This window comes from Salmonella sp. SAL04162, assembly GCF_046551535.1.
GTDB classification, from domain to species: Bacteria; Pseudomonadota; Gammaproteobacteria; order Enterobacterales; family Enterobacteriaceae; genus Salmonella; species Salmonella enterica.
Genome location: NZ_JBGDVX010000011.1, coordinates 115,344 through 171,117 on the forward strand (window position 1 = coordinate 115,344; position 55,774 = coordinate 171,117).

The following is a 55,774-nucleotide window of genomic DNA, read 5'->3' on the forward strand; positions in this document are numbered from 1 at the left end:
GATAGCGCCGACGATAAGCGTCGCGATAAACAGTACCGCGATAGCAATCCCATTACGAACCAGTTCGTCTTCAAAGCCCGTAAACCAGACAGACAGGTAAGTGTAGTAGTGACTGGCGACAAAGAAAGCACAACCCCACGTCACCAGCGATAACGCTTCACGAACAAAGCCGCGGATTAGGCTAACCAGACAGGAAAAAGCAATCACCGCGATAATGGCGTAATCAATCCAGACCATAGATGTCCCACGATTTTACGCCCTGTCGTCCTGTTCGGGGCGCATTCTAACAGAAAAAGAAAACGTTTGCGTAGGGATTTCCTTCCCACGCGTAAATAAAAATGGCGCTGAAAAAATATTCAACGCCATCACACTTTTTATCTCTTCGGGCACGACCAGAAGAGCTGCCATCGGCCTGATAAGCGCAGGATACCAGGTTTATTCCTTCTGCCGGATGGCGGCGTAAACGCCTTATCCAGCCTACAGGACTTCGGCTATTACCAGATGAACACCGTAGGCCTTAACGCTGCGCAGTCGGGCAAAACGCGCCTTAGTTCGGGCTATATCCCATCACCACGCCGCTTAACCCGGAAATCTGCTTGAGCTCGCCAAGCGATCCTTTCATCTTATCTTTCGACGCATCCGGCCCGACGAGAATACGGGTTATCTTACCCTGTACCGGCGTTGAGGGGGAAGTATAAACCCGGAACCCGGCGGAACGAAGCTTGCCGACTATCTCGTTGACTTTATCCGCGTTTTTCAGCGCGCCCAACTGTACGACATAAGCTTTGCCGGTCGGCGCAGGTTTATCGTCGGCGGCCGGTTTCGGCGCGGGCGTCGGCGTGGAAGCGACGACAACCGGCTGTTGCGGTTTAGGCTGCGGCTTCGGTTTTTCAACCGGCTTCGGTTTAGGCGTCTCCGCCGGTATCGGATCAAGCTCGACATTGTTAGACGCCATGCGCGACGGGTCCAGCGATGGCGCTGCCGCATCTCCCGCCCGCACCTCTTCAGCCGCCCCTTCCGGCGGCTGTGTCGGTAGCGCCTGCGTTGCGGCAGGCATCATATCCGGCTCATCGCGGTCGCCAGGCTTCGGTACCAGTGGAATCGCAGCAAATTCATCCTGATAATGCTTTTTCTGTCCGTCCAGCAGACCGGGAAGCACAATAACCCCCAGCGCGACTAACACAATCGTGCCGACTAAACGATTCTGAAACTTACTCGCCACCGATTCTCCCCGCGTCTATCACTTCCATAACATGTGCGACGGTGTGGAACGATCCGCACACCAGCACGGTATCTTCTGGCTGCGCCGCGTCGATAGCGGCCTGCCATGCCTGCGCGACGCTATCATAGACATTCCCTTTCCCCAGATGTTCCAGAAGTTGTTCCGCCGTCGCGCCGCGCGGCCCCTCTAACGGAGCACAATACCAGTCGTCAACCACGCTTTTCAACCAGGCTAACGTGCCGGCGATATCTTTATCATGCAGCATACCAATCACCGCAAGCACGCGCCCGCGTTTCGGCAACATTTTCAGACGACCCGTCAGGTATTCCGCCGCGTGGGGATTATGGGCGACATCAAAGATAACGCGCGGCGACTCACTCACGATTTGAAAACGTCCCGGCAAGGTAGCCTGCGCAATACCGTCGCGAATCGCCTGCTCGTCAATGTTCAACCTGCTGGCGCGCAGCGCGGCCAGAGCGGTGGCGGCATTCGGCTGAGGAACCTGCGGCAACGGCAGTCCGGCAAGCGTGCCGTCGCCATCGGTAAACGCCCAGTGGGTCGCTGTCACCTCATAACGCCAGTCAACGCCGCGACGCCGCAACAGCGCGCCGGTCTCCTGCGCGACATCCGCGATGGTTGCCGGCATTTCCGGTTCGCCGACGATAGCGGGTTTTTCCGCGCGAAAAATCCCGGCCTTCTCGCGGCCGATACTTTCGCGATCCGGCCCCAGCCAGTCAGTATGGTCAAGCGCGATGCTGGTAATTACCGCTACGTCGGCATCCACAATGTTCGTGGCGTCCAGGCGGCCGCCCAACCCGACCTCCAGAATCACCACGTCAAGGTTAGCCTGTTTAAACAGCCACAATGCCGACAACGTACCATATTCAAAATAGGTCAATGAAATATCGCCGCGCGCCGCTTCTATTTCCGCAAAGGACGCGGTATGCGCGGATTCCGCTAATTCTTTCCCCTGCACGCGCACGCGCTCGGTGTAACGTACCAGATGAGGCGAACTATAGACGCCCACACGGTATCCCGCCGCGATTAACACCGACTCCAGCGTTCGACAGGTCGTACCTTTACCGTTGGTTCCCGCCACGGTAAAAACGAACGGCGCAGGCTTGAGGATGTCCAGACGCGCTGCCACCTGGCTTACGCGCTCAAGGCCTAAATCGATACTCTTGCTGTGCAGGTTTTCCAGATAAGAAAGCCACGAGGCCAGGGGCGACGCAGCTTGAGGTATAGATTTGTTTTTCATTGATTCCGCTGCTTCTTTACGGTGAAAAGCAAAAGGGCAGAGCCTGCGGCCCTGCCCTTTTCAGTTATCAGGCCTCAGACTCCTGATCCGGCGCCGGAGGCACCACCACGCCTTCACGCGGGGCGTCCGGGTTCGGCGCGGGCAGATTCATCAGCTTCGCCAGAATGCTCGCCAGCTTCAGGCGCATTTCCGGGCGGCGGACGATCATATCAATAGCGCCTTTTTCGATCAGGAACTCACTGCGCTGGAATCCCGGCGGGAGCTTCTCACGGACGGTTTGTTCGATAACGCGCGGGCCGGCGAAGCCAATCAGGGCTTTTGGCTCGGCGATGTTGAGATCGCCCAGCATCGCAAAACTGGCGGAAACGCCGCCCATCGTTGGGTCGGTCAGTACAGAAATGTACGGTAAACCGCGTTCCTGCATTTTAGCCAGCGCCGCCGAGGTTTTCGCCATCTGCATCAGCGACATCAGCGCTTCTTGCATACGCGCGCCGCCGGAAGCAGAGAAACACACTAACGGACAGTTGTCTTCCAGCGCCTGTTCAACGGCGCGAACGAAGCGTGCGCCAACGACAGACCCCATTGAGCCGCCCATGAACGCGAATTCAAACGCGGCGGCGACAACCGGCATACCGTGAAGCGTCCCTTTCATGACCACCAGCGCGTCTTTCTCGCCGGTTTCTTTCTGCGCGGACGCCAGTCTGTCTTTATATTTTTTGGAGTCGCGGAACTTGAGCACGTCTTTTGGCTCCAGCTCGCTACCCAACTCCACAAGGGAACCTTCATCTAACAGGCTATGCAGGCGATTGCGCGCCGACATGCGCATATGATGGTCACACTTAGGACAGACCTCAAGATTACGTTCCAGCTCAGCGCGGTATAAAACCTGACCGCAGCTATCACACTTGGTCCACACCCCTTCAGGAATGCTTGCCTTGCGGGTGGGAGTAATGTTGCTTTTAATTCGTTCAATCCAGCTCATTGGTGACCTTTCTGCCTGAACCTTAGTCAGCTTTATTATAAGGGGCGCATAATGCCATTTTTGCCCCCAACAGACCATGAATGTTGCACATTAAAACATAACAGCCCGAAACTTTGGATAAAAAAGTGGTCGAACCGCTGAGTTACTTTCTATTTTGCGGCACGCGACGCAGCGCGCTTATGCCGAATAATCTCGATGACGCCAGGTAATATCGAAACCACGATAATCCCCACAATCAGCAGCTTAAGGTTATCCTGAATCAACGGTATCGTACCGAAGAAATAACCGGCGTAGGTAAAGAGCAGCACCCACAGCAGCGCGCCGATGACGTTATAGGCGGCAAAATGCCGATAGGACATGTGCCCCATCCCTGCCACAAACGGCGCAAAGGTTCTGACGATCGGCACGAAGCGAGCGAGAATGATAGTTTTACCGCCGTGTTTTTCATAAAACTGGTGGGTTTTATCCAGATAACTGCGGCGGAAAATTTTCGAATTCGGATTACTGAACAGTTTTTCGCCGAACAGTCGACCAATCGTGTAATTTACCGCATCGCCGACAATTGCGGCGATCAGCATTAACGCCACCATGACATGCACATTGAGATCGTTGGTTTCCAGCGAAGCCAGCGCCCCGGCGACAAACAGCAGCGAGTCGCCCGGCAGGAACGGCGTGACGACCAGGCCGGTTTCACAAAACAGAATCAAAAACAAAATAGCGTACACCCAGACGCCGTACTCCGCGACCAGCTCCGCCAGATGCACATCGATGTGCAGAATAAAATCAATAATAAAGTAGATCAGGTCCATATTTGTCTTTGCCTTTCTACCCGACACGTTTCGGGTGTACGATTCGGATTAGTCCGCCAGAAATAGCGGGCCCATTGGCGGTTTTGGAAGGTCAAACCGGTCAGGGTAATCCACCGCAACCAAATATAGCCCCTCCGCCTTCGCCGTTGCCGCCGCCAGCGTTCTGTCCCTGGCCGCTAACAGCTCTGCGATCCAGCTCTCCGGCTGGTTGTGAGCGCCTACTTCCAGCAGGCTGCCGACAATATTCCTGACCATATGATGAACAAAGGCATTCGCTTTGATATCGACCACCACATAAGGGCCGTGGCGGGTAACGTTGATGTGCATCACATTACGCCACGGCGTGCGCGACTGGCACTGCACCGCGCGAAACGAGGTAAAATCATTTTCGCCAAGCAGACACTGCGCCGCGCGATGCATCCGCTCTGCATCCAGTGGCTCATAGTAATGCGTCACGCCTTTTGCTAATACCGCAGGACGCAGTCGATGATTGTAGATGATATAGCGATAACGGCGAGCCGTAGCGCTAAATCGCGCGTGAAAATCATCCGGTACAGTTTTCACCCAGCGCACGGCAATGTCACCAGGCAAATTCGCATTTACCCCCAGCGTCCATGCCGCATCTTTGCGCAATGCGGTCGTTTCGAAATGGACAACCTGCCCGGTGCCGTGAACGCCGGCATCGGTACGCCCGGCGCAGAACACGTTAATAGGTTCATTTGCCACCTGCGAGAGCGCTTTTTCCAGCTTTTCCTGCACGCTGCGCACTTCATTCTGACGCTGCCAGCCATAATACTTGCTGCCGTCGTACTCAATACCCAGCGCAATTTTATAGACCGGCGATGATTGCTGTCCGGACATCAGTACAGATACTCCTGCACCAGCTTCTCCGCAATTTTAACGGCCATCAGCGCGCCGCCGAAACGCACGTTGTCCGCCACTGACCAGAACTGAATTTGTTCCGGCATACCGTAATCATTATGCACACAGCCAATAGAAAGCTGTGGATTGCCGGAAGCGTCGCCCACCTGCGTCGGGTAATCCGACTCTTCTGACAGTACGATATCTTCACCGCGGGAAAACGCCTCGCGCGCCTCTTCCGCCGCCAGCGGACGGAGCGCTTCAAAGCTCACCATCTGCGCATGGCCATAGAACACCGGCGACTGCACGACACTGGCGGAGATCATCACGCCATCGTCCTGCAAAATTTTACGCACTTCATCGACGATACGACGTTCCTGGCGCACGCTGCCTTCACGATCCGGCAGCAGCGGCAGCATATTGAACGCCAACTGGCGGCCAAAGAAATCATCTTCATCAATCGGTATGCCGTTAAGCAGCTTCGCACTCTGTCCGGCCAGCGCATCGACCGCTTTTTTCCCCTGCGCGGACGCTGATAACATACTGGTGACGGCGATGCGCGACAGTCCCCCCTGATCGATTAACGGCTTGAGCGCCGCCAGCAGTTGACTGGTCAGACTATCGGCGACCGCAATCACGTTACGGTTACGGTAATCCGCCAGTACATACGGGTTAACTTCCGGCACGACCAGCGGCACATCAGGCTCCAGCGCAAACAGACCGCTGGAATCTATCACCAGGCAGCCTGCATTGGTCGCGTCGTCTATCCAGGCAGCCGATGCCTCTGCGCCGGCAACGAAAAACGCCAACTGCGCCTGCGTCCAGTCAAAGTCCGCCGCATCCTGGACAATGACCGACTTGCCACCAAAACGGAGGTGCTCGCCCGCGCTTTCATGACGCGCCAACGCATAAATTTCACCGACCGGGAACTGGCGTTCAGCCAGTGTTTCAAGCAGGGCTTCGCCTACGGCGCCCGTTGCGCCCAGAATGGCAATGTTCCAGCCTTCAGACATGGTGATTTACTCCAGAAATACATAAGCGTCCCTGTCGCATTATTCGACAGGGAGCATTAAGAAGACATTAATGTGCCGGGTGATGAACAGCGTTAAAACCTAGCTTACACAGCAAGGCGGCTGCCGTTTCGTCGTCACACATCACGTATAAAGACGACCATTCACGGCGCTCAAGATAATTTTTACGCAATTTATCAAATTCACCCGGAATTCCAGCGACTTTACGCAGTGGCGCATCGTCGCGGCGCACATCATACACCAAATGCGCCAGTCTTTTCAGCGTCGGTTGATCCAGCGGGCCATGAAGCGTAATACGACCAAACTCAGGCGCAGGCAATAATGTCTCCAGCGCGACATGCTGCTCGCGACCGATAAACGCGCTATACGCCTCAAAGACCTGGGTGGTGCCGCGCGCTTTGCCTTCCAGCGTATAGCCGGCAATATGCGACGTGCCGATATCCACGGCTTCCAGTAGCGCGACGTTAAGATCCGGTTCGCCCTCCCACACATCAAGCACCACGCTCAGCGGCTGCCCGGCATTAAGTCGCGCCAGCAACGCGGCGTTATCCACCACCGGACCGCGGCAGGCGTTAATGAGAATGGCGCCGGGTTTCAGTCGACGGATCAGCGTCTCATCGGCCAGATGCAGCGTTTTGTACGGTCCGTCTTTATAAAGCGGCGTATGGAAAGTCAGGACATCCGCTTCCTGCACCAGCTCATCCAGCGTACGAAAATCACCCTCGTCCCCGCGTGCGGCGCGTGGCGGATCACACAGCAACGTGCGGATACCTAACGCTTCAAGCCTGGTCTGTAGCCGGCTTCCGACGTTACCCACGCCGACAATCCCTATAGTGCGATCGCGTAACGAAAAGCCGTCACGTTCGGCCAGCATCAACAGCGCGGAAAACACATACTCCACCACGGCGATAGCATTACAGCCGGGCGCGGCTGAAAAACCGATGCCCGCCTGCTTCAGCCATGCCTCATCCACATGATCGGTGCCTGCCGTAGCAGTACCAACGAAGTTAATCGGCGTGCCGCTCAGCAGCGATTCATTCACTTTCGTGACCGAACGCACCATTAACGCATCGGCATGGTTCAATTCTTCAACGGGGATCGGGCGACCCGGCACTGCCTTTACCTCACCCAGGCGGCTAAATAATTCGCGGGCGTAAGGCATATTTTCATCAACGAGAATTTTCACGACTGTCGTACCTGTTTGAGAACGAGAGTTAACCGGACAAGTGTGCCATAATCTGGCCGCCAGGCATATATTGCTCAGATTTATGGTTAAAGGATAATTAATTATGCATCCCATCTCCGGCGCCCCCGCACAGCCTCCAGGCGAAGGGCGTAATCCTCTTTCCGCTGCGAGCGAGCAGCCGCTTTCCATGCAACAGCGTACGGTACTGGAAAGGCTGATCACGCGCCTGATTTCACTGACCCAGCAGCAAAGCGCGGAAGTATGGGCCGGAATGAAACACGATCTGGGGATAAAAAATGACGCGCCGCTACTGTCGCGCCACTTCCCCGCCGCTGAACAGAATCTTACCCAGCGTCTGGGCGTAGCGCAGCAAAATCACGCCAATCGTCAGGTGCTTTCACAGCTAACAGAGCTGCTTGGCGTCGGGAATAATCGTCAGGCCGTCAGCGATTTTATCCGTCAGCAATACGGTCAAACCGCGCTTAGCCAGCTTACGCCCGATCAACTCAAAAACGTGCTGACGCTCCTGCAACAGGGGCAACTTTCCATTCCGCAGCCGCAGCAACGTCCGGCAACGGATCGGCCATTATTGCCTGCTGAACATAATACGTTGAATCAGTTGGTGACGAAGCTGGCGGCCGCGACCGGCGAGTCAAACAAACTTATCTGGCAATCAATGCTGGAACTCTCCGGCGTGAAAAGCGGCGAGCTCATTCCGGCAAAACAGTTTACTCATCTGGCGACATGGCTACAGGCGCGGCAGACGCTGTCACTACAACACGCGCCTACGCTACATACGCTGCAGGCTGCGTTAAAACAACCGCTTGAGCCAGACGAGCTCACAGCGATCAAAGAGTATGCCCAACACACTTATCAAATTCAGCCGCAAACGGTGCTGACCACCGCCCAGGTGCAGGACTTACTTAACCATATTTTCCTGCGTCGCGTAGAGCGGGAGGCGAATGAGCTCGAACCGCTCTCTATTCAACCCATCTACCGCCCGTTCGCGCCGATGATTGAAACCGTGAAAAATCTGTCTGCACGGCCAGGCCTGTTGTTTATCGCGCTAATAATTGTACTGGCGCTTTTCTGGCTGGTTTCTTAACCGCGCCGGAACGATAATATCGTCACCAGGATGCCAACCACCGCGGAGATCGCTCCCGCGAGGAATACGGAAGGATAGCCGCATGACGTGGCCAGCATGCCCGCCAGCGGGCCGGTAACGCCGTAGGAGATATCCTGAAACGCGGCGTAGCCGCCGAGCGCCGTACCGCGTACCTGTGCAGGTACGCGTTTCACAACCTCCACGCCCAGCGCCGGGAAAATCAATGAACACCCTGCCCCGGTGAGCGCCGCGCCTACCAGCGCTATCCAGGCCGTCGGCGCCAGCCACAAGAGCAGCAGTCCTGCCGTCTCAACCAGCAATGAGACAACGGCGACCTTCACGCCGCCAAAGCGGTCCGGCATCCAACCGAACAATATGCGCATCAGTACAAACGCACCGCCAAACGCGGTCAGGGTGAATCCCGCCATCGTCCAGCCATTGCTGACAAAATAAAGTGAAATAAACGTACCGATGACGGCAAAGCCCACGCCCTGCAATGCCAGGCCCAGGCCCGGTTTCCAGATAAGCCCGACCACGCTCCACAGTGAAGGTCGCTCCCCCGTATACGCTGGCACTTTACGCACGGTGCCGTTGAATGCCCAGGCCAGCAGCGGTAAAACCATCGTCGTTCCCGCCAGCGCCGCGAAGCCAAAGTGGCTATGGATCAGCAAGCCCAACGGCGCACCGGCCGCCAGCGCGCCGTAAATCGCCATTCCGTTCCACGACATCACCTTACCGGAACGCGTTGGGCCAACCAGCCCCAGTCCCCAGGTCAGGGTTCCGGTCAGCAGCTGGCTTTCGCCGAAACCGAGAATTAAGCGCCCGACAATAAGCAGCGCGAATTTTACCGGCGCGGAAACCGGCAACAGCGCGGCCAGGAGCCAGGCGGCGCCCGCCAGCCCGCAGGCAAACATCCCCTGTAACGCCGATCGTTTAGCGCCATATTGATCCGCCAGCCGTCCGGCATAGCCGCGCGTCAGTACCGTCGCAAAAAACTGAATGCCCACGGCGATCCCAACCATCGTATTGCTATAGCCCAGTTCGTGATGGACAAAAAGCGGGATGACGGGTAACGGCAGGCCGACCGTCATATAGGTCAGGAAAACCGCAAAGGCGATGCGGAACAGCGAAAAATTCGCAGACGGGGTCGTTGTTTTTTGGCTAACTGCTGTCATGCATTACTCCAGAATGCAGAGTAAGGCGGGGAAAGGCCACGCCCCCCTCTACCTGAACGTCAGGATTAAGGTGCGTTGGATAACGTTAAACGCTTACGCATTATCGGAAGGATAATGTAGAGAGTGAAGTCTGCCTGTGAGACGCGAAACTTGTCAACCTTGAAATTGCAGCCAGGGTATCAACGTGGCGGCGTGTCATCAAACAGAAAGGGAAAGACCGCTTTCATCCCTCTCACCTTAAACCGTCCGGTCACCTGCTTGCGCTGTTCTGGCGTCAGTAACCTGAACATCATCTCCCAAATATCTTCAGGCTCCGCTTCCTGTAAGGAAATGGGTTCTGGCGTCGGTTCCTCTCCGCTGTCGTCCAGATAACGATGAACATAAAGAGGGAAAACAGATATATGAAACTCCTCGGCCTTTGATTTAACACGCTTACGCCTGACCCCCTCTTTCCCTTCGCTGTACTTATACAAACGTTCGCGAACCGCAGGCTCGCTTCCCGGAAACCCCGGCAAGCCAAGACATTCCTTAACCGTGAACCATTCCTTTGCCATCGGTTTCTTTCCTTTCCTTTGATGAAATAAAAATATTTCTTCTTTTGCGCGAAATTTTGCTTTCTTTCTGGCACTATTCTTAGAGTGAAAAAGAAAGTAACTTTCTTTTTCTCACGCTAATTTTCACTTTAAAAATATCGGTGCCGATAACACATCTTCTTAGGATTACAGAATGGAACCAAAAAGCCAAGACTGGCATCGTGCAGATATTAAAAGTGCACTGGAAAAAAGAGGTATTACGCTCAGAGATCTTTCTCGTCAGGCCGGTTTATCACCTGACTCACTGCGCAATGTCTTTACCCGCTCCTGGCCGAGAGCTGAACGGATTATTGCGGACGCGCTGGGCATCACGCCGCAGGAGATCTGGCCGTCGCGCTATGGCGATATGCAAATAAAAAATGATGCCAATACCGCAGAATAATAGTTAATGTTGAATAAATTGGCCCTAACTTATCAATCTCAACAATTAATAAATATTTAAACTTATTCTATTGAAAATAGTAATAGCACTATTTGTCATGCTTCCCGAATCAAATACTGTTAAAGCATTACGTCATTGCTATTACGTATTTTATTAACAGGAATCATTATGAGTTGGGATAAAAGAATGGCGGTTAATTATGCCAAAACGCATGCAGGTTCTCATTCTCAAGGCCGGTGTGCGGAATTTACCCGAAAGGCAATTCAGGCGGGCGGTATCACGCTGGGGCATACATATCATGCAAAAGATTATGGCCCAATGTTAAGAAGCGCCGGATTCACCGCTATTGGTACCTATGAAATGCCGCGCGAGGGTGACGTCATCATTATTCAACCTTACGCTGGCGGCAACCCGAGCGGTCACATGGCGATATATGATGGCACAGAGTGGTATTCAGATTTTAAACAACGCGATATGTGGGCCGGCCCGGGCTACCGGGCAGCCAGGCCCTCATATACCATCTACAGGAAGAATTAATGAAAACGTTCTCCCTTGTCGCGCTTATCCTGTTGCTTTGTAGTTGCTCTGCGCCTCATCACGACAGTACGCAGGCCGTGAAGCAGTTCTATACCTCATGGATGACGACGTTCACGAACGATGTGAATCCCCCTGACGACACCACCGCCTTAATGCAACGTTACGTCGCTAAAGAGGTTATTCATCGCCTGGCGCTAATACAGTCCCTTTATGAACAGGAGATTGTGGGGGCTGATTATTTTATGTATGCGCAGGACTATGCGCCAGAGTGGATTCCACAGTTACGGGTTGGGAAGGCACACCCTTTCCTCGGCGGAGAAAAAGTGGATGTTCTGTTGGCTACAGAGTCAACGCCCATCCACCTGGAAGTTTATACCCGTTGGGAAGAGGGACGCTGGAAAATTTACCGCGTTCGGGATGCTGATAAGGGTTATGAACAGCCGATTTATGACGCAGGCGCCATCACCCAGGCTGAGGCCTGGTCAGCGAAAGTCGCGCCGGAATATAAGAAGCATTAAAAAAGGGAACCGCCATCGGTCTCTTGTTCGTACCGGAGAGGTTAAAGCGCCTATTGCATCAGGCGCTTATTCCGTCGCTGAAAACAGTAAGCCGAAAATAACCCAGGCATTATTTAAAATATGAAGTATTATCGGTATCATTAGCCCACGACTTCTCATTCGAACAACGCATAATATCGATGAAAAAACAAACAGATAAACAAAAGTCACCGCAAAGAGATATTGTGTATGCATAAATGCAAAAGCGAGTGAGGTAATAATAATACCGGAAACTCTTGAGTACCGACCCCAACCGATACTGCTGTTTAATAAAAACCCTCTGAATATAATTTCCTCCGCCACAGGAGCCAGAAAGCACATCGCCAGCGTGTTAAGAAATTTATGAAGAAAAAATTGCCTTGATAACTCGGCCATCCAGGGTTCCGGGCCACTAAAAGCATTGTAGAGAACGGTAAGGCACACCAGGGCCAGCGCCGGAAAAAAACATTCCACAAATGATAAGCGGCCCAATGATAAAAACGGATAATACTTTGAATAAATACTCCAGGCGGCAATCGCATAGACAAAAACAATACTATATATAAAAGGCGCAGCCAGACCTGCCAAATAAAGCCAGGCATAGGAAGGCGAAAATGAGGCAAAAACAAAAATGCCAAGCAAACCAAATAAAACAGCCACACAACTCAAACTATGCCTAATTTTATCTAATGTATTAGTTGGCATTTATAGAATATCCATATAATTTGTTGTTCCCTGAATGAAAAAACAGGTCGCATTAGCGACCTGTTTCATTATTGATACTACAACGTAATAGTCAGGCTTACAACTTACGCATCACCAGCGTGGCGTTGGTGCCGCCAAAACCGAAGCTGTTAGACATTACAGTAGTCAGTTCACGCTCGGTCGTTTCGGTCACGATGTCCAGACCCGCAGCCTGCTCATCCAGCTCTTCGATGTTGATACTCGGCGCGATAAAACCGTGCTCCAGCATCAGCAGAGAGTAGATAGCTTCCTGCACGCCTGCGGCACCCAGCGAGTGGCCGGTCATCGCTTTGGTCGCGGAGATAGCCGGGCTGTTATCGCCAAACACTTCACGGATTGCACCGAGTTCTTTCACGTCGCCTACCGGAGTAGAGGTACCGTGAGAGTTCAGGTAGTCGATCGGCGTGTCTACGCCGTGCATCGCCATCTGCATGCAACGTACTGCGCCTTCACCAGACGGAGCAACCATGTCTGCGCCATCGGATGTTGCGCCGTAACCGACGATTTCCGCATAGATATGCGCGCCGCGCGCCAGAGCGTGTTCCAGCTCTTCGACAACAACCATACCGCCACCGCCTGCGATGACAAACCCATCACGGTGCGCATCATAGGTACGGGACGCTTTTTCAGGCGTATCGTTATATTTGGTGGACAATGCCCCCATCGCGTCGAACTCACAGGCCATTTCCCAGCACAGCTCTTCGCCGCCGCCAGCAAAAACGATGTCCTGTTTGCCCAGTTGGATCTGTTCAACCGCATTGCCGATACAGTGTGCGGAGGTCGCGCAAGCGGAGCTAATGGAGTAGTTCACGCCATAAATTTTAAACGGCGTAGCGAGGCAGGCGGAAACGCCGGATGCCATTGCTTTCGTCACCACATACGGGCCCACGGCTTTCAGACCACGCGGGCTACGCATGGCGTCTGCGCCAAAGACCTGGAATTTCGGGGAGCCGCCGCCGGAACCTGCAATCAGGCCGACACGCGGGTTATTCTGATAGACTTCCGGCGCCAGACCGGCGTCGGCCACTGCCTGCTCCATAGACAGATAAGCATAGATGGAGGCGTCGCTCATAAAGCGCACGACTTTGCGGTCAATGAGGCCAGTGGTATCCAGTTTTACGTTGCCCCATACCTGGCTACGCATGCCGGCGTCCTTCAGCTCCTGAGAGAAAGTGATCCCTGAACGTCCTTCACGCAGAGATGCCAGGACTTCCTGCTGGTTATTACCGATGCTGGAAACGATGCCCAGGCCAGTAATCACTGCACGTTTCATTCAATACCTCTGTAATTCGCACTATTTTTAAGTTTCGATTGGCACAATAGCGTACACTTGTACGCCGAACAAGTCCGATCAGCCATTTAGTAAGGAAATTTGCGCCATCAGGCACACATCGTTAAGATCGCGATACCGCCCGTCAGACGAGTAACTTACGTGAAACAATACGCCATACAACCCGCCACACTCGAATTTAACGCTGAGGGTACACCTGTTTCCCGAGATTTTGATGATGTCTATTTTTCTAATGACAATGGACTCGAAGAGACACGCTACGTTTTTCTTGGCGGCAATCGTCTTGCGGAGCGATTTCCCGTACATTCACATCCATTATTTATAGTCGCGGAAAGCGGTTTTGGCACCGGACTCAACTTCCTGACGCTGTGGCAGGCGTTTGACAGCTTTCGTTCTGCGCACCCACAAGCGACGCTGAAAAGGCTACATTTCATCAGTTTTGAGAAATTCCCGTTAACGCGCGGCGATCTGGCGCTGGCGCACCAACACTGGCCGGAGCTCGCGCCCTGGGCAGAGCAGCTGCAGGCGCAATGGCCGCTGCCGCTCCCGGGATGCCACCGCCTATTGCTGGATCGGGGCCGGGTGACGCTGGATTTGTGGTTTGGCGATATTAATGAACTGACCGACCAACTGGACGCCACGCTGAATCAAACAGTCGACGCCTGGTTCCTCGACGGTTTTGCCCCGGCGAAAAATCCGGATATGTGGACGCCAAACCTGTTTAACGCGATGGCGCGGCTGGCGCGGCCCGGTGCAACGCTGGCGACGTTTACCTCGGCGGGTTTCGTTCGTCGGGGATTACAGGAAGCCGGTTTTACCATGCAAAAACGCAAAGGCTTCGGACGTAAACGCGAGATGCTTTGCGGAGTGATGGAACAACACCTCATGCCGACCCTTTCCGCGCCCTGGTTTTACCGCAGCGGAAGCGAAAAACGTGAAACGGCAATCATTGGCGGCGGCATCGCCAGCGCGCTGTTATCACTGGCGTTACTGCGTCGCGGCTGGCAGGTGACGCTCTATTGCGCGGACGACCAGCCCGCCCAGGGCGCCTCCGGTAATCGACAGGGCGCGCTTTATCCGCTCCTTAGCAAACATGACGCCGCCATTAATCGCTTTTTCCCGACCGCATTCACCTTTGCCCGTCGCCTGTATGATGCCCTGCCCGTCTCTTTTGATCATGACTGGTGCGGCGTGACGCAGCTCGGATGGGATGAGAAAAGCCAGCAGAAAATTGCCCAGATGCTGTCCCTGGCGCTGCCCGCCGGACTGGCCTCGGTGCTCGATGCCGAAGAAGCGGAACAGGCGGTTGGCGTGACGACACGCTGCGGAGGAATTACCTATCCGGCAGGCGGCTGGCTGTGCCCGGAACAATTAACTCGCGCAGTCATCGCACTGGCGACCGAACAGGGTTTACAAACGCGCTTTCGCCATACGCTCACGTCGCTCGTTGCGCAGGAGTCGCGCTGGCAACTGCGCTTTACGTCAGGTGAAACCGCCAGCCATGAGACCGTCGTCCTGGCGAACGGCCATCAGATTAACCGTTTTGATCAGACCCGGCCGCTACCGGTGTATGCCGTCGGGGGGCAGGTCAGTCATATTCCCACCACCCCCGCCCTCTCGGCGTTGCGTCAGGTGTTATGCTACGACGGCTATCTGACGCCGCAAAATCCGCATAATCAGCAGCACTGTATTGGCGCCAGCTATCACCGGGGCGATGAAAGCACCGTCTGGCGCGAAGAAGATCAGCGTCAGAACCGACAGCGTCTGCTTGACTGTTTTCCGGATGCGAAATGGGCCACAGAGGTTGACGTTAGCGGCAACAGCGCCCGTTGCGGCGTGCGTTGCGCCACCCGCGACCATCTGCCGATGGTGGGCAATGTCCCGGATTACCACGCCACGCTGACGCATTATGCCGATTTAGCCGATAATAAAACGTCGGCGGCGCCTGCGCCTGTGTATCCGGGTTTATTTATGCTCGGCGCGCTGGGATCGCGTGGTTTGTGCTCAGCGCCATTATGCGCAGAAATTCTGGCGGCGCAGATGAGTAACGAGCCGATTCCACTGGATGCCGGTACGCTGGCGGCGTTAAATCCGAATCGGTTATGGGTGAGAAAGTTATTGAAGGGAAAAGCGGTGAAGTAATGGGCCAGTCAATAGCGGAAGGCGGCAAGCGTCGCCTTCCGGCCCTCGGCGTTATTGTTTTGCCTTGTCGAACAAATTGTCCCACATCGCTTTGACTAACGCCTGATCGCGTGGCGACAGTTCGCCAGCGCCGATCGCTTTTTCCAGACTTTGGCTAACGTTGGCATAGACCGCCTCAACGGAGTGGTCATCACCGCTCTCCAGCTCGGCAATGGCTAACGTCAGGTGGCCACGCAGGTATCCACTGGCAAAAAGCTCATCGTCGCTGGCGTGCTCTACCATATCGTCAATTAATGCCAGAATGCGTGATTCAAACTCCGCGATCATCTTCTTTCCTCATTGTAAACGTGGCGCTGGCTTTAATTAAGCGCTTCCGGCCACGGGAACTGTTCCGCCTTAAGTTCGGGCGTGTGATAGTAATTCTGTAGCGCTTTGATGAAGCGGGCCGGACGTTCAGGAATGCCCTGCTCCAGATACGCCATTACCTGCGCATGAACCCGGCGCTGAAACGCCACGCGATCCGGCTCAATATCGCCTTCCAGATTGTCGCAACTGACGTTAAAGGGATACCCCGCCGCCACGCAAAACAACCAGTCGAAAGCCTGTGGCTTCACCTCAACGTCTTCGAATTGACTTTGGGTCTGCGCGTCGCGTCCGTCCGGGCAGTACCAGTAACCAAAGTCAACCAGTTCGCGGCGCGCCTTACCGGCGATACACCAGTGAGAAATCTCATGCAGCGCGCTGGCGTAAAACCCATGCGCAAAGACGATGCGGTGGTACGGTACCTGCGCGTCAGCAGGAAGATAGATCGGTTCGTCGTCGCCTTTAATCAGACGGGTATTAAATTCTTCGGCAAAGCAGCCGTTAAAAATCTCAATTAACTGTTCGTAATGGTGCGTACTGTTCATTAATTCATCCCCAACCAGTGGAGGATCTCCTGTCCGTGGCTATCATAAAGTAACCTGGCGCTCATCACCGCCGAGACAATAACGATCATCGGTCTGATAAGTTTTTGGCCTTTGCTCAACACCAGACGCGACCCCATTCGCGCCCCTAAAAACTGACCAACCAGCATCACGAAGCCCGTCGCCCAGATCACTTTGCCGCCGATGATAAATAACAGCAGGCCGCCAACGTTGGAGGTAGCGTTAAGCACTTTGGCATGTGCCGTGGATTTCGCCAGGTTATAGCTACATAAGGTGACAAACGCCAGAGCGTAAAACGACCCGGCGGCAGGCCCGAAAAAACCGTCGTAAAACCCGACGCATCCCCCGGCTATCAGCGCGAACGGTAATCCATACAGGCGGCGCTGGCGATCTTCCTCGCCCAGCTTCGGCATCAATAAAAAATAGAGGCCGATGAAAATCACCAGGATAGGCAAGATCTGGCGCAAAATATCCGCCTGCACGTGCTGCACCAGCAGCGCACCGCTCATCGAGCCAATGAACGTCATCAGAATATTGAGCTTTTGCTCCGCCAGGTTTACCACTTTACGGCGAATAAAATAGAGCGAAGATGAGAGGGAGCCGCCACACGCCTGTAATTTATTGGTCGCCAGCGCATTTGCCGGCGACATCCCGGCGGCCATCAGCGCAGGGATAGTGAGCAGCCCTCCGCCCCCGGCGATAGAATCAATAAATCCTGCCAGTACGGCGACAAAAAACAGTACCACCAGCAGCAGCGGGGAGACCATAAACAGATCATAAAAATTGTCCATCAGAGTACATGCTCATCCAGTAGCGCCTGGCAGGAAGGCGGCAACGGCGGCGGTGTCTTCTTCTCAGGCTTTGTGGTGCCAGGTTTTGGCGGTTCGAACCAGCTTTGCAGTTCAGCGCCGCATCCATCACCCGGCGGGGGTAAAGGTTGATCTTCGCACTCCAGGCTGTCGGCAGGGCAGCGTAAACGCACGTGCATATGCGCGCGATGCTGGAACCAGGGGCGTACTTTACGTAGCCAGTCACGATCGCTTCCGGCATCGAGGCAAAGCTGTTGTTTAATGGCCGGATTGACGAAAATACGGGTGACGTCATTGTCTTGTGCCGCCAGTTTGATCAGACTGGCGATATCCGACGACCAGCGCGACGGCACGACATGTTTACCGTCGCGGGACACCAGATCTAACGCCTGCGGGCGCAATAGCTGCGCCTGGCTCCAGCGCGTTTTCGGCAACTGCAAGAAAATATCCACATCAAGCCCGGTCTGATGACTGGCGTGTCCGCCATTAAAGCGGCCTCCGGCAGGCATCCCCATGTCGCCTATCAGGACGGTTCCGAGCCCCCGTTGCTGCGCCTGATGACTCAACCGCTGGATAAACATGACCAGATCCGGGTGGCCGAAATAACGGCGCTGATCGGTGCGCATCACCTGATAATTATCGGACTGTACCGGCAACGTGTCGGCGCCAATGATGCATCCGTTGGCAAAGCTACCGATAGACTGGGCTGCGCCGGGGACAGGATGAGTTATTTTCTGCCACGGCGTCGCCGCCAGGCTGGCGCTACTGACAAACCATGCCAGCAGCGCAATCGCGGTTTTTTTCATTTCTTACCAGCGTGGAATCTCTGTCTTTACATCCGCATTCTGTGCCCGATGGCGCAGCAGGTGATCCATCAGCACGATCGCCAGCATGGCTTCTGCGATCGGCACTGCGCGAATCCCCACACACGGATCGTGGCGCCCTTTGGTGATCATCTCGACTTCTTCACCCATCCGGTTGATCGTACGTCCCGGCACGGTAATGCTGGAGGTAGGTTTCAGCGCCATATGCGCCACAATGTGTTGCCCGCTACTGATGCCACCGAGGATGCCGCCAGCGTGGTTGCTCTGAAAACCCTGCGCCGTGATTTCATCGCGATTCTGGCTGCCGCGCAGCGCCACCACGTTAAATCCTTCGCCGATCTCCACGCCTTTCACCGCATTGATGCTCATCAGCGCATGGGCGATGTCCGCATCCAGTCGGTCAAACACCGGTTCGCCAAGCCCTGCCGGCACGCCGCTCGCCATCACCGTCACTTTCGCGCCGATGGAGTCGCCCTCTTTTTTCAGCGCGCGCATCAGTTCGTCCAGCGCGTCAAGTTTGTCCGCATCGGGACAAAAGAACGGATTAAGCTCAACCTGACGCCAGTCTTTAATCTCCAGCGGAATGTCGCCCATCTGGCTCAGGCAGCCGCGGATTTCGATGCCGAACTTTTCCGCCAGGTATTTCTTGGCAATCGCCCCTGCCGCTACGCGCATCGCGGTTTCACGCGCGGAAGAACGTCCACCGCCACGGTAATCGCGCAGGCCGTATTTCTGCTCATAGGTGTAATCCGCGTGTCCCGGACGAAAAACATCTTTAATCGCGCTGTAGTCCTGCGAGCGCTGATCTGTGTTTTCAATCAGCAGGCCAATGCTGGTGCCGGTCGTCACGCCATCAAACACGCCGGAGAGAATTTTTACCTGATCCGGTTCGCGGCGCTGAGTAGTATAGCGCGAGGTGCCTGGGCGGCGTCTGTCGAGATCGTGCTGCAGATCGGCCTCCGTCAACGGGATGCCGGGCGGCACGCCATCGACGATACACCCAAGCGCCAGCCCGTGTGATTCGCCGAAAGTGGTTACGCGAAAGAGTTGTCCAATTGTGTTTCCTGCCATCACGGCTCCGTTATCGTTGTTGTCGTTTGCGTGTTTTAATCTTTATAAATATTGAAATGTTCACGGGCCGCGAGCAACTGCGCTTTGGTCAACATAAAGACGCCATCGCCGCCGTTGTCAAACTCCAGCCAGGTGAACGGCACATCCGGATACTGCTCCATCAGATGTACCATGCTGTTTCCGACTTCACAAATCAGAACGCCATCATCGGACAGATAATCCGGCGCATTCCCCAGGATACGGCGGGTCAATTTTAGGCCGTCAGTGCCGGACGCCAGCCCCAGCTCAGGTTCGTGGCGATATTCGTTCGGCAGATCGGACATATCTTCCGCATCGACATAAGGCGGGTTAGTGACAATCAGATCGTACTGAACTTTCGGCAGATCGCGGAACAGATCGGAACGGATTGGCGTCACGTGATGGATAAGACCGTGTTCTTCAATGTTATGCTCGGCGACAGCCAGCGCATCCGGCGAAATATCGACCGCATCAACCTCTGCGTCCGGGAAAGCATAAGCACAGGCGATGGCGATGCAGCCGCTACCGGTACACATATCCAGAATATATTTCGGCTGTTGGCTAATAAGGCCGGCGAAGTGGTTATTAATCAGCTCGCCAATGGGCGAACGCGGCACCAGCACGCGCTCATCGACATAAAATTCGTGGCCGCAGAACCAGGCTTTATTGGTCAGGTAGGCGACCGGGATACGTTCGTTAATGCGACGAATCACTCGCTCGACAATGCGGTGTTTTTCGCTGGACGTCAGCCGCGCGGTTCGCATATCTTCCGGAATATCCAGCGGCAGATAAAGAGACGGCAACACCAGTTGTACCGCTTCATCCCACGGGTTATCGGTACCGTGTCCATACCAGATATTCGCCGCGCTAAAGCGGCTTACCGCCCAGCGCAACATGTCCTGAATGGTATGCAGTTCACTTACTGCTTCATCGACGAAAATTTTATCCACGTATTCCTCCAGGGCATGCTCGCATTAAATTCGGCGGCTAGTTTGCCACGAAGACAGGGATAAATCAGCATTGACGCGGCGGGAGAATACGAAAAATCCGTTTTGACCGTTCGGATATCCTCCGGGTCGGGTAAACTAAGGCAAAAGATCAGACGAGACCCACGAATGAAAAAGAAAACATCGCTCAGCGAGGAGGACCAGGCGCTGTTCCGTCAGCTGATGGTCGGCACCCGAAAGATTAAACAGGATACTATCGTCCATCGGCCACTGCGCAAGAAAATCACGGAAGTCCCTACCCGAAGGTTAATTCAGGAACAGGCGGACGCCAGCCACTATTTTTCTGATGAGTTCCAGCCGCTGCTCAATACGGAAGGGCCGGTAAAGTATGTCCGTGAAGATGTCAGCCATTTCGAGCTAAAAAAAATGCGCCGCGGCGACTATTCGCCAGAACTGTTTCTGGATTTACACGGCTTAACGCAGCTTCAGGCCAAGCAGGAATTGGGAGCGCTAATTGCCGCCTGCCGTCGGGAACATATTTTTTGCGCCTGCGTCATGCATGGACACGGTAAACATATTCTGAAACAGCAAACGCCGTTATGGCTGGCGCAGCATCCGCATGTGATGGCCTTTCATCAGGCACCAAAAGAGTACGGCGGCGACGCCGCGCTGCTGGTGTTGATTGAAGTGGAAGAGTGGCAACCGCCCGAATTACCCTGATGCGGAATTGCCGGATGGCGGCGCAAGCGGCTTATCCAGCCTACGAACAGCCAGCGCTGTCGTAGGCCTGATAAGCGAAGCGCCATCAGGCAGCAAAGATTAAATCGCTTTCGCCATTTTCAGATTGCAGGGACTCATTTGCCAGTTGAATGTCCCCTTGCCGCTTACATCAAGCGTAACGTTGGCAATTGCGGACGTCGTGAACATCGGCGGCGTTTCGCCCGGACAAAGCTCAGATACCAGGTATCCGACCAGAGGTAAGTGAGAGATCACCAGCACCGATCCGATCTCTTCATTGGCCAGCGCCTGGAGGTAGGCGCTGACCAGACCGACATCGCCACAGGGCGTTAGCTCCGGCAGGACATCCACCTGAGCCGGCAGATTCATACAATCGCCGACCACATCTAACGTCTGTTCGGCCCGAAGAAACGGACTCACCAGAACACGTTCGATATCCACTTTTTGACCTTTCAGCCAGTTCGCCATCAGGCGAGACTCGTCACACCCACAAGGGGTCAAGGGACGAACCGAATCACTGGCGGCATCGAGGGCTGCGTCGCCGTGACGCATGATAAAAACTTGCATATTGCACCGCTTTTGTTAACCAGTTTCACCAACACGCTTACCACATGCCCCTATTGGCTGCGGCAAAAATGCGGTGGCCGGCATTGTGCCTTATCCATTCACCGAATGAAACGCTGTTTTTTACCTCAATGGCGTAAGTATAGTCAATCCTTGATTATTATTTCGCCATTAAGGAGGCATTCAGTGCGGATTCATATTCTCTTTGACCTCAATTTCCCTGGTCAGTTTCCCCATTCGTCCAGAAATGCTCCCTGCGCTCCGCCATGCGCACTAATTGTTCACAAGGCGCGTAACGAGGACCGTAAAGTGCGGCCAGGCGCTGTAATGTCGCCACCATTTCACCCGGCCCGAGAGCATCCATATAGCGGAACGGGCCACCGAGGAACGGCGGAAAACCGATACCAAACACGGCGCCAATATCGCCATCGCGCGCGCTGCGAATCACTTTTTCGTCGAAACAGCGCGCCGCTTCGTTAAGCATTAACATGACACAGCGCTCTGCCACCTGCTGCGCAGATAGTCGACTCTGCCCTTGCACGCCAATAAGCTTATAAATAGCAGGGTCAACCTGTTTTTTGCTTTTACGCCCTTTTTCGCCATAAAGATAGAAACCGCGGCCATTTTTTCTACCTTTGCGATCGTCATTCAAAATTGAAGCGACAACATTTGCAGGCGCGCTAAAACGTTCTCCATACGCCGCCTCAAGCACAGGAATAATTTTAGTGCCCGTGTCGATTCCTACCTCATCCAAAAGTTGGATTGGCCCCACCGGAAAACCAAATTTTACCAGGGCGGCGTCAATATGTTCGACACGTTCGCCTTCAGTCAGCATCCGAATCGCCTCATTGATATATGGCGCAAGAATTCGGTTAACATAAAACCCGGCTTTATCGCTGACGACTATCGGGGTTTTACCCTGTTTTTTCGCCAGCTTAACGGTCGTGGCGATGGTCTGCGCGGAAGTAGACGCGTGAGGAATGACCTCAACCAGCGGCATTTTCTCGACCGGGCTAAAAAAGTGCAATCCAATCACCTGTTCCGGTCTGGCCGCATTCGCCGCAATATCGCCAATCGGCAGGGAAGAAGTATTGGAGGCAAAAATGGTGTGAGCAGCGCAATTTTGTTCCACTTCCGCCACCATCTGTTGTTTTAACGGCAGATCTTCAAACACCGCTTCAATGACCAGATCACGATGACTGAAACCACGATAATCTGTCGAACCTGATATCAACGCCAATTGTTTATCGCGTTCGCTGGCTTTGATATGGCGGCGGCGTACTTTTGTTTCAAGCAGATCCCAGCTGTACTTCAGAGCATGATTGATCCCCTGAGTATTTATATCCTTAATTCGTACTGGCAATCCGCCTTTACAGGCCGTAACCCAGGCGATACCGCCACCCATTAACCCGCCGCCTAAGATGCCCACGCTGTTCAGCGGGCCGGGCGGCGCATCGCTACCGGGATCTTTTTTCACCTCGGTACTGGCAAAGAAAATAGCGCGCAGCGCCTGCGATTGAGGCGTCATCGCCAGCTCGCCGAAAGCGCGCGCTTCCGCGTCATAGCCGCTACTGCTGCCCTGCGCCAGTCCCGTTTCAATCACATCAATGATCCGCTCCGTCGCCGGATAATTACCCTGCGTTTTTTGCGCCGTCTTTTTACGCACCAGGCGAAATAACAGCGCGCGCCCCAGCGGCCCCGCCAGGATACGTTCCCGGACCGGTAATGTCCGTTGCGCCAGGCGTTCTTTTTTAGCCAGCTCGACAGCCGCTTCCAGTAAAATAGTTTGCGGCACCACATCATCAACCAGCCCGGCTTTAAGCGCCTGTCTGGCGCGAAGCTGTTTACCTGTCAGGATCATATCCAGCGCGGTACTGACCCCCACCAGCCGCGGAAGACGCTGCGTTCCGCCCGATCCCGGTAAAAGCCCTAACTGTACCTCCGGCAGTCCGAGAATAGTTTTAACGTCGTCGGTACAGATACGTCGATGGCAGGCCAGCGCCATTTCAAGGCCGCCCCCCAGACAGGCGCCATGAATGGCGGCGATAACCGGAACAGGCAACGCCTGGATCTCCGCCATCAGTTGTTGCCCCTGACGCGCCAGCGTTTCCGCTTCCTGCGCATTTTGGCAGTGACCTATCATGTTGATATCAGCGCCAGCAATAAAGTTATCTGCTTTGGCTGAGATAAAAACAACGCCCTGCAACGCTTTATTTTCCCGGATCTGCTTCAGGATGGCGCGTACCTGCGCGGCAAACTCCGCTTTCAGGGTGTTCACCTTTTCTCCAGGGACATCAATAGCGACAACCGCGACATTATCCAGACGCACGTTAAGCATAAAAGCTGATGTGGTAGTCATTATTCCGCCTCCAGAACCATCGCCGCGCCAAGACCGCCAGCCGCGCAGGCTGTGACCAGGCCAAAACCTCCGCCCCGACGCCGTAATTCATGCAACGTTTGGGTTATCATCCGCGCGCCCGTTGCGGCAAAAGGATGCCCGTAGGCGATTGAGCCGCCAAGCACGTTGAATTTAGCGTCATCCACCTCCCCTGTCGCCTGCGCACGACCAAGCACCTCACGGGCAAATCGTTCGCTGCCCAGCAGTTGTAAGTTCGCCAGAGTCTGGGCGGCAAACGCTTCATGCATGTCAAAAAGCGTCAGATCGGCCATCGTCAACCCGGCCCGCTCCAGCGCCAGCGGCGTTGACCAGGCCGGCCCCAATAGCATGTCCTGCCAGACATCAATAGCGGTAAAGGCGTAGCTGCGCAGATAACCAAGCGGGTGCAGCCCCAGCTCTTTAGCGCGGGATTCGGTCATCAGAATAACGGCGGCAGCGCCGTCGGTCAGCGGTGTACTATTGGCGGCGGTCACGGAGCCATGTTTTCTGTCAAAAGCGGGACGCAGTTTAGCGTAGTCCGCCAGCGTGGAGGTGCCGCGAATGTTGTTGTCTTCTGCAAAGGGGTTTTTATACGGCGGCACATAGGTCGTCATCACTTCTTCCGCCAGTGTGCCCTCCGCCCATGCCTGCGCGGCGCGCTGATGTGAACGATGCGCCAGCGCGTCCTGCTGTTCACGCGTAATACCATACGTTTTCGCCATCTGTTCGGCGGTATCGCCCATGCGCAGACCGGTGGAATACTCAGCGACGGCGGGAGGAACGGGCAGCAGGTCGCGTAAGCGCAGACGAGAAAAAAGCGTCAGCCGTTGGCGGGTCGTCCGGGCTTTATTGACATCAACCAGTACCCGCGCCAGGGCTTTACTCACGCCTATTGGGAGTACCGACGACGAATCTGCGCCGCCAGCGATACCCGCGCGTATCGTGCCGGCCATCAGGCTTTCCGCCACATTCGCTACCGCCTGAAAACTGGTGGCGCAGGCGCGGCTTACGCTATAGGCATCGGTATGAACATTCATCCCCGTACCCAGCACAATTTCGCGCGCAATGTTGGGCGCTTCCGGCATTTGTACTACCTGACCAAAAACCAGTTGCTCAATGGCATCGGCTGGAATTTCACTGCGCGCCAGCAGCTCGCCTACCACCATCTTGCCGAGATCAACAGCGGGAATACCATGAAATGCAGTGGCCTGACGAGCGAAGGGGGTTCGTAACCCACTGACAATTGCAATGCGATCGCCCTGGCGGGTGACCAACGGTAAAGCCTGACGCATAGTACTCCCCTGTAAAAAAATAAATTAGTGGTCTGACCTGATCACAGTCTTAACCAATTTTTTACATTTAGCCAAGCAGAGAGAAAAGAAAGTGGGAGCTAAGGCACAGTGAAGGGAAGCGACAAAAAAAGAAAACGCCTCCGCCAGATGATGACGGAGGCGTCGTGAATGAACGGATTAACGCAGGCCGAGCTGGAAGATCAGCGTTTCTGCTTCGCAGGCGAAAACAAAATCAATATCCAGACGAACGCCTTCGGATTCCTCGGTAAAGATTGGCGTAATTTGGCAAGGTTCAGACTCCACGCTACGCGCTTTTTCGGTTAACGCCGCCAGCGTCTCTTCAGCCTCTGCGCGGGTAGCGAATACGCGGCTGTATGACGCGGTGCAATCGGAGTTGTCCATGATGGTTCCAACGTCCATACAGCAGCAAACCGGGGTTTCATCAGCACTGCATTTACTCATTGTAGATTTCCTCTGTATTTGCACCCAGGGTGCCAGATAAACGATGGGGATATTTTACGCTCCCGGCATTCGCCTCTCCAGTCGTTAATGGTGGGAAACGCGTTAAGTGACCGAAATCACACTTAAAAATGATCTAAAACAAAAATCGCGCGATCGGGTGACCGTTAAGCCCGCCGATTTTGCCAGCCAGATCTCGTTTCTAAGATCACAATTGAAAAAACTTATAAACATACTTGCAACATTCTAGCTGGTCAGACCTATACTCTCGCCACTGGTCTGATTTCTAAGTCGTACCGCAGACCCTACACTTCGCGCTCCTGTTACAGCATGTAACATAGTTTGTATAAAAATAATCAATGAGGTTATGGTCATGAGCCAGAAAACCCTGTTTACAAAGTCTGCTCTCGCAGTCGCAGTGGCAATCATCTCCACCCAGGCCTGGTCTGCAGGCTTTCAGTTAAACGAATTTTCTTCCTCTGGCCTTGGCCGGGCCTATTCGGGTGAAGGCGCAATCGCAGATGATGCAGGTAACGTTAGCCGCAACCCGGCGTTAATTACCATGTTTGACCGCCCGACGTTTTCAGCGGGCGCGGTTTATATTGATCCTGATGTTAATATTAGCGGGACATCGCCATCCCGTCGGACGTTAGATGCGGATAACATCGCGCCGACGGCCTGGGTGCCGAACGTCCATTTTGTCGCCCCGATTAACGACCAGTTTGGCTGGGGGGCTTCTATTACCTCTAACTATGGTCTGGCGACAGAGTTTAACGACACATACGCCGGCGGCTCGGTAGGCGGTACGACCGATCTTGAAACCATGAACCTGAATTTAAGCGGCGCTTATCGCTTAAATGAGGCCTGGAGCTTCGGCCTCGGCTTTGATGCGGTATACGCGCGTGCAAAAATCGAACGTTTTGCGGGCGATTTAGGCCAGTTGGTCGCGGCACAGAATCCGGCGCTGGCGCCGGTCGCGGGTCGGATTCCCAGCGATACCAAGATTGCCCACCTGAACGGTAATCAGTGGGGCTTTGGCTGGAATGCCGGGATCCTTTATGAACTGGATAAAAATAACCGCTACGCGCTGACCTACCGCTCAGAAGTCAAAATTGACTTTAAAGGCAACTACAGTAGCGATCTTCCCATCGCTATAAACCAATTTAATCTGCCCATCCCAACGGCAACCGGCGGCGCGACGCAGTCAGGCTACCTGACGCTGAATCTGCCGGAAATGTGGGAAGTGTCCGGTTATAACCGTGTGGCGCCACAGTGGGCCATCCACTATAGCCTGGCCTATACCAGCTGGAGTCAGTTCCAGGAATTGAAGGCAAAATCGACCGCCGGCGATACGCTCTTTGAGAAGCATGAAGGCTTTAAAGACGCTTACCGCATTGCGTTGGGTACCACCTATTACTACGATGACAACTGGACGTTCCGTACCGGTATCGCCTTCGATGACAGCCCGGTACCAGCGCAAAACCGTTCTATCTCTATTCCGGACCAGGACCGTTTCTGGCTGAGCGCCGGTACGACTTACGCCTTTAATAAAGATGCGTCTGTCGACGTTGGCGTCTCTTATATGCATGGTCAGAGCGTGAAAATTAATGAAGGCCCTTATCAGTTTGAATCTGAAGGGAAAGCCTAGCTGTTCGGTACTAACTTTAACTACGCGTTCTAATCTCTTTCTGAAGCGGATCAAAAAGGTGAGCATTGCGCTCACCTTTTTATTTACTGCCGTTTATTCCGAGTCGATCTCTTTGAGTTCGTCCTGAATCGCCTGCGCGTTCGGGTTTTCCTGCGGCTTGAGTTTTCCGCCATTGGCGATAAAGTCATGACGCTGGAAGTACGCCTCGCGCACCATAATATAAGGATCGGAAGACTGACGTAGCAAACCATCGGAGTCCAGCAACTGCGCGCGGGTTTCTATCCCTTCGATAGTCCATTTTCCTATGGACATTGGCCAGGTCAACCACGAGAGCACCGGATACAAGGTATCCGCCATATCCCCGCCATCTTCACGCAGCGTGAAGCTGCCGTAGAACGGAAGTTGCACATAAGGCCCATACCCCACGCCATAATGGCCCAGAGTACTGCCAAAGCGATGCGGTTCAACGCGCTGCAGCTTAGGATTCGCCATTCCCGCGACGTCAATAAAGCCGCCCATCCCTAATAAGGTGTTCAGGAAGAAACGGGTGAAATGCACCATACCCTGATAAGGATCGCCCTGCAGGAAATAGTTCACCATGATCGCCGGTTCTTCGAGGTTGCCGGTGAAATTACTTAAACCGTTACGCGCAGGCTGTGGAACATAATCACGCCAGGCGACCGCGACCGGCCGAACAACATACGGGTCCAGCACATTAAAGTTGAAGTTGTACATGGTGCGGTTAAACCCTTCAAATGGGTCTGAACGCCCCTGCTGTTCTGTACCGGAACTCGCACACCCGACCAGCAGTGTGGTTCCCAGCGCCAGCGCCGACAGGCGAAGCTTCATAGATGTCTCCCTGTGAATTATGGCTATCGCTGATTGCCATCCATGACGGAACGCTACCGTATCCGCCTGTTTAGGTGTGAGCGATTTTAACAGCACGTCAAACGATGTCTATATGCGCGATCTCATTGCTCTGAGCATAGCCTGGTAACGCAACAACGTGACTGCCCCATTCTAACGAAACAGATAAAAACGAGTGTGATCATTTTTATTTTTTCGGAGAATGCCCCGGCCTGGGTAAATGAAAAACCGCTACGCTTTATTAATATGTGTTAATCAGCAGGGATCATCATGGATAGCCTTAACGACGATAAAATTAACCGGCACAGCAGTGACCTGGAAGTTGAAAGCGAAGAAAAACAAAGCGGTAAAGAGATTGAAGTGGATGAAGATCGTCTTCCCTCCCGCGCCATGGCGATTCATGAACATATTCGCCAGGATGGTGAAAAAGAGATGGAACGCGATGCGATGGCTTTGCTCTGGTCAGCCATTGCCGCAGGACTTTCTATGGGGGCATCACTCCTGGCGAAAGGAATTTTCCACGTGCAGCTTGAAGGCGTTCCCGGCGGCTTTTTACTGGAAAATCTCGGCTATACCTTTGGTTTTATCATTGTCATCATGGCCCGCCAGCAATTATTTACTGAAAATACCGTTACTGCCGTATTGCCGGTAATGCAAAATCCCACTCTGAGTAACGTTGGCCTGCTGATGCGCTTATGGGGCGTAGTCTTATTGGGCAACCTTATTGGCACCGGGGTTGCGGCGTGGGCATTTAAATATATGCCTATATTTGATGAAGAGACCCGCGACGCCTTTGTCAAAATTGGTATGGAGGTCATGAAAAATAGCCCAACGGAGATGTTTGCCAACGCGATTATCTCTGGCTGGATCATCGCCACAATGGTATGGATGTTTCCTGCTGCAGGCGGGGCAAAGATTGTGGTCATTATTTTGATGACCTGGCTTATCGCGCTGGGCGATACCACCCATATTGTCGTCGGTTCCGTTGAAATTTTGTATTTGGTTTTCAACGGCACGCTGCCCTGGAGCGACTTTCTCTGGCCCTTCGCCCTTCCCACACTTGCCGGAAATATCTGCGGCGGCACCTTTATTTTCGCATTGATGAGCCACGCGCAGATCCGCAACGATATGAGCAATAAGCGTAAGGAAGAAGCGAGGCTACGCGGCGAGCGCCTGGAACGGGAGCGGAAAAAAGCGGAAAAACAGCGCTGAGTGGCGACGGTTTAACCAGTCAGGCGGCGCTACACTTACTCCGGCGAATAAAAAACGCTATACTGGCGCCGTGTTGTCCCCTTAGTTAAATGGATATAACGAGCCCCTCCTAAGGGCTAGTTGCAGGTTCGATTCCTGCAGGGGACACCATTGATACCCAGGACATTCTCTTCTTGCTGCATAACCTTTCGAGCGGTTCCCCTTTCATGTTGCTTTTATTGCCCCTATGCAATATCACCGGACATGCCATACGTTCAGCAAAAAGTCGTCATCGGCCGGTTATGACCGATGACATCCTGATGTGGTCTAGAAGCGGTACTGCAACCCCGCGGTAACCGTATAGTTATTATTAGCTATACCTGCGGCATCGCCACCAAAATAAGCCGTATCACCGCTGGTTTTATCTATGATTTGCGTACCGCCCTTACCTTCTTCATATTTACTGTAAGCAAACTCAGCAAAGATTTTTGCATTACTGGTAATATAATATCCGGCGTCAATAGAAGCGCCATAATATCGTGAATTTTCCGTTTTTTCACGGAAGGTAAGTTTGCGCATGTAGTGTTCGTCATTATCATGCGCATTTACCCAGTCGCTGTATTTAAACAGTACATTACACTCAAAGTCATTAATACGATAATCAGCCGCCAGCCCGATATAGGGCATTTCGAAACGCTGGCTATAACCTATGCCGCGCACGCCATGAGGAAAATTACCAATATATCGACCATTATCATAAATATAAGACCCGCCTCTTGCCGTCCAGCTAAAACGGGTTTCCTGATAGCCCGCTGTTACGCCCGCCTTGTAGTTATCGCCCTGCAATAACCAACCTTTCACGTTCAAATCGTATTCATTAGCATAGTTGACGCTGGTGTCCGGATGAATTGAACGATCGGTCCAGCCTGGCTGCTCACTGCTCATCCAGTCATGGTCAACCATATGACCAGATCCCGACGCCAAAGACGTCCAGCCGCGGGCGTCCAGCGTCATGAACGAATAGGGTTCCCATGATAAATCCCCCTGCAACGTGGCGACATTTTTTATTTTCCAGTCCAGTTGACTCAGCTTCCGCCCGGTGTCGGTATCATAAACCAGCTCCCTGGATTTACCATTTAACACTCCCACGGAAAGGGATGTCGTGACGCTCTCAGGAGAGACGTCCGGAATAAATAAGGTAGACTCCGCATAAGCCGACTCAGAAAATACGGCGATCATCATTACTGCAATAGCATGTTTTTTCATTTCTCTTGTCCTCATATTCAGATGTAATCTGGAGAGGTAATGAAGTTTTCATCTTGTCAAATCGTCGGACAAGAGTACATTTATTACGCCAGAGAAATTGACGCATTTTTACTTTATATTGAAGTTAAGAAATAGAATTCGATGCTCAGGAGAATAATAAGCAAGCTATAATCATGATGGAATGATTTACCATTACGGTGATGCGGCGTTATCTGGCTAACGACATCGTTGCTGATGTTGTCAGCCAGATTGAAAGTAACTGTAATATCAGAATTTATAATGCTCTTTACTTAAACCATATTTTTTCATGCGCAGATAAAGTTTTTTACGGGGAATTTGCAGGTACTCCGCCACTTCATTAATTCGTCCCTGATGAATATTTAATGCTTCGGTAATAATTTGTCGCTCATACTCTTCAACGCGCCGGTCAAGCGGGGTCGGCTCCTGAAGAAGCAACTGCGGGTTGACCGTTTCCGCCAGCGGCAGCACGCCAACAGCAAAAAGCTCTGCCGCATTAGCCAGTTCGCGCACATTGCTTGGCCAGGCGCGTCGCATTATTCCTTTCAGTAATTCCCCCGCTATTTCCGGCACTGGATGATTGAGTCGCAGGCAGGCTTTTCGAAGATAATGGCGAAATAACGGCTCGATATCATCCGGTCGCTGAGAAAGAGACTGGCAGGCGATTTGGGTCATGGCGAAACAGTAGTAAAGCTCGGCCGCAATCTGGTTAGCTGCCGCCTGCTCCACCAGCGAAGCGCTGCCAACGCCCACCAAACGAAAAGGCCGATGCTCCAGGCTTTGTAAACGCGCCAGATGGTGCTGCTGTTCGCGTGTCAGATATTCGGGATGACTCAACACCAGCGTACCTCCTTGCGCCTGGTCGATGAATGTCTCCAACTGCCCGGCATTCTCCGGCGTGAGTTCATAGCGTACAAACGGCCCTTTCGCGTTACGCCCCAGTTGATGGAGATAACGGGCGCCAGTCATACGTCCAGTGCCATGCTCACCGTAAAACCATACGGCAATGTCCGTTTCCGCCAGTTGTTGTAACCGTTGTCGAAACTGATTCATCCACTCGCTGCGCCCAATCAGTTCAACCTGTAACGTCTGCTGGCAATATTGCCGCCGTGCAATGACCGACCGGCGCTGGCGTAGCGCGTCTTCAATTAATATCAACAGCTTGCCCGGATCGACGGGTTTTTGCAGAAAATCCCAGGCGCCCTTTTTCACCGCATCAACCGCCATCGGTACATCGCCATGTCCGGTAATCAATAAGATTGGCAGTTGATCGTCATCCTGATGAAACAGCGTCATAAGATCGATACCGGAACACCCCGGCATACATACATCGCTCAAAACGATCCCCTCCCAATCCGCTTTTACCCACTCTTTGGCCTCGAAAGGATGGGTAAAGCCACGCACGCGGTAGCCTGCCTGCTCAAGCATTTGGGTATAGGCGTCAAGTACATCAACGTCATCATCAATCAGCAAAATAGAACATTCATCATTCAACATCATCGACATCCGTTACCGAGAATTGCAGCACCACGCAAGCGTTACGCGTCAGCGTCGACGCCAGACGCAGGTCGCCCTTCATTTGCGCCATCAGCGACACGCTAATCGACAGCCCAATACCCAATCCGACAGCTTTACTGGTAGTAAATGGCTTGAGTAAAGAGGGCAACAGCGCCACAGGCCAGCCAGGGCCGTTATCTGCAATATAAACCTCCAGCGCCTCTCCCTGCGTCTGCCACGTCACCGCGATCGCCGCATCATGCGAACAGGCGTCAAGCGCATTCGCCAGCACATTCACCAGAACCTGCTGAATACGCACTTCATCGCCGCTAACCCATACGGTGTCGGTTGGCAGTGAAAGCGCTCCCTGCCGGGATTGGTGGCGCATGGCTAATAACTCCCATGCCGCCACAAAGGTTTGGCGCAGATCAACGGGATACAATGGCGTTTCCAGCTCCGCCCGGCGGGTAAACTGCCGCAGCGAACGGATAATGGCGTCAATCCGGTTAATGAGCCCTTCCGCTTTGGTGAGCGTATTTCTCGCCTGTCCGCTCTGACCTTGTTCAATCGCGCGTCCCGCCGTAAATAAATACATTGAAAGCGCATTCAGCGGCTGGTTAATTTCATGCGCCAGCGTGGTCATGGTCTGGCCGACTACCGCCAGTTTCGCCGTCTGAATCAACTCATCCTGCATGGCGCGCAGGTCGGCTTCTATCTCTTTGCGCTCGGCGACCTCTTGTTCAAGCTGCCTGCGTTGCATATTGAGCTGGCCCAGCGTATGACGTAGCAAACGGGCTATCCGTCCTAGCTCATCGCGCCCGTAAACCGGGATAGTCGAGTCGGTTCTCCCCAGCCCTATCTGTACCACAGCCTGATTAAGCGCGGTAAAACGCTTTACCAGCCGGGAACGGATAAAATAGTGGTTGAGTCCCCAGGCCAGCAGCAATGCCAGGAGCGTCGCCACTAAAATAAGCCCGCCGCTAACGCGAACAATCTGTTCCAGGCGTTGATTGAACGTCTGCATTTGCTGGTGACTACTACCTAACTGCGCCTCAAGCAGCGTGCGAAAGCGCCCTAGCGTAGCCTCTCTGGCGCGGCTGGCGTCCAGTAAGGCTTTTTGCGCCGCAACATAATCGCGCATGGTATCGGGCATCTTATTTTTTACCATCCCGATTTCCAATAGTTCGTCGATGGTTTGCCGCAGCGTGATCGTACTGGGCCAGTCATCCAGCGCACGAATATTCTCATCCGCCGTTTTTTTTAGGTTTTCCAGATAGCGAATATGGGTCTCCACCAACATCCCGTCATTATTGCCGGACTTGAGCTCATTCAATCTGTCGCGCAGGTCGTCAACAATCTGATTTTCAATTCGCGCCAGGGTATATACCTGTTGCTGCTCGTTCTGCACCTCGCGCGAACGTTGCAAGTACTGCGCTGCATCGCCCTGATTCGCCTCAATTTGATCGAGCAGCGTCCCCTGCTGCCAGGTAAAATCCTGTACCAGCGAATTTAGCTCCGTGGTGAAATCATCATGGAGCCAGTCAATACGAGCGGAAAGCTCGCTGACTTTCTCCCGCACCAAAAACATGTTGTAGAGGGCGTTGTCCAGCTCCGCCAGCAAGGTCCGGCTATCCTGTAAAATGACGGCCAGTTGCCGGCGCTCAGCAAGCTGAAGCCCCTGACTCAGACGCTCAATCTTATCCAGATGCTGAATAATCTGCGTACGTAACTGCAAACGTACCGTCGTGTTCGGCGCCAGCAAAAATTCATTGAGCTGATCCACGGCCAGATTCAGGTTCCCCTCAATTAAAAAAGCGGAGTGGATGCGAGGAAAATATTCATCAAGCGAATAGCGAACCTGCGAACTTTGCTCATGCCAGGAATAAAGGCTGACCATACTGACAATCAGCGTCAGTAATGCGCCAGTTAAAAATGCGCCCCGTAAACTGTTGCTGATACTGAGCTGACGAAGCCGTTGCAATAATCTCCCCTTCATTTCAGCTCTTCCAGTTTGTGAATCGCCAGCCGCTGATTGTTCAGAAACCAGATCTGCCACTCCATCATTTTTTGTTCGGCAAAGCTTTTATTATCAAACTGCGCCAGCCAGGTTTCATCTTCGCTGCTTGCCGCATCCACCGGGACGCTGGTCAATAAGGCTCTGATTTCAGGTAAGGGGCGTTTAAGCCGCGTTTCTGCGCTGTGCAACGCTCGCCATGCATCTTTAAGCTGCGCGAGACGAAAACTGATCGCGGTATCAAACATGCGTTGTACCAGTTGCTGACGCTTCAGGATCAGACGATAGTTCAACGGCGGCTGGGCCATCAAACGCTGTTGTTGCGCGGCGCGAGGATTATCGGCGCTAAGCGGTGCGACGGGATACTTACCGGTATTCGCGTCAGCCAGTATCCTTTGCCCTTTCGGACTTAATAAGTAATGAATAAAAGCACGCGCTTCGTCTGCATGACGGCTGTTTTTCAACACCGCGACGTAAGTGGGCGACACCGCAGAATACGGGAAATAGGTAAAAGTAAGATTAGGATCGTTAAGTAGCAAATTAGCATAGTTATCAATGACCGGCCCGGCAACGCCAAGCCCGCTTTTGATTTTATCCGCTACGCCGAAACTGCGAGAGGAAATCGTGACCAAATTACCCGAGATTGCCAGCAGCGTCGCCCATCCTGCCGTCCAGCCTTTTTGCTGCAACAGCGACTCCACCATCAAATGATTGGTGTCTGAGCGTGACGGACTGCTCATTAATAGAGCGCCCTGGTAACTGGGCAGGCCCATATCCTGCCAGTCGGCAGGCGGCGGAAGATGGCGCGCAGCGAGCGCTGAACGATTGATCAATAGCCCAAATCCGGATACCGCTACCGCCACTGAAGTTGAGCGGATAGAACGCGGCACCAGCTTCTGGCTGGCGGCAGGCGCGCTATCTAATAGCGCCAGCTTTTGGTGCTCCTGAAGGTGTTGCAACAGCATGGGGGATGACGTCAGGATCAGATCGACATTTTCCGCATTCGCCGTATCAAGTAATTGCTCTAAAGAACCGCTGGTGCGGTTGAGCGTACGAATCATGACGGAACCCGGCTCCGTCTGCCAGCGCTGGATAATCCAGGCGGTCGCGCTGGGTGAAAAGGTCGTTGCCATCACCAGCTCGCGGCTGTACGCCTGGCAAGAACCGAACATCGCCGCCAGCCATAGCGTAAAAGCGCCCACTCTGGCGAAACGACCACAGCATGAGAAAAGTCGATTTGTGATCCCGTTCATAAATATCGATATCACATAAAGAAAATATTGAGACAAAACTTACCCTTTTATTTCTGTTGGCATCCAGAACAGCGTTATTTGAATAATAACGGGTCCGTCGCTCGAAAACATCAATAAAGCGTATCAGATTACTGGCAGCAAATTTGTTAATATCCGCACATGCTAACGATAAAACGGCCATGCCAATAATTAAAGTTTCACCACCCCCTTCAGGATGGGTCAAAAATAACCTTTAAATTCACCCAATTGAGTCAATTTTGACACATTTCTTCGACTTGAATTTTATTGTCACTCCTTTCACTCTACCGACAAAACCTCCTGATGTTCATCTCACTATAAAATACAGGTGACTCCATGTTAACAATATTAAAAACAGGGCAATCGGCGCATAAAGTCCCACCGGAAAAAGTCCAGGCTACGTATGGTCGATATCGTATACAGGCATTGTTAAGCGTATTTCTGGGATATCTCGCTTACTATATAGTCAGAAACAACTTCACATTATCGACGCCTTATTTAAAAGAGCAATTGGATCTCAGCGCTACGCAAATCGGCCTGCTGAGTAGCTGTATGCTTATTGCTTACGGAATCAGTAAAGGCGTAATGAGCAGTCTGGCGGATAAAGCCAGCCCAAAAGTCTTCATGGCGTGCGGTCTGGTACTCTGCGCGATTGTTAACGTTGGGCTGGGATTCAGTAGCGCATTCTGGATATTTGCCGCTCTGGTGGTCTTCAATGGCCTTTTTCAGGGCATGGGCGTCGGCCCCTCGTTTATTACCATTGCAAACTGGTTCCCTCGCCGGGAACGCGGACGCGTAGGCGCCTTCTGGAATATCTCGCATAACGTTGGCGGCGGGATCGTCGCGCCTATCGTCGGTGCGGCTTTTGCGATATTGGGCAGCGAACACTGGCAAAGCGCCAGTTATATCGTTCCGGCCTGCGTCGCCGTCATTTTTGCCTTAATTGTTCTGGTATTGGGAAAAGGTTCGCCGCGCGAAGAAGGTCTTCCCTCCCTGGAACAGATGATGCCGGAAGAAAAAGTCGTACTGAAAACGAAGAATACGGCAAAAGCGCCGGAAAATATGAGCGCATGGCAAATCTTCTGTACTTATGTGCTGCGCAATAAAAATGCCTGGTATATTTCGCTGGTGGATGTCTTCGTCTATATGGTGCGGTTTGGCATGATTAGCTGGTTGCCTATCTATCTGTTGACAGTAAAACACTTTTCAAAAGAACAGATGAGCGTCGCGTTTCTCTTTTTCGAATGGGCGGCGATTCCCTCTACGCTACTGGCAGGCTGGCTGTCAGATAAACTGTTTAAGGGCCGCAGAATGCCGTTAGCCATGATTTGCATGGCGCTGATTTTTGTCTGTCTGATCGGATACTGGAAAAGTGAATCTTTGCTGATGGTAACGATTTTCGCCGCCATTGTAGGTTGTCTGATTTACGTCCCGCAATTCCTCGCGTCCGTACAGACAATGGAGATAGTCCCCAGCTTTGCCGTAGGTTCCGCCGTCGGATTACGTGGGTTCATGAGCTATATTTTCGGCGCCTCGTTGGGCACCAGCCTGTTTGGCGTCATGGTGGATAAACTGGGCTGGTACGGCGGATTTTATCTTCTGATGGGCGGTATCGTGTGCTGCATTCTATTCTGTTACCTCTCCCATCGCGGCGCGCTGGAACTAGAACGTCAGCGCCAGAATGCGTTACATAATCAGGACTCGCTGCAGCTTGCAGACGCGCAATAAACGATTAGCCTTCCCGGGGAACAGAAGCGCCGACATTGTCGGCGCTATCTATTCGCTGACATCGTATATACCCAAAATAATTCGAGTTGCTTAAAGGCGGCAAGGGAGTGAGTCCCCAGGAGCATAGATAACGATGTGACTGGGGTGAGCGACAAATCTGCCGGGAGCAGATTTGAACGTCGCGTGCGACGGCCCGTCAGGGCGAGGCCCATGGATGGGTCGAGTAATCCGTAGCCAACACATAAGCAACTTGAAGTATGAAGGGTATCTACTGACTAACGCTTACCGTATCCCACCATAAAGCGAATAATTAACCCACATGCCGGTGCGAGAAAAAGCAATAATCCGCTAACGATGTCATCGCCATCCTGCAGCCATACATTGAGTAAATAAATCAGCGCGGCAAGGATAACCATTCCCGTAAAAGAAGAAACCGCAGAAAAAGCCCCCATCACCTGACCGATATAGCCACTCACGGCAAGTATACTTATTGCAAGAAATGTCCATAAATAGATCATCTATAATACCTCCTGTCTATGGCAAGGCTTCCATATAGCCTTACAGTCCCTCTCACTTCTCCTTTAAGATAAACCTTATCAGCACGTCATTTCCATAACATTTATCTCACATTTTATTTTTCTAATCATTTTTCAATAACCTTCGTCTGAAATAAAATTATTACTGTAAAAACAATGCATTAAAAATAATGATTAGCTTATTTTTGCTACGGAAGAAATATTTACGCTTCTTGATAAAGAATTTCTGGGCGCGAGTAAATAACTGGTGGTACATTAGCCTGCCTGGCGTTCATGCCCTCGTGGTTTAGTACTGACTTAGTTTTACACTCCTTACGGGAACCATTGTCGTACATGATGGCCTAACTATACGCAAATCATTCAAGTTACCCTGATGGGCTTACTCAAGTAAGTGCTTCGGATAAGAGAACGCAACTTGAAGGATGATGCGTATTTCAGAGTGTACCGCTGCGGATAATGACTCTTCTGCGATACATTATTTTCGTATCTACAGAAGGTATTTTATGTTTTCTCAAAGCAAATTTTCACGCGCGTTTTTGCACCCGCGCTACTGGCTGACGTGGTTTGGCGTTGGCGTCCTCTGGTTACTGGTGCAGCTTCCCTACCCGGTTTTGCGTTTTCTGGGCACCCGCACCGGTAAACTGGCGCGCCCCTTCCTGAAGCGACGTGAGTCGATCGCCCAGAAAAATATTGAACTCTGTTTTCCGACCCTCTCCCGGGAAGAAAGGGAAAAACTGATCGCCGAGAATTTCCACTCTCTTGGCATGGCGCTGCTTGAAACGGGCATGGCCTGGTTCTGGCCTGATAGCCGGGTTCGCAAATGGTTTGATGTGGACGGGCTGGACAACCTTACCCGTGCGCAGGCGCAAAATCGCGGCGTAATGGTCGTTGGCGTGCATTTTATGTCGCTGGAATTGGGAGGCCGGGTAATGGGTCTCTGCCAGCCGATGATGGCGACCTATCGTCCGCATAACAATCCGCTCATGGAGTGGGTGCAGACGCGCGGTCGTATGCGCTCAAATAAAGCGATGATCGGCAGAAACAATCTGCGCGGCATTGTGGGCGCGCTAAAAAAAGGGGAAGCCGTTTGGTTTGCTCCCGACCAGGACTACGGCCCTAAAGGCAGCTCCTTTGCGCCATTTTTCGCGGTTGAAAACGTCGCCACCACCAACGGCACCTATGTACTGTCCAGGCTGTCTGGTGCCGCCATGTTGACCGTTACAATGGTCAGGAAATCCGATAACTCGGGTTATCGTCTGTATATTACCCCTGAAATGGAAGGTTACCCGGCAGATGAAAATCAAGCCGCTGCCTATATGAATAAAATTATTGAGAAAGAGATCATGCGCGCCCCGGAGCAATATCTCTGGATCCATCGCCGTTTCAAGACTCGCCCGTTGGGGGAAGCGTCACTCTACATCTGAAAAAGGCCGCAAGGCCTTTTATTTTGGCATTTCGCATTGTCATAATATTCATATCGTAAATTACTCATTCCTGCTTTTAGCGATAAGTCTCCTGTTTACAGGCGATTTTTTACTGTGTCGGCGGCGTCGCTCAATAGCGATTCATCACTGTCAGAAATTAAACTGTCGCCGATTCCCGACACTTGTAAGTTACTAAAAGTAAATAAGAAAATGCCTCTTGTTTCACCTCATTTTTAGGCGTACATTAGCGCCGTCTGGAGCGATGACGCGCAGAATTCTGAGGTGATGCAGGCGGTCGAAACACGAATAATTCTCAATTTCGTATTGTCCGGCATCAACTCTCTATAATCAGGTAAGTGTAAGTTCATTTAGGCGTACGACAGGTACGCGGAGAGATGAAACGTGAAATATTTCTTTATGGGCATTTCATTTATGGTCATCGTTTGGGCCGGTACTTTCGCCCTGATGATTTAAAAGTACAATGCAAAGAAAAACAGGAGCCATGGGGCTCCTGTTTGCTTTTCTACTCCGTGCTCGCCTCAACGGGTTTTGGATGTGACGGCAGCACGCCATCGGCGCGGAACATCGCTTTAATCCCTCTGACGGCCTGGCGAATGCGGTCGCGATTCTCTATTAATGCAAAGCGTACATGGGTGTCGCCATAATCACCAAAGCCTATCCCTGGAGAAACGCAAACCTTCGCCTCATTCAGCAGCTTCTTGGCAAACTCAAGCGATCCCATCGCCGCATATTGCTCCGGGATTTTCGCCCAGACGTACATTGAGGCTTTCGGCATTTCAACCATCCAGCCCGCCTCATGCAGCCCCTTCACCAGCACATCGCGACGACGTTTATACTGCTCGGCGATATCGCGCACGCACTGCTGATCGCCTTCCAGAGCGGCGATAGCCGCCACCTGAAGCGGGGTAAAGGTGCCATAATCGTGATAACTTTTAATGCGCGCCAGCGCGCTGACCAGGGTTTTATTGCCCACCATAAACCCAATACGCCAGCCCGCCATATTATAGCTTTTCGACAGCGTGAAAAATTCGACCGCCACGTCGCGTGCGCCAGGCACCTGCATAATGGATGGCGCTTTCCAGCCGTCGTACACGATATCGGCATACGCCAGATCGTGCACCACCAGCACATCATAACGTTTAGCCAGAGCGACCACTTTTTCAAAAAATTCCAGTTCGACGCACTGGGCCGTAGGGTTAGACGGAAAACCCAAAATCATCATTTTCGGTTTCGGATAACTTTCGCGAATAGCGCGCTCCAGCTCGTTGAAGAAATCCACCCCCTCTACCAATGGAACCGAACGCACCTGCGCCCCGGCGATAACGGCGCCATAGATATGAATCGGGTAACTGGGGTTCGGCACCAGTACCGTATCACCATGATCCAGCGTCGCCAGCATTAAATGCGCCAGTCCCTCTTTGGAACCGATGGTCACAATCGCTTCGGTTTCCGGATCGATATCGACATCATAACGTTCCTGATACCAGTGAGAAATCGCGCGGCGTAAACGCGGTATGCCGCGAGACGTGGAATAACCGTGCGTATCCGGACGCTGCGCGACGGTGCAAAGTTTTTCGACAATGTGGGGAGGGGTTGCGCCATCAGGATTACCCATACTGAAATCAATAATATCTTCGCCGCGCCGACGCGCAGCCATTTTGAGTTCAGCGGTGATGTTAAAAACATAGGGCGGAAGGCGATCGATACGCGTAAAGCGACGTTCAGGGCGGAAGTCAGCCATAATATCCTCAGATTAACGTTAGCGCCCGGACCGTCCGAGCGACGCTGCCACGATGGTGGCTCCTTTAGAAAATAGCCTGAAAATTTTCTTCCTGTCGAGAGGCTAATGAAAATATTTTTAGCGACAAAAAAGAGGAACAAGCGTAAAAACTTACTTTTTAAGCGTGTCAGTTATAACATCAAAAAAAACAATATTATTAACAAATTGATATCTTTGAATTTACGTAACGTGGCGCAGCCGACGATAATTTCCTGTCAATAAACCTTATCTCAAATAATCCCCTTTTGATTTTGTGGTTTTTCCTCTTTAATCAAAACCCTTACTAACGCTAATGGTATTCGATCATGTCATATTGCGGTATTTTTCAGAGACATTTCCCCGAAAATAAAGATCCTTTCCGGCAAGATGCCGCGATAAAACCGTAAATAAGGCAGCGAACCGGGTACGTATAATAAAATAAATCCCTGTTTTCGCCTGACTAACCGCCATGACGTGATGACTCAACGCGCTGGTGTTTGACCTTTCGCTCAGCAAGAGTAAAGTGAAATAATTCAGTCAGTTGAAGTATTCATGCACAGGAACGGCAATGAAAAAAACCGCGTGAGGCACGCGGTTTGAGACTGACAAGAGAATGTTTAATTGCCTGATGACGCTGCGCTTATCAGGCCTACAGATGACACACTTTTGTAGGCCGGATAAGGCGTTTATGCCACCATCTGGCTTATAGAATATGACCTAATGTCTGGCGCAGATGCGCGCCGGAACCTAACAAGCCAGGGTTATCATGGACAATCAGATAGACCGGAATACCGTGTACATAATCTTTAAAGCGGCCTTTATCTTCAAAGCCACCACGGAAGCCGGACGCTTTAAAAAATTCCAGGAAGCGCGGGACAATACCGCCAGCGATATAAACGCCGCCAAATGTCCCCATGGTTAACGCCAGGTCGCCGCCAAATCGCCCCATTATGACGCAAAAGAGCGACAACGCGCGGCGACAATCGATACAGCTATCCGCCAGGGCGCGTTCGGTAATATCTTTCGGGCGCAGATTTTCCGGCAGACGGTTGTCGGACTTAACAATCGCCCGGTAAAGATTCACCAGCCCCGGGCCAGACAGCACGCGCTCGGCGGAAACATGGCCAATTTCGGCGCGCAATATTTCCAGAATCATAGCTTCTTCTTCGCTATTAGGCGCAAAATCGACATGCCCGCCTTCGCCCGGAAGGCTAATCCAACGCTTATCCACATGCACCAGATGCGCCACGCCCAAGCCGGTTCCCGCGCCATACACCGCAATAGGTTTGCCGTCTACCGGTTCGCCGCCGCCGAACTGAATTAAATGCTCTTTTTTCAGCATCGGGATCGCCATCGACACGGCGGTGAAATCGTTGATGATTTCCAGATGGCTAAAGCCGAGATTTTTTTTCATTTCCGCAATAGAAAAAGCCCAGGTATGGTTAGTCATCGCTACCCAGTCACCGGTAATCGGGCAGGCTATGGCGATACAACCATCTTCCACGTTGACGCTATGCTCATCGAGATAAACGCGCACCACGGCCTCAAGACTGGGATAATCCAGGCCGGAATACGTTTTGGCCTGCGAGATTTCTCCACTGGCGATATCACACAGGGCAAGACGCGCATTCGTGCCGCCTACATCTCCTACTAAAGCATACTTTGTCATTCTTCTACTGCTCCGCTAAAGTCAAAATAAGTCTTTGTCACACTGTAAATTCATGGGGGCATAACAACAACGGCCATCAGGCTGACTGCCTATAAATATAGATCTTCATCACAGAATTACTTTCTTGTTTCAGCACCAATTGCAGCAATGCCGTCGGGCAGGCTGTGCAAAATAGGTATACGACCCCGTGTAAGGAAGAGATTATGTTCCACCCGCGTGCCCGAACGATGCTGCTGCTGTCGCTCCCCGCACTGATTATTGGCGTAGCGTCAAGCCTGGTTTTAATCGCCTCGATGAAAGTCGCGTCGGTTTTTCAGCAATTTCTTTGGCAACGACTGCCCGCCAGCATCGGCATCGCTTATGATTCGCCGTTCTGGATAGTGGGTATGCTCACGCTAACTGGGATCGTGGTGGGTTTGATTATCCGTTACAGTCCCGGACACGCTGGCCCCGATCCGGCCATCGAACCGTTAATCAGTATGCCGGTCTCGCCATCTGCGCTGCCCGGGCTGCTTCTCGCCTTAATCATCGGCCTTGCTGGTGGGGTAAGTTTGGGGCCAGAGCATCCGATAATGACAATAAATATCGCGCTGGCGGCGGCTTTCGGTTCCCGCCTGTTTCCGCGTATCACGGCGTTAGACTGGACGATTCTGGCCTCAGCGGGCACCATCGGCGCGCTATTCGGCACGCCCGTCGCCGCAGCGCTGATTTTTTCGCAAACCCTTAGCGGCTCTAACGATATTCCCATGTGGGATCGCCTGTTTGCGCCGTTAATGGCGGCAGCGGCGGGGTCACTCACTACCAGCCTGTTCTTTCATCCGCATTTTTCGTTACCCATCGCCCATTACACGCAGATGCGGCTGGTGGACATTGCCAGCGGAGCGATCGTCGCGGCGATCGCCATTGCTGCAGGGATGGTCGCCGTCTGGTGCCTTCCGCGTCTGCATGAGTTGCTGCACCGACTAAAAAATCCGGTCCTGATTCTCGGCATTGGCGGTTTTATACTGGGTATTCTGGGCGTCATTGGCGGGCCGCTTACCCTGTTTAAAGGCCTGGACGAAATGCAACAAATGGCGTTTAGCCAGACGTTGGGCGCGGGAGATTATTTTACCTTAGCCGCCGTCAAACTCGCCGCGCTGGTCATCGCGGCGGCGAGCGGCTTTCGCGGCGGGCGCATTTTTCCGGCTGTGTTTATCGGCGCGGCGCTGGGGCTCATGCTCCATGCTCATGTTGAGGCCGTACCCGCGGCGATTACCGTCTCCTGCGCGATTCTTGGCTTAGTGCTGGTAGTGACGCGTGATGGCTGGCTCAGTCTGTTTATGGCGGCAGTTGTCGTACCGGATACCAATCTGCTGCCGCTGCTCTGCATTGTGATGCTCCCCGCCTGGCTATTGCTGGCGGGAAAACCGTTGCTGGCCGCCAACCGTCACGAACCCTAATCCGGCGCAGCGGGGGCCATTATCCCCCGTTGCGGGCTTCCAGCGCCCGGGTCACGGTACGCAGTAATTCCGGCAGATCGGCTTTTGGCAACATCACTTCAATAAATGACAGACGTTGTGGGCGCGCCAGCCGTTCGAGGACCTCCGCCAGTTGGATAGCCTGCGTCACCCGCCAGCACTCCGCCTGTTGCGCCGCGTTTAGCGCCGGTGGTATCTGCGTCCAGTTCCAGCTCGCGATGTCGTTATACCGCTGGGCCGCGCCGTGAATGGCGCGCTCTACGGTATAGCCGTCATTGTTGAGCAGCAGGATGACCGGCGCCTGCCCGTCGCGTAACATCGAGCCCATCTCCTGAATCGTGAGCTGCGCCGCGCCATCGCCGATAATCAGAATCACCCGCCGATCGGGACAGGCGGTTTGCGCGCCAAACGCGGCGGGCAAGGAATAGCCGATAGACCCCCACAGCGGCTGAACCACAACTTCCGCGCCGTCAGGAAGCGACAGCGCGGCAGCGCCAAAGGCGGCGGTCCCCTGGTCGACAAGGACAATATCGCCGGGTTTGAGATACTGCTGTAAAGTTTGCCAGAAGCTTTCCTGGGTCAGTTCTCCCTTATCAATCCGCACTGGCTGTCCGGCGGAACGCGTCGGCGGCGGCGCAAAAGCGCATTCCAGGCACAGTTCGCGCAGCGTAGACACCGCCTGCGCCATCGGGAGGTTGAACCAGGTTTCGCCGATGCGCGACGCGTAAGGCTGAATCTCCAGCGTGCGTTCCGCCGGCAATTGTTGGGTAAATCCGGCCGTAAGGGTATCGACAAAACGGGTGCCGACGCAGATAACCCTATCGGCGTCCTCTATGGCCTGACGCACTTCTTTGCTGCTGGCGCCTGCGCTATAGGTGCCAACGAAGTTCGGGTGCTGCTCATCAAAAAGCCCCTTCCCCATCAGTAGTGTCGCATGAGCGATGGGCGTTTCCGCCATCCAGCGCTGCAACAGTGGTCGTAAACCAAAACGCCCGGCAAGAAAGTCGGCCAATAGCGCAATGCGCCGACTGTTCATCAGGCACTGACGGGCGTGGTAACGAAAAGCAGTCTCCACGCCGCTTTGCGCTTCATGCACGGGCAACGCCAGCGCCTCCGTAGGCGGGATGGCCGTTTTTTTCGCCACGTCGGCGGGCAACATGATGTATCCTGGCCTGCGTGCGGCAAGCATTTCACCCAATACACGGTCAATCTCAAAACAGGCGTTCTGTTCATCCAATATTGCGCTGGCAACAGATATCGCCTGACTCATGCGATAAAAATGACGAAAATCGCCGTCACCGAGGGTATGGTGCATCAATTCGCCACGCTGCTGCGCAGCGCTACAGGGCGCGCCGACGATATGCAAGACCGGGACATATTCCGCGTAACTGCCCGCGATACCGTTAATAGCGCTAAGTTCTCCCACGCCAAAGGTGGTGAGTAGCGCTCCAGCGCCCGACATGCGCGCATAACCGTCCGCGGCATAAGCGGCGTTCAGCTCATTGGCGCATCCCACCCAACGCAAGGTCGGGTGGTCAATCACATGGTCAAGAAACTGCAAGTTATAATCGCCCGGTACGCCAAAAAGATGGCCAATGCCGCATCCTGCCAGTCTGTCCAGCAAATAGTCGGCCACGGTATAGGGGTTTTGCATGACAGCTTTCCTTCTGACGTTGACATTATGTTGAGTATTAAGGAATGGCGATGGCTGTCCAGCACGGTGAGGATGAAAGCCTGGAAAACAATGTTTACAGCGGTGAACAGTAAAATCCGCATACCGCCTGGCGAGTGTAACCGTATACACTATTTATTCACGCCACAGGGGGAAAGGTCATGATTTATCAGCCCGATGAAAATCGTTATCACACAATGGAGTATCGTCGCTGCGGGCGCAGCGGCGTCAAACTTCCCGCCATTTCGCTGGGGTTATGGCACAACTTCGGCGATGCGACACGGGTAGAAAATAGCCGGGCGCTGCTGCAACGCGCGTTCGATCTGGGCATTACCCACTTTGATCTCGCCAATAATTATGGGCCGCCGCCGGGCTCCGCAGAATGCAATTTTGGCCGCATTCTGCAGGAAGATTTTTTACCGTGGCGCGATGAGTTGATCATCTCCACCAAAGCGGGCTACACCATGTGGGATGGCCCTTATGGCGACTGGGGTTCACGGAAATACCTTATCGCCAGCCTCGATCAAAGCCTGAAACGTATGGGGCTGGAGTATGTCGATATCTTTTATCACCATCGTCCCGATCCCGAAACGCCGCTTAAAGAGACGATGAAAGCGTTAGATCACCTTGTGCGCCAGGGCAAAGCGTTGTACGTGGGGATCTCTAACTATCCTGCCGATCTGGCCAGACAAGCTATCGATATTCTGGAGGATCTCGGCACGCCTTGCCTGATTCATCAGCCTAAATATTCGCTTTTTGAGCGTTGGGTAGAGGACGGGCTGCTGGCGCTGTTGCAGGAAAAAGGCGTCGGTAGTATTGCCTTCTCGCCGCTGGCGGGCGGGCAGCTCACTGACCGTTATCTGAATGGCATTCCGGAAGATTCCCGCGCGGCGAGCGGAAGCCGTTTCCTTAAACCAGAACAGATTACCGCCGACAAACTGGAAAAAGTTCGCCGGTTGAATGAACTGGCTGCGCGACGGGGTCAAAAATTGTCTCAGATGGCGCTCGCCTGGGTGCTGCGTAACGATAACGTTACCTCGGTACTGATTGGCGCCAGCAAACCGTCGCAAATCGAAGACGCCGTAGGAATGCTGGCCAATCGCCGTTTTTCGGCGGCGGAATGTGCAGAAATTGACGCTATTCTGGAGGGCCGGTTTTAGCAAAAAATGCTCTCCTTCATGATTTAAGAGTTAAGGCGATGAAACAAATCTTTACTGCTTTGTAATATTGCATTAACAGGCCGGCGACGGCTCGATCGTGAAGGAGAGAAAGTATGTTCAGGTCACTGATTCTGGCGGCAGCCTTGCTGGCTTTTACACCGCTTGCCGCGAATGCGGGCGAAATCACCCTGTTGCCCTCAATAAAATTACAGATTGGCGATCGCGATGATTACGGTAACTACTGGGACGGTGGTCGCTGGCGCGACCGTGATTACTGGCACAACCATTATGAATGGCGTAAAAATCGCTGGTGGCGCCATGACAACGGCTATCATCGCGGCTGGGATAAGCGTAAAGCGTATGAACGCGGTTATCGGGAAGGCTGGCGCGATCGCGACGATCATCGCGGGCGAGGCCGGGGTCACAAACATCATCACTAAGCCTCCTGCTGAATAACAGCCCGATGACGCCCACGCATCGGGCCTGCTATCTTTCTGTCTTTATGACAATCCCATTACCGTTCCAACCAGCAACCAGATATTCAGGGCGACGACCAGCACGACAATTATCCAGCCAATCTGTTTTACCCGCCGGGTGTTCACCAGCTCGCCCATTAGCGTAGCGTTACTGGTGAAAATCAGGAGCGGCACCAGCGCCAGCGCAATACCAAAACTCAGCAGCACCTGGCTCATCACCAGAATTCGGGTAGGGTCCAGCCCCATCAAAATCACAATAAATGAGGGCAGCATGGTAATGGTGCGCCGTACCCACAACGGAATGTGAAAACGGACAAACCCTTGCATCACCACCTGCCCCGCCAGAGTCCCTACCACGGTGGAGGAAAGCCCTGCCGCTACCAGACTAAGACCAAACACCGTTGCCGCCGCATGGCTTAGTAACGGTTCCAGCGTCAGGTATGCCTGATCGAGGTCGGCGATGCCAGTGTGGCCGCTAAAATGAAACGCCGCCGCGGCGGTCGCCATCATTGCCAGATTGACAAAACCGGCAATCGTCATGGCAATAGCGACATCCCATTTCGTTGCTGAGTACCGTTGTTGCCGCGTTCCGTCGTGCAGATGCTGCGTTAATGACGAGTGCAGATAAATCACGTGCGGCATAATCGTCGCGCCAAGCACGCCGGCGGCTAAGAATACGGCTTCCGGGTTCGGTAGCGCCGGGATAACCATTCCTTTTCCGAGCTGCGCCATATCAGGCTGAGAGAAAAACAGCTCCACAATGTAAGCAGCGGCGACAAAAAGCAGTAAACCGCCGATGACTTTTTCAAGCGTTTTTTGACCGCGGCGTTGTAACATTAAAATCAGAAACGTCGCGATACCGGTCAATACCGCGCCCTGTAATAAAGAGACGCCCAGGATCAGCTTAAAACCTATTGCCGCGCCGATAAATTCAGCTAAATCGGTGGCCATCGCGATGATTTCCGCCTGTACCCAGTAAAACCAGACTACCGGGCGCGGATAATGGTCGCGAATTTGCTCCGCCAGGTTCTTGCCCGTGGCGATTCCGAGTTTTGCCGAGAGGATTTGAATCAGCATCGCCATCAGGTTCGCCCAGACCACCACCCAGAGTAGCTGGTAGCCAAAGCTGGCGCCGGCCTGAATATTGGTCGCGAAGTTACCGGGATCGATATAACCAATCGCGGCAATGAACGCAGGTCCCATTAATGCGAGCCGTAGCTTGCGCGCCGCCCGTCCGCTGCTATTCTCTACGCGATTGTCAGTCATCTTTTGCCTCAAAAACATAGCCTTTGCTATGTTTCATGCTATGTTTATTGATAATGATTATCAAGTGCATTTCAATGGGTACGGGTGATTACTTTGATAGTGTGAAACGATAGACCGATACGATGACGACCTGTATCAGAACAGTTTGGCTTAACATTACAAGATTAGCACACTGATATAACTTTTCATTTTCATATTCAGTACAGTAAAAGTGTATTACAGATCACTAATTTTGAATCTCGTCACAGGTCCTTATTATAGTGTGTGTTGGATCTCGTTTTCTTTACGGCTGTTGCATAGAATGTGCACGAAAATTAAACCTGCCTCATATTTGGAGCAAATATGGACCGCGTCCTTCATTTTGTCCTGGCGCTTGCCGTTGTTGCGGTACTCGCACTGCTGGTTAGCAGTGACCGTAAAAAAATTCGCATTCGTTATGTCATTCAGTTACTTGTTATCGAAGTGCTACTGGCCTGGTTCTTCCTGAACTCTGATGTTGGCCTTGGCTTCGTAAAAGGTTTCTCCGAGATGTTTGAAAAACTGCTCGGATTTGCCAACGAAGGGACAAACTTCGTCTTCGGCAGTATGAACGATCAAGGTTTGGCGTTCTTCTTCCTGAAAGTATTGTGCCCGATTGTCTTTATTTCCGCGTTGATCGGTATTCTCCAGCATATCCGTGTTCTGCCAGTGGTCATCCGCGCTATTGGTTTCCTGCTGTCCAAAGTAAACGGTATGGGCAAACTGGAATCTTTTAACGCCGTCAGCTCGCTGATCCTCGGCCAGTCTGAGAACTTTATCGCTTATAAAGATATCCTCGGCAAAATGTCCCGTAACCGCATGTACACCATGGCTGCAACGGCGATGTCGACCGTTTCCATGTCTATTGTAGGCGCGTATATGACCATGCTGGACCCTAAATATGTGGTCGCAGCGCTGGTTCTGAACATGTTCAGCACCTTTATCGTACTGTCGCTGATCAACCCCTATACCGTTGATGCCAGCGAAGAAAATATTCAGATGTCGAACCTGCATGAAGGCCAAAGTTTCTTCGAAATGCTGGGCGAGTACATTCTGGCAGGTTTTAAAGTGGCGATTATCGTCGCGGCGATGCTGATCGGCTTCATCGCGCTGATCGCGGCGCTGAACGCTCTGTTCGCAACGGTTACCGGTTGGTTCGGTTACAGCATCTCCTTCCAGGGCATTCTGGGTTACATCTTCTACCCGGTCGCATGGGTAATGGGCGTACCGTCCAGTGAAGCGCTGCAGGTAGGAAGTATCATGGCGACCAAACTGGTTTCCAACGAATTCGTGGCGATGATGGATCTGCAGAAAATCGCCTCTACCCTCTCTCCACGCGCTGAAGGCATTATCTCCGTCTTCCTGGTGTCCTTCGCGAACTTCTCTTCCATCGGTATTATTGCGGGCGCGATTAAAGGCCTGAACGAAGAGCAAGGCAACGTGGTTTCCCGTTTTGGTCTGAAACTGGTTTACGGTTCTACGCTGGTGAGCGTACTGTCCGCCTCTATCGCGGCGCTGGTACTGTAAGTCTGCGTTTAATGTAAAAACCGGGGAGCTATCCCCGGTTTTTTTATGCCGCTTATTTGCCTAACGGGCGCGGGCGGCCAATCAGATATCCCTGCAAACTGTGTACGCCAAGCTGCAATAGCAGATCGCGCTGCGCAGGCGTTTCAACAAACTCAGCCACGACGCTCAACGATTTTGCTTTCGCTAAATCAGTGATGGATTTCACGATCATCGCATCCAGGGAGTCCGTCAGGATATCTTTTACGAAACAACCGTCGATTTTAATGATGTCCGCCTTGAGGCGTTTTAGCCGTTCATAGTTTGCATAACCGGTACCGAAATCATCAATGGCGATTTTTAGGCCAAACTTACGCAGCTGGTTGATATTGTGCATACTGATTTCGGAATGAGAGAAGGCCTGTTCTTCAGTAATTTCGATGATGACCGAAGCAGGCGGGACGCCATAGCGTTTAAAAAGCTGCATAATGCGCGACGCCGTCTCTTTTTGCAGCAGCGTCAGCGGCATCAAATTAACCGAGAAACGCGCCCCCTGCTCCGCCGAAGGATGCGCGGACAACCATTGCAGGAGCGCTTCCATCACCTGCATATCAAACCGTACGCTCAGGTTAAACTGGGCGATAAGCGGAATGAACTGATTGGGCATCATGATACCGTCGTCGCACCGAAGCCGCGTCAGAATCTCGTCATACCCTTTTCCCTGCGCGTCGCGAATGGGTTGCGCATACAAAACCAGCGCGCCGCGCTCCAGCGCCTGACGGATTTTCTGCAACCGCAGCACCCGTTCCGTCGTCTGCCCGGAAGCGGCTTCAATACTCTGGGTCAGTGCAAGCACCCGACGGTGCGAACAGGATTGCTCCGCCAGCCAGCTTAATTGCCCCAACAGCGGTTGCAAGGTTTCCTGGCGTCCATCGAATGTTCCCCACGATGCGCCATATTCCATGTCCAGACCGGTATTGTTCCAGTAAATTTTGCGGTTATTAAGCACATTGAGCATATATTGCAGGCGGGCTTCCGTCTCCGGTCCCGTCAGTACCAGCAATAATTCACTGCCCGGCAGATGGAAAATTTTCTCCTTTTCCAGCAGCAGCGGCTGCAACACGCGAAACACCTCGCGTTCGCAATGCACGCGCATCTGCATACCGTAATGACGGCTCAGAAATTCCAGGTTTTCCATGCGTAGATAACACACGCTTTGCCCGGTATCCTGTAAAAGAAACTGCTCCAGCGCACGCAGGTTAGGCAGCTGCGTCAACGGATCGGTCAACGCCTGCGAGTGCCATTGTCGATTCAACCATTCGCTACGCTGATTAATCCGCGCCATGTACAACAAACAAATACTAAAAGAAATGAGAACTGAAAGGATAAATGCCAGCGAATATTCTGAGCCCACGCCCTGCAGAAAATTGCGGTTATAGCTAAGCAGGAATAGCGCAGTGAGAGCCCAACTAAAATTCAACAGCGGATAGCTGATTTTCCCCACGCCGATGGTAAATCCAATGAACAGGACTGGCACCAGATAGCCAGCAATATACTTTGTCTCGAAAGGCGTACACAGCACCGCTAATAGCGTCGCCAGAGTGGCAAACCAGAGAAGCGTAAACAGGCGTTTTTCTTTGGCGAGATAAGGAGCGATATCCCTCCGCCAGAAAATACGAATATAGTGCGGGCTGACTATCATCCGCAGCGGATAATAGAAAAAGAGGGTAAAAATAAGCGCGGCAGAAATCAGACTCAATAAATCAACAATCGAGAAAATAGCGGTGCCGGTGCCAAAGAAGGTAGAGATGGTCACCGGGAAAGCCAGGTAGTGCCCCGCCAGATGCATACTGATTTTTATGCCAAACGGCGTCATTAACCCTAACCAGAAAACGCGTAGCCAGATGCCTTGGTTGGGTATTCCGTAGCGCCAGCGCGCGCCCAGCTGCCAGCGTACGATAGCGCAAACCAGCAACACGGGAAACGTCTGGCAAAATAGCAGCACCATCGCCTGTGGCAGAGGTAAATGAAAATTCCATTCATTAGTCAACATCATTCCGCCTACCATCGGCGCGACGCCACGGCGGCCAAATAAGAACAGCACGGAAAACATGACGCAGAGCGGTAGCCAGGCCAGAAAGATATAGCTGGAATCAATTGTGGCGCGGGGAGAAATGAGACGAGATAGCAGAATAGCCGGAACGGTCAGGCAGAAAGCCAGTAAAAATATTTTTATATTTTTTAATACGTTACACTTATCCGGCATTGCTTTAATGCTCACATCATTATATAAGGCGCATGAATAATAAGTATATTCGCATTATGAAGCAATCTAACAAAAGCTCATATTGACCGCAAAAGCAGCGGCAAACAAACGCACCTGAAGAACAGATCAGACGCCATGAATTTTGTGACAAAAAGCAAAAACCCCCGCTTTTCAGCGAGGGTTTGAATATTGGTGGAGCTAAGCGGGATCGAACCGCTGACCTCTTGCATGCCATGCAAGCGCTCTCCCAGCTGAGCTATAGCCCCACTACGTAAAGCTTGTCGAGTTGACGGGCGGCATCATATGAATTCCCTCGGCATGTGTCAACGGCAAAATGAACTTGCCGAATTCAATCGCTGAAAAAGCATTCAAATAAAGGACATTGCGGCACAACTCGCATTCAGTAGTTAAACACGTCACGGTTTCGACTAAAATGGTGCTATAAAATGAACCACTAATTAACCCCACGACTATTCAGGGAATCGTTATGTTCAAGGAACGGATGACGCCAGAAGAACTCGCTAATCTCACCGGTTACAGCCGACAAACCATCAATAAATGGGTACGGAAAGAAGGCTGGGCAACATCGCCCAAACCTGGCGTCCAGGGCGGTAAAGCCCGTCTGGTTCATGTAAACGAACAGGTTCGTGAATATATCCGCAGCGCTGAACGTTCAGTTGACCATCACGCAGACACATTCACGCCTGCCAGCAACGCATCGCTTGAAGCGCTGCTTATGACGCTCGCCAAAGAGATGACCTCATCCGAGCAGAAACAGTTTACCTCTCTCCTCGTGCGTGAAGGGATTACCGGTTTGTTACAACGCTTAGGGATACGCGATAGCAAATAATATGAAAAGATTACGCAGTAAAATGACCACTGAAGAGCTGGCTGAATGCCTCGGCGTGGCCAGACAAACCGTCAATCGCTGGATCAGAGAACAACACTGGAAAACCGAAAAATTTCCCGGCGTCAAAGGCGGACGCGCAAGACTCATCCATATTGATGCCAGCGTGCGGGAGTTTATTCTCAATATTCCGGCTTTTCGCAAACTGCCTGCGTTTTATCAGGCGGAAGAGGCTTTCGCAGAATATGCGAACGCGGCGCACAGTCACGCTTATCGACAAATTATTGATGCCGTTGAAAATATGTCTGCTCAGGAACAGGAAAAACTGGCGCTGTTTTTATCGCGGGAAGGTATTCGCGGATTTCTGACGCGTTTAGGTATCAATGAGGCGGACTAACAAATAATAAACGGCAGGCGTCTGCCCTGCCGTTTATTCTGTTTCAGCTGGCGTTACTGCTGGCTTTCACGCTCGGCGATAAAGCCCAGCGCTTTGTTGATGCGCTCAATGCTGCGGGTTTTGCCAATCGCATGTACGGTGACATCCAGCGCAGGCGACTGCCCGGCACCGGTCACAGCCACACGCAGCGGCATCCCTACTTTACCCATCCCCACTTCCAGCTCATCCGCCGTGGCCTGAATCGCGTGGTGGACGTTTTCTGCTGACCAGTCCGTAATCGCCGACAGCTTGTCGCGCACCACTTCCAGCGGCTGACGCGCCACCGGGCGGAGGTGTTTTTTCGCCGCATCGGCGTCAAACTCGCTGAAGTCTTCATAGAAGTAGCGGCAGCTCTGCGCCATCTCTTTCAGAGTTTTGCAGCGTTCGCCCAGCAACTTCACCAGTTCAGCAAGCTGCGGGCCGTTACGGGTGTCGATATTTTCCTGCTCGATATGCCACTGCAAATGCGTCGCCACATATTCCGGCGCCAGCGTATTGATATAGTGGTGGTTCAGCCACAGCAGTTTATCGGTGTTGAACGCGCTCGCAGACTTGCTCACCGCACCGAGGGAGAACAGCTTGATCATCTCTTCGCGGGTGAAGATTTCCTGATCGCCGCTGGACCAGCCCAGACGCACCAGATAGTTCAGCAACGCTTCCGGCAGATAACCGTCATCGCGATACTGCATCACGCTCACCGCACCGTGACGTTTAGACAGCTTTTTACCGTCGTCGCCGTTAATCATCGACACATGCGCGTACATCGGCACCGGCGCGTTTAACGCTTTCAGAATGTTAATCTGGCGCGGAGTATTGTTGATATGGTCTTCGCCACGAATCACATGGGTAATTTCCATATCCCAGTCGTCCACCACCACACAGAAGTTGTAGGTCGGCGAACCGTCGGTACGACGAATGATCAGATCGTCCAGCTCCTGATTGCTGAATTCGATCGGCCCACGGATCTGATCATCAAAAATAACGGAACCGTCCTGCGGGTTAGCAAAGCGCACCACGCATGGCTCATCGTCGGCATGATGTTCGTGACTGTGGCGGCAGCGCCCGTCATAACGCGGCTTCTCGCCTTTCGCCATCTGATCTTCACGCAGTTGCTCCAGACGCTCTTTAGAGCAGTAGCATTTATAGGCCGTTCCCGCCTCCAGCATCTCGTCAATCACCGCGTTATAGCGATCAAAACGTTTGGTCTGGAAATATGGGCCTTCGTCCCATTCCAGGTTCAGCCAGTTCATACCATCCATGATGGCTTCAATGGCTTCCGGCGTGGAACGCTCAAGATCGGTGTCTTCAATACGCAGCACGAACTCACCGCCGTGGTGACGTGCGAAAAGCCAGGAATAAAGAGCAGTACGCGCGCCGCCGACGTGCAGATAACCTGTCGGGCTAGGCGCGAAGCGAGTTTTGATTTTCATGAAATGGCCTTACGTTTATAAAGATGCCGACAACCGGCAAATCCTGGAAAGATGAATAGCCTTGTATTCTATCACTGTGGCTTGATTCCTCAATGTTGATCCGGTCAGAACGCTACGCTTTGCTATTTCCGTATAGAAATCATGCAGCGCGGAGTAATTCACGATCGTTTTGTTTAATTTTACGACGAACAAACAAAAACTTTAGAAAATGCGTTGACTCATTTTCAACTCTCCCTATAATGCGACTCCACACAGCGGGGGTGATTAGCTCAGCTGGGAGAGCACCTCCCTTACAAGGAGGGGGTCGGCGGTTCGATCCCGTCATCACCCACCAACTACTTTATGTAGTCTCCGCCGTGTAGATAAGAAATTGAGAAGTGGGTGATTAGCTCAGCTGGGAGAGCACCTCCCTTACAAGGAGGGGGTCGGCGGTTCGATCCCGTCATCACCCACCA

The 55,774-nt window shown here is 52.8% G+C and carries 51 protein-coding genes and 4 tRNA genes (1 of these 55 running past the window's edge); 20 read left to right on the plus strand and 35 right to left on the minus strand.

All coding sequences use genetic code 11. The annotated features are described in order from the left end of the window. The 8 genes from cvpA to pdxB form a co-directional block, all read right to left on the minus strand. Positions 1–237: the start of a colicin V production protein gene (gene cvpA, locus ACLJRH_RS19865; RefSeq protein ID WP_000262102.1), read on the minus strand. 252 nt of this gene lie to the left of the window's left edge; 237 of the gene's 489 nt are visible here — the first part of the coding sequence; its start codon is at positions 235–237; its stop codon lies off the left edge, out of view. Between the two features lie 310 nt (positions 238–547). Further along, positions 548–1,222, minus strand: coding sequence for a cell division protein DedD (gene dedD / locus ACLJRH_RS19870; protein ID WP_000157032.1), 675 nt, complete (start codon positions 1,220–1,222; stop codon positions 548–550). Next, on the minus strand, positions 1,212–2,480 hold the full coding sequence (folC, locus tag ACLJRH_RS19875; protein WP_000792275.1) for a bifunctional tetrahydrofolate synthase/dihydrofolate synthase: 1,269 nt from the start codon (positions 2,478–2,480) through the stop codon (positions 1,212–1,214). The genes dedD and folC overlap by 11 nt, the downstream gene beginning before the upstream one ends. Positions 2,481–2,547: 67 nt before the next feature. Further along, the gene (gene accD, locus ACLJRH_RS19880) at positions 2,548–3,462 is read right to left on the minus strand and encodes an acetyl-CoA carboxylase, carboxyltransferase subunit beta (protein WP_000118383.1); all 915 of its coding nucleotides are present in this window, start codon (positions 3,460–3,462) and stop codon (positions 2,548–2,550) included. Between the two features lie 149 nt (positions 3,463–3,611). After that, complete coding sequence (locus ACLJRH_RS19885) at positions 3,612–4,271, minus strand: DedA family protein (RefSeq protein ID WP_000364317.1); 660 nt, start codon at positions 4,269–4,271, stop codon at positions 3,612–3,614. 48 nt (positions 4,272–4,319) lie between these two features. Further along, entirely contained in the window at positions 4,320–5,132 is an 813-nt protein-coding gene (gene truA, locus ACLJRH_RS19890; RefSeq protein ID WP_000016631.1) for a tRNA pseudouridine(38-40) synthase TruA, read from the minus strand. Next, complete coding sequence (locus ACLJRH_RS19895; RefSeq protein ID WP_023136744.1) at positions 5,132–6,145, minus strand: aspartate-semialdehyde dehydrogenase; 1,014 nt, start codon at positions 6,143–6,145, stop codon at positions 5,132–5,134. Before ACLJRH_RS19895 ends, truA begins: the two co-directional genes overlap by 1 nt. A gap of 67 nt (positions 6,146–6,212) precedes the next feature. Next, the gene (pdxB, locus tag ACLJRH_RS19900; RefSeq protein ID WP_000699176.1) at positions 6,213–7,349 is read right to left on the minus strand and encodes a 4-phosphoerythronate dehydrogenase PdxB; all 1,137 of its coding nucleotides are present in this window, start codon (positions 7,347–7,349) and stop codon (positions 6,213–6,215) included. Positions 7,350–7,452: 103 nt separating this feature from the next. Between pdxB and flk the strand changes: the two genes are divergently transcribed. Then, positions 7,453–8,454 (plus strand): flagella biosynthesis regulator Flk, encoded by a 1,002-nt coding sequence (gene flk / locus ACLJRH_RS19905; RefSeq protein ID WP_000553396.1) that lies wholly within the window; start codon positions 7,453–7,455, stop codon positions 8,452–8,454. On the opposite strand, the gene ACLJRH_RS19910 is transcribed toward flk, so the two are convergent. Beyond that, complete coding sequence (locus ACLJRH_RS19910; RefSeq protein ID WP_000127728.1) at positions 8,451–9,629, minus strand: MFS transporter; 1,179 nt, start codon at positions 9,627–9,629, stop codon at positions 8,451–8,453. The genes flk and ACLJRH_RS19910 overlap by 4 nt on opposite strands. 179 nt (positions 9,630–9,808) lie before the next feature. Continuing rightward, a complete protein-coding gene (locus ACLJRH_RS19915; RefSeq protein WP_001051266.1) occupies positions 9,809–10,183 on the minus strand; it encodes a hypothetical protein in 375 nt (124 codons plus the stop codon). 172 nt (positions 10,184–10,355) lie between these two features. Here ACLJRH_RS19915 and ACLJRH_RS19920 point away from each other — a divergent pair, with 172 nt between their 5' ends. The 3 genes from ACLJRH_RS19920 (at position 10,356) to ACLJRH_RS19930 (ending at position 11,659) form a co-directional block, all read left to right on the plus strand. Continuing rightward, positions 10,356–10,604 (plus strand): transcriptional regulator, encoded by a 249-nt coding sequence (locus tag ACLJRH_RS19920; protein WP_000433429.1) that lies wholly within the window; start codon positions 10,356–10,358, stop codon positions 10,602–10,604. Between the two features lie 168 nt (positions 10,605–10,772). Next, positions 10,773–11,141, plus strand: a complete 369-nt coding sequence (locus ACLJRH_RS19925) for an NlpC/P60 family protein (protein WP_000118256.1) — start codon at positions 10,773–10,775, stop codon at positions 11,139–11,141. Beyond that, a complete protein-coding gene (locus ACLJRH_RS19930; protein WP_000847534.1) occupies positions 11,141–11,659 on the plus strand; it encodes a YbjP/YqhG family protein in 519 nt (172 codons plus the stop codon). The genes ACLJRH_RS19925 and ACLJRH_RS19930 overlap by 1 nt, the downstream gene beginning before the upstream one ends. A 66-nt stretch (positions 11,660–11,725) precedes the next feature. Here the strand turns inward: ACLJRH_RS19930 and ACLJRH_RS19935 are convergent, their stop codons facing one another. Then, positions 11,726–12,382, minus strand: a complete 657-nt coding sequence (locus ACLJRH_RS19935; protein WP_001142909.1) for a CPBP family intramembrane glutamic endopeptidase — start codon at positions 12,380–12,382, stop codon at positions 11,726–11,728. Positions 12,383–12,479: 97 nt separating this feature from the next. Further along, on the minus strand, positions 12,480–13,694 hold the full coding sequence (gene fabB / locus ACLJRH_RS19940; protein ID WP_000817159.1) for a beta-ketoacyl-ACP synthase I: 1,215 nt from the start codon (positions 13,692–13,694) through the stop codon (positions 12,480–12,482). Positions 13,695–13,853: 159 nt separating this feature from the next. On the opposite strand from fabB, the gene mnmC reads away from it, so the two are divergent. Further along, positions 13,854–15,854: a bifunctional tRNA (5-methylaminomethyl-2-thiouridine)(34)-methyltransferase MnmD/FAD-dependent 5-carboxymethylaminomethyl-2-thiouridine(34) oxidoreductase MnmC gene (gene mnmC, locus ACLJRH_RS19945; protein WP_023136743.1), complete on the plus strand. Its 2,001-nt coding sequence runs from the start codon at positions 13,854–13,856 to the stop codon at positions 15,852–15,854. Positions 15,855–15,905: 51 nt separating this feature from the next. Here mnmC and ACLJRH_RS19950 read toward each other — a convergent pair whose 3' ends face one another. The 6 genes from ACLJRH_RS19950 to prmB are packed head-to-tail and all read right to left on the minus strand — an operon-like array spanning position 15,906 to position 20,452. After that, a complete protein-coding gene (locus ACLJRH_RS19950) occupies positions 15,906–16,181 on the minus strand; it encodes a YfcL family protein (RefSeq protein ID WP_000559749.1) in 276 nt (91 codons plus the stop codon). Between the two features lie 32 nt (positions 16,182–16,213). Further along, the gene (locus ACLJRH_RS19955; RefSeq protein ID WP_001089211.1) at positions 16,214–16,762 is read right to left on the minus strand and encodes an elongation factor P hydroxylase; all 549 of its coding nucleotides are present in this window, start codon (positions 16,760–16,762) and stop codon (positions 16,214–16,216) included. Then, positions 16,762–17,571: a sulfite exporter TauE/SafE family protein gene (locus ACLJRH_RS19960; protein ID WP_023136742.1), complete on the minus strand. Its 810-nt coding sequence runs from the start codon at positions 17,569–17,571 to the stop codon at positions 16,762–16,764. The genes ACLJRH_RS19955 and ACLJRH_RS19960 overlap by 1 nt, the downstream gene beginning before the upstream one ends. Next, positions 17,571–18,395: a penicillin-insensitive murein endopeptidase gene (gene mepA / locus ACLJRH_RS19965; RefSeq protein ID WP_000750429.1), complete on the minus strand. Its 825-nt coding sequence runs from the start codon at positions 18,393–18,395 to the stop codon at positions 17,571–17,573. Before mepA ends, ACLJRH_RS19960 begins: the two co-directional genes overlap by 1 nt. Before the next feature lie 3 nt (positions 18,396–18,398). Next, positions 18,399–19,484: a chorismate synthase gene (aroC, locus tag ACLJRH_RS19970; protein WP_000918451.1), complete on the minus strand. Its 1,086-nt coding sequence runs from the start codon at positions 19,482–19,484 to the stop codon at positions 18,399–18,401. A 35-nt stretch (positions 19,485–19,519) separates the two neighbouring features. After that, positions 19,520–20,452 (minus strand): 50S ribosomal protein L3 N(5)-glutamine methyltransferase, encoded by a 933-nt coding sequence (gene prmB / locus ACLJRH_RS19975; RefSeq protein ID WP_001542329.1) that lies wholly within the window; start codon positions 20,450–20,452, stop codon positions 19,520–19,522. A 165-nt stretch (positions 20,453–20,617) separates the two neighbouring features. On the opposite strand from prmB, the gene smrB reads away from it, so the two are divergent. Next, positions 20,618–21,169, plus strand: a complete 552-nt coding sequence (gene smrB, locus ACLJRH_RS19980; protein ID WP_000730794.1) for an endonuclease SmrB — start codon at positions 20,618–20,620, stop codon at positions 21,167–21,169. Between the two features lie 99 nt (positions 21,170–21,268). Here smrB and sixA read toward each other — a convergent pair whose 3' ends face one another. The 4 genes from sixA to ACLJRH_RS20000 form a co-directional block, all read right to left on the minus strand. Further along, a complete protein-coding gene (gene sixA, locus ACLJRH_RS19985; RefSeq protein WP_001195801.1) occupies positions 21,269–21,754 on the minus strand; it encodes a phosphohistidine phosphatase SixA in 486 nt (161 codons plus the stop codon). 208 nt (positions 21,755–21,962) lie between these two features. Further along, complete coding sequence (gene fadJ, locus ACLJRH_RS19990; protein WP_023136741.1) at positions 21,963–24,110, minus strand: fatty acid oxidation complex subunit alpha FadJ; 2,148 nt, start codon at positions 24,108–24,110, stop codon at positions 21,963–21,965. Next, the gene (fadI, locus tag ACLJRH_RS19995) at positions 24,110–25,420 is read right to left on the minus strand and encodes an acetyl-CoA C-acyltransferase FadI (protein ID WP_023136740.1); all 1,311 of its coding nucleotides are present in this window, start codon (positions 25,418–25,420) and stop codon (positions 24,110–24,112) included. Before fadI ends, fadJ begins: the two co-directional genes overlap by 1 nt. 177 nt (positions 25,421–25,597) lie before the next feature. Further along, positions 25,598–25,882 carry a YfcZ/YiiS family protein gene (locus tag ACLJRH_RS20000; RefSeq protein ID WP_023136739.1) on the minus strand — a complete coding sequence of 95 codons (285 nt, stop codon included), beginning with the start codon at positions 25,880–25,882 and terminating at the stop codon, positions 25,598–25,600. 370 nt (positions 25,883–26,252) lie between these two features. On the opposite strand from ACLJRH_RS20000, the gene fadL reads away from it, so the two are divergent. After that, entirely contained in the window at positions 26,253–27,527 is a 1,275-nt protein-coding gene (fadL, locus tag ACLJRH_RS20005; protein ID WP_410958102.1) for a long-chain fatty acid transporter FadL, read from the plus strand. Between the two features lie 93 nt (positions 27,528–27,620). On the opposite strand, the gene mlaA is transcribed toward fadL, so the two are convergent. Continuing rightward, positions 27,621–28,376: a phospholipid-binding lipoprotein MlaA gene (mlaA, locus tag ACLJRH_RS20010; protein WP_000776789.1), complete on the minus strand. Its 756-nt coding sequence runs from the start codon at positions 28,374–28,376 to the stop codon at positions 27,621–27,623. A 288-nt stretch (positions 28,377–28,664) separates the two neighbouring features. Between mlaA and ACLJRH_RS20015 the strand changes: the two genes are divergently transcribed. Then, positions 28,665–29,606, plus strand: a complete 942-nt coding sequence (locus ACLJRH_RS20015) for a formate/nitrite transporter family protein (RefSeq protein ID WP_023136738.1) — start codon at positions 28,665–28,667, stop codon at positions 29,604–29,606. Between the two features lie 75 nt (positions 29,607–29,681). Next, a tRNA-Arg gene (locus ACLJRH_RS20020) sits at positions 29,682–29,756 on the plus strand. 156 nt (positions 29,757–29,912) lie between these two features. Here ACLJRH_RS20020 and pgtE read toward each other — a convergent pair. The 4 genes from pgtE to pgtC form a co-directional block, all read right to left on the minus strand. Next, on the minus strand, positions 29,913–30,851 hold the full coding sequence (gene pgtE, locus ACLJRH_RS20025) for an omptin family outer membrane protease PgtE (RefSeq protein ID WP_000716004.1): 939 nt from the start codon (positions 30,849–30,851) through the stop codon (positions 29,913–29,915). Between the two features lie 267 nt (positions 30,852–31,118). Next, positions 31,119–32,366, minus strand: coding sequence for a two-component system response regulator PgtA (gene pgtA / locus ACLJRH_RS20030; RefSeq protein WP_000930843.1), 1,248 nt, complete (start codon positions 32,364–32,366; stop codon positions 31,119–31,121). Continuing rightward, positions 32,356–34,362, minus strand: coding sequence for a two-component system sensor histidine kinase PgtB (gene pgtB, locus ACLJRH_RS20035; RefSeq protein ID WP_000678493.1), 2,007 nt, complete (start codon positions 34,360–34,362; stop codon positions 32,356–32,358). Before pgtB ends, pgtA begins: the two co-directional genes overlap by 11 nt. Next, positions 34,359–35,552: a phosphoglycerate transport regulator PgtC gene (gene pgtC / locus ACLJRH_RS20040; RefSeq protein WP_000467985.1), complete on the minus strand. Its 1,194-nt coding sequence runs from the start codon at positions 35,550–35,552 to the stop codon at positions 34,359–34,361. Before pgtC ends, pgtB begins: the two co-directional genes overlap by 4 nt. A 435-nt stretch (positions 35,553–35,987) precedes the next feature. Between pgtC and pgtP the strand changes: the two genes are divergently transcribed. Further along, positions 35,988–37,379 carry a phosphoglycerate transporter PgtP gene (pgtP, locus tag ACLJRH_RS20045; RefSeq protein ID WP_000955747.1) on the plus strand — a complete coding sequence of 464 codons (1,392 nt, stop codon included), beginning with the start codon at positions 35,988–35,990 and terminating at the stop codon, positions 37,377–37,379. A 275-nt stretch (positions 37,380–37,654) separates the two neighbouring features. Here pgtP and ACLJRH_RS20050 read toward each other — a convergent pair whose 3' ends face one another. Then, complete coding sequence (locus ACLJRH_RS20050) at positions 37,655–37,897, minus strand: YfdY family protein (protein ID WP_000639889.1); 243 nt, start codon at positions 37,895–37,897, stop codon at positions 37,655–37,657. 521 nt (positions 37,898–38,418) lie between these two features. On the opposite strand from ACLJRH_RS20050, the gene lpxP reads away from it, so the two are divergent. Then, positions 38,419–39,339, plus strand: a complete 921-nt coding sequence (lpxP, locus tag ACLJRH_RS20055; protein WP_000492778.1) for a kdo(2)-lipid IV(A) palmitoleoyltransferase — start codon at positions 38,419–38,421, stop codon at positions 39,337–39,339. Positions 39,340–39,741: 402 nt separating this feature from the next. Then, positions 39,742–39,813 (plus strand): membrane protein YpdK, encoded by a 72-nt coding sequence (gene ypdK / locus ACLJRH_RS20060; RefSeq protein WP_010723117.1) that lies wholly within the window; start codon positions 39,742–39,744, stop codon positions 39,811–39,813. A gap of 49 nt (positions 39,814–39,862) precedes the next feature. Here the strand turns inward: ypdK and alaC are convergent, their stop codons facing one another. Then, positions 39,863–41,101, minus strand: a complete 1,239-nt coding sequence (gene alaC / locus ACLJRH_RS20065; protein WP_000763118.1) for an alanine transaminase — start codon at positions 41,099–41,101, stop codon at positions 39,863–39,865. A gap of 721 nt (positions 41,102–41,822) precedes the next feature. Next, positions 41,823–42,788 carry a glucokinase gene (glk, locus tag ACLJRH_RS20070; protein WP_000170372.1) on the minus strand — a complete coding sequence of 322 codons (966 nt, stop codon included), beginning with the start codon at positions 42,786–42,788 and terminating at the stop codon, positions 41,823–41,825. A 203-nt stretch (positions 42,789–42,991) separates the two neighbouring features. On the opposite strand from glk, the gene ACLJRH_RS20075 reads away from it, so the two are divergent. Beyond that, positions 42,992–44,227, plus strand: a complete 1,236-nt coding sequence (locus ACLJRH_RS20075; protein WP_000468928.1) for an ion channel protein — start codon at positions 42,992–42,994, stop codon at positions 44,225–44,227. Positions 44,228–44,246: 19 nt separating this feature from the next. Here the strand turns inward: ACLJRH_RS20075 and ACLJRH_RS20080 are convergent, their stop codons facing one another. Further along, on the minus strand, positions 44,247–45,899 hold the full coding sequence (locus ACLJRH_RS20080) for an alpha-keto acid decarboxylase family protein (RefSeq protein WP_023136737.1): 1,653 nt from the start codon (positions 45,897–45,899) through the stop codon (positions 44,247–44,249). 179 nt (positions 45,900–46,078) lie between these two features. Between ACLJRH_RS20080 and mgrA the strand changes: the two genes are divergently transcribed. Both mgrA and ypeC read left to right on the plus strand, forming a co-directional pair. Next, positions 46,079–47,077, plus strand: coding sequence for an L-glyceraldehyde 3-phosphate reductase (mgrA, locus tag ACLJRH_RS20085; protein ID WP_000640285.1), 999 nt, complete (start codon positions 46,079–46,081; stop codon positions 47,075–47,077). Positions 47,078–47,190: 113 nt separating this feature from the next. After that, a complete protein-coding gene (ypeC, locus tag ACLJRH_RS20090; protein WP_000490091.1) occupies positions 47,191–47,517 on the plus strand; it encodes a DUF2502 domain-containing protein YpeC in 327 nt (108 codons plus the stop codon). A gap of 60 nt (positions 47,518–47,577) precedes the next feature. Here ypeC and ACLJRH_RS20095 read toward each other — a convergent pair whose 3' ends face one another. After that, positions 47,578–48,819, minus strand: coding sequence for an Nramp family divalent metal transporter (locus ACLJRH_RS20095; RefSeq protein WP_023136736.1), 1,242 nt, complete (start codon positions 48,817–48,819; stop codon positions 47,578–47,580). 342 nt (positions 48,820–49,161) lie between these two features. Between ACLJRH_RS20095 and nupC the strand changes: the two genes are divergently transcribed. After that, positions 49,162–50,364 (plus strand): nucleoside permease NupC, encoded by a 1,203-nt coding sequence (gene nupC / locus ACLJRH_RS20100; protein WP_000376343.1) that lies wholly within the window; start codon positions 49,162–49,164, stop codon positions 50,362–50,364. Positions 50,365–50,416: 52 nt separating this feature from the next. On the opposite strand, the gene ACLJRH_RS20105 is transcribed toward nupC, so the two are convergent. Together ACLJRH_RS20105 and ACLJRH_RS20110 are read right to left on the minus strand one after the other, a co-directional pair. Next, positions 50,417–52,606: a sensor domain-containing phosphodiesterase gene (locus tag ACLJRH_RS20105; protein ID WP_001112937.1), complete on the minus strand. Its 2,190-nt coding sequence runs from the start codon at positions 52,604–52,606 to the stop codon at positions 50,417–50,419. 190 nt (positions 52,607–52,796) lie between these two features. Then, a tRNA-Ala gene (locus ACLJRH_RS20110) sits at positions 52,797–52,872 on the minus strand. A 221-nt stretch (positions 52,873–53,093) separates the two neighbouring features. On the opposite strand from ACLJRH_RS20110, the gene ACLJRH_RS20115 reads away from it, so the two are divergent. After that, a complete protein-coding gene (locus ACLJRH_RS20115) occupies positions 53,094–53,456 on the plus strand; it encodes a MerR family transcriptional regulator (RefSeq protein WP_000472034.1) in 363 nt (120 codons plus the stop codon). A gap of 1 nt (position 53,457) precedes the next feature. Beyond that, positions 53,458–53,850 (plus strand): MerR family transcriptional regulator, encoded by a 393-nt coding sequence (locus ACLJRH_RS20120; RefSeq protein ID WP_000826514.1) that lies wholly within the window; start codon positions 53,458–53,460, stop codon positions 53,848–53,850. Positions 53,851–53,903: 53 nt separating this feature from the next. Here ACLJRH_RS20120 and gltX read toward each other — a convergent pair whose 3' ends face one another. Then, positions 53,904–55,319, minus strand: coding sequence for a glutamate--tRNA ligase (gltX, locus tag ACLJRH_RS20125; RefSeq protein ID WP_000695623.1), 1,416 nt, complete (start codon positions 55,317–55,319; stop codon positions 53,904–53,906). 258 nt (positions 55,320–55,577) lie between these two features. On the opposite strand from gltX, the gene ACLJRH_RS20130 reads away from it, so the two are divergent. Both ACLJRH_RS20130 and ACLJRH_RS20135 read left to right on the plus strand, forming a co-directional pair. Beyond that, a tRNA-Val gene (locus ACLJRH_RS20130) sits at positions 55,578–55,653 on the plus strand. A 45-nt stretch (positions 55,654–55,698) separates the two neighbouring features. Then, a tRNA-Val gene (locus tag ACLJRH_RS20135) sits at positions 55,699–55,774 on the plus strand.

Excerpts from the sequence above, each read along its gene's own strand:
- folC (WP_000792275.1), bottom strand. The coding sequence starts at position 2,480 with ATGAAAAACAAATCTATACCTCAAGCTGCGTCGCCCCTGGCCTCGTGG.
- accD (WP_000118383.1), bottom strand. The coding sequence starts at position 3,462 with ATGAGCTGGATTGAACGAATTAAAAGCAACATTACTCCCACCCGCAAG.
- ACLJRH_RS19885 (WP_000364317.1), bottom strand. The coding sequence starts at position 4,271 with ATGGACCTGATCTACTTTATTATTGATTTTATTCTGCACATCGATGTG.
- truA (WP_000016631.1), bottom strand. The coding sequence starts at position 5,132 with ATGTCCGGACAGCAATCATCGCCGGTCTATAAAATTGCGCTGGGTATT.
- ACLJRH_RS19895 (WP_023136744.1), bottom strand. The coding sequence starts at position 6,145 with ATGTCTGAAGGCTGGAACATTGCCATTCTGGGCGCAACGGGCGCCGTA.
- flk (WP_000553396.1), top strand. The coding sequence starts at position 7,453 with ATGCATCCCATCTCCGGCGCCCCCGCACAGCCTCCAGGCGAAGGGCGT.
- ACLJRH_RS19910 (WP_000127728.1), bottom strand. The coding sequence starts at position 9,629 with ATGACAGCAGTTAGCCAAAAAACAACGACCCCGTCTGCGAATTTTTCG.
- ACLJRH_RS19915 (WP_001051266.1), bottom strand. The coding sequence starts at position 10,183 with ATGGCAAAGGAATGGTTCACGGTTAAGGAATGTCTTGGCTTGCCGGGG.
- ACLJRH_RS19920 (WP_000433429.1), top strand. The coding sequence starts at position 10,356 with ATGGAACCAAAAAGCCAAGACTGGCATCGTGCAGATATTAAAAGTGCA.
- ACLJRH_RS19925 (WP_000118256.1), top strand. The coding sequence starts at position 10,773 with ATGAGTTGGGATAAAAGAATGGCGGTTAATTATGCCAAAACGCATGCA.
- ACLJRH_RS19930 (WP_000847534.1), top strand. The coding sequence starts at position 11,141 with ATGAAAACGTTCTCCCTTGTCGCGCTTATCCTGTTGCTTTGTAGTTGC.
- ACLJRH_RS19935 (WP_001142909.1), bottom strand. The coding sequence starts at position 12,382 with ATGCCAACTAATACATTAGATAAAATTAGGCATAGTTTGAGTTGTGTG.
- fabB (WP_000817159.1), bottom strand. The coding sequence starts at position 13,694 with ATGAAACGTGCAGTGATTACTGGCCTGGGCATCGTTTCCAGCATCGGT.
- ACLJRH_RS19950 (WP_000559749.1), bottom strand. The coding sequence starts at position 16,181 with ATGATCGCGGAGTTTGAATCACGCATTCTGGCATTAATTGACGATATG.
- ACLJRH_RS19955 (WP_001089211.1), bottom strand. The coding sequence starts at position 16,762 with ATGAACAGTACGCACCATTACGAACAGTTAATTGAGATTTTTAACGGC.
- ACLJRH_RS19960 (WP_023136742.1), bottom strand. The coding sequence starts at position 17,571 with ATGGACAATTTTTATGATCTGTTTATGGTCTCCCCGCTGCTGCTGGTG.
- mepA (WP_000750429.1), bottom strand. The coding sequence starts at position 18,395 with ATGAAAAAAACCGCGATTGCGCTGCTGGCATGGTTTGTCAGTAGCGCC.
- aroC (WP_000918451.1), bottom strand. The coding sequence starts at position 19,484 with ATGGCAGGAAACACAATTGGACAACTCTTTCGCGTAACCACTTTCGGC.
- smrB (WP_000730794.1), top strand. The coding sequence starts at position 20,618 with ATGAAAAAGAAAACATCGCTCAGCGAGGAGGACCAGGCGCTGTTCCGT.
- sixA (WP_001195801.1), bottom strand. The coding sequence starts at position 21,754 with ATGCAAGTTTTTATCATGCGTCACGGCGACGCAGCCCTCGATGCCGCC.
- fadJ (WP_023136741.1), bottom strand. The coding sequence starts at position 24,110 with ATGACTACCACATCAGCTTTTATGCTTAACGTGCGTCTGGATAATGTC.
- fadI (WP_023136740.1), bottom strand. The coding sequence starts at position 25,420 with ATGCGTCAGGCTTTACCGTTGGTCACCCGCCAGGGCGATCGCATTGCA.
- ACLJRH_RS20000 (WP_023136739.1), bottom strand. The coding sequence starts at position 25,882 with ATGAGTAAATGCAGTGCTGATGAAACCCCGGTTTGCTGCTGTATGGAC.
- fadL (WP_410958102.1), top strand. The coding sequence starts at position 26,253 with ATGAGCCAGAAAACCCTGTTTACAAAGTCTGCTCTCGCAGTCGCAGTG.
- mlaA (WP_000776789.1), bottom strand. The coding sequence starts at position 28,376 with ATGAAGCTTCGCCTGTCGGCGCTGGCGCTGGGAACCACACTGCTGGTC.
- ACLJRH_RS20015 (WP_023136738.1), top strand. The coding sequence starts at position 28,665 with ATGGATAGCCTTAACGACGATAAAATTAACCGGCACAGCAGTGACCTG.
- pgtE (WP_000716004.1), bottom strand. The coding sequence starts at position 30,851 with ATGAAAAAACATGCTATTGCAGTAATGATGATCGCCGTATTTTCTGAG.
- pgtA (WP_000930843.1), bottom strand. The coding sequence starts at position 32,366 with ATGTTGAATGATGAATGTTCTATTTTGCTGATTGATGATGACGTTGAT.
- pgtB (WP_000678493.1), bottom strand. The coding sequence starts at position 34,362 with ATGAAGGGGAGATTATTGCAACGGCTTCGTCAGCTCAGTATCAGCAAC.
- pgtC (WP_000467985.1), bottom strand. The coding sequence starts at position 35,552 with ATGTTCGGTTCTTGCCAGGCGTACAGCCGCGAGCTGGTGATGGCAACG.
- pgtP (WP_000955747.1), top strand. The coding sequence starts at position 35,988 with ATGTTAACAATATTAAAAACAGGGCAATCGGCGCATAAAGTCCCACCG.
- ACLJRH_RS20050 (WP_000639889.1), bottom strand. The coding sequence starts at position 37,897 with ATGATCTATTTATGGACATTTCTTGCAATAAGTATACTTGCCGTGAGT.
- lpxP (WP_000492778.1), top strand. The coding sequence starts at position 38,419 with ATGTTTTCTCAAAGCAAATTTTCACGCGCGTTTTTGCACCCGCGCTAC.
- alaC (WP_000763118.1), bottom strand. The coding sequence starts at position 41,101 with ATGGCTGACTTCCGCCCTGAACGTCGCTTTACGCGTATCGATCGCCTT.
- glk (WP_000170372.1), bottom strand. The coding sequence starts at position 42,788 with ATGACAAAGTATGCTTTAGTAGGAGATGTAGGCGGCACGAATGCGCGT.
- ACLJRH_RS20075 (WP_000468928.1), top strand. The coding sequence starts at position 42,992 with ATGTTCCACCCGCGTGCCCGAACGATGCTGCTGCTGTCGCTCCCCGCA.
- ACLJRH_RS20080 (WP_023136737.1), bottom strand. The coding sequence starts at position 45,899 with ATGCAAAACCCCTATACCGTGGCCGACTATTTGCTGGACAGACTGGCA.
- mgrA (WP_000640285.1), top strand. The coding sequence starts at position 46,079 with ATGATTTATCAGCCCGATGAAAATCGTTATCACACAATGGAGTATCGT.
- ypeC (WP_000490091.1), top strand. The coding sequence starts at position 47,191 with ATGTTCAGGTCACTGATTCTGGCGGCAGCCTTGCTGGCTTTTACACCG.
- ACLJRH_RS20095 (WP_023136736.1), bottom strand. The coding sequence starts at position 48,819 with ATGACTGACAATCGCGTAGAGAATAGCAGCGGACGGGCGGCGCGCAAG.
- nupC (WP_000376343.1), top strand. The coding sequence starts at position 49,162 with ATGGACCGCGTCCTTCATTTTGTCCTGGCGCTTGCCGTTGTTGCGGTA.
- ACLJRH_RS20105 (WP_001112937.1), bottom strand. The coding sequence starts at position 52,606 with ATGCCGGATAAGTGTAACGTATTAAAAAATATAAAAATATTTTTACTG.
- ACLJRH_RS20115 (WP_000472034.1), top strand. The coding sequence starts at position 53,094 with ATGTTCAAGGAACGGATGACGCCAGAAGAACTCGCTAATCTCACCGGT.
- ACLJRH_RS20120 (WP_000826514.1), top strand. The coding sequence starts at position 53,458 with ATGAAAAGATTACGCAGTAAAATGACCACTGAAGAGCTGGCTGAATGC.
- gltX (WP_000695623.1), bottom strand. The coding sequence starts at position 55,319 with ATGAAAATCAAAACTCGCTTCGCGCCTAGCCCGACAGGTTATCTGCAC.